The 57,671-nt window shown below is 42.9% G+C and carries 56 protein-coding genes (1 of these 56 running past the window's edge); 53 read left to right on the top strand and 3 right to left on the bottom strand.

The features are described 5' to 3' along the window. The 50 genes from CARFE_RS0105235 to CARFE_RS14335 form a co-directional block, all read left to right on the top strand. Positions 1–523, top strand: the 3' portion of a protein-coding gene (locus CARFE_RS0105235; protein ID WP_154652725.1) for a quinate 5-dehydrogenase. Its footprint begins 287 nt before the window's first position; the window shows 523 of its 810 coding nt (coding positions 288–810); the start codon falls outside the window, past its left edge; the stop codon is at positions 521–523. Positions 524–552: 29 nt separating this feature from the next. Continuing rightward, positions 553–1,593, top strand: coding sequence for a methionine synthase (locus tag CARFE_RS0105230; protein ID WP_034541680.1), 1,041 nt, complete (start codon positions 553–555; stop codon positions 1,591–1,593). Beyond that, complete coding sequence (locus tag CARFE_RS14370) at positions 1,586–2,383, top strand: histidinol-phosphatase (protein WP_051250173.1); 798 nt, start codon at positions 1,586–1,588, stop codon at positions 2,381–2,383. Before CARFE_RS0105230 ends, CARFE_RS14370 begins: the two co-directional genes overlap by 8 nt. A gap of 91 nt (positions 2,384–2,474) precedes the next feature. Next, positions 2,475–2,933 (top strand): HPP family protein, encoded by a 459-nt coding sequence (locus tag CARFE_RS14365; RefSeq protein ID WP_051250172.1) that lies wholly within the window; start codon positions 2,475–2,477, stop codon positions 2,931–2,933. A gap of 88 nt (positions 2,934–3,021) precedes the next feature. Next, positions 3,022–5,583, top strand: coding sequence for a molybdopterin-dependent oxidoreductase (locus tag CARFE_RS0105215; RefSeq protein WP_028051983.1), 2,562 nt, complete (start codon positions 3,022–3,024; stop codon positions 5,581–5,583). After that, positions 5,583–6,269 (top strand): 4Fe-4S dicluster domain-containing protein, encoded by a 687-nt coding sequence (locus CARFE_RS0105210; RefSeq protein WP_011344973.1) that lies wholly within the window; start codon positions 5,583–5,585, stop codon positions 6,267–6,269. The genes CARFE_RS0105215 and CARFE_RS0105210 overlap by 1 nt, the downstream gene beginning before the upstream one ends. Before the next feature lie 14 nt (positions 6,270–6,283). After that, entirely contained in the window at positions 6,284–7,531 is a 1,248-nt protein-coding gene (gene nrfD, locus CARFE_RS0105205; protein WP_028051982.1) for an NrfD/PsrC family molybdoenzyme membrane anchor subunit, read from the top strand. Positions 7,532–7,697: 166 nt separating this feature from the next. Beyond that, positions 7,698–8,129 (top strand): division/cell wall cluster transcriptional repressor MraZ, encoded by a 432-nt coding sequence (gene mraZ, locus CARFE_RS0105200; protein WP_011344971.1) that lies wholly within the window; start codon positions 7,698–7,700, stop codon positions 8,127–8,129. A gap of 11 nt (positions 8,130–8,140) precedes the next feature. Beyond that, positions 8,141–9,076 (top strand): 16S rRNA (cytosine(1402)-N(4))-methyltransferase RsmH, encoded by a 936-nt coding sequence (gene rsmH, locus CARFE_RS0105195; RefSeq protein WP_028051981.1) that lies wholly within the window; start codon positions 8,141–8,143, stop codon positions 9,074–9,076. Between the two features lie 21 nt (positions 9,077–9,097). Then, positions 9,098–9,517, top strand: a complete 420-nt coding sequence (locus CARFE_RS0105190) for an FtsB/FtsL family cell division protein (protein ID WP_028051980.1) — start codon at positions 9,098–9,100, stop codon at positions 9,515–9,517. Positions 9,518–9,543: 26 nt separating this feature from the next. Then, positions 9,544–11,763, top strand: a complete 2,220-nt coding sequence (locus tag CARFE_RS0105185; RefSeq protein ID WP_028051979.1) for a stage V sporulation protein D — start codon at positions 9,544–9,546, stop codon at positions 11,761–11,763. An 81-nt stretch (positions 11,764–11,844) separates the two neighbouring features. Then, the gene (locus CARFE_RS0105180; protein WP_028051978.1) at positions 11,845–13,323 is read left to right on the top strand and encodes a UDP-N-acetylmuramoyl-L-alanyl-D-glutamate--2,6-diaminopimelate ligase; all 1,479 of its coding nucleotides are present in this window, start codon (positions 11,845–11,847) and stop codon (positions 13,321–13,323) included. Beyond that, positions 13,320–14,696: a UDP-N-acetylmuramoyl-tripeptide--D-alanyl-D-alanine ligase gene (locus CARFE_RS14360; protein WP_034541677.1), complete on the top strand. Its 1,377-nt coding sequence runs from the start codon at positions 13,320–13,322 to the stop codon at positions 14,694–14,696. The genes CARFE_RS0105180 and CARFE_RS14360 overlap by 4 nt, the downstream gene beginning before the upstream one ends. Further along, positions 14,683–15,660, top strand: a complete 978-nt coding sequence (gene mraY, locus CARFE_RS0105170; RefSeq protein WP_028051977.1) for a phospho-N-acetylmuramoyl-pentapeptide-transferase — start codon at positions 14,683–14,685, stop codon at positions 15,658–15,660. The genes CARFE_RS14360 and mraY overlap by 14 nt, the downstream gene beginning before the upstream one ends. 27 nt (positions 15,661–15,687) lie before the next feature. After that, on the top strand, positions 15,688–17,043 hold the full coding sequence (gene murD, locus CARFE_RS0105165) for a UDP-N-acetylmuramoyl-L-alanine--D-glutamate ligase (protein WP_028051976.1): 1,356 nt from the start codon (positions 15,688–15,690) through the stop codon (positions 17,041–17,043). 1 nt (position 17,044) lies between these two features. Beyond that, positions 17,045–18,172 (top strand): putative lipid II flippase FtsW, encoded by a 1,128-nt coding sequence (gene ftsW, locus CARFE_RS0105160; RefSeq protein WP_011344962.1) that lies wholly within the window; start codon positions 17,045–17,047, stop codon positions 18,170–18,172. Beyond that, entirely contained in the window at positions 18,172–19,287 is a 1,116-nt protein-coding gene (murG, locus tag CARFE_RS0105155; RefSeq protein WP_028051975.1) for an undecaprenyldiphospho-muramoylpentapeptide beta-N-acetylglucosaminyltransferase, read from the top strand. The genes ftsW and murG overlap by 1 nt, the downstream gene beginning before the upstream one ends. Positions 19,288–19,329: 42 nt before the next feature. Then, complete coding sequence (gene murC, locus CARFE_RS0105150) at positions 19,330–20,682, top strand: UDP-N-acetylmuramate--L-alanine ligase (protein ID WP_034541675.1); 1,353 nt, start codon at positions 19,330–19,332, stop codon at positions 20,680–20,682. Between the two features lie 4 nt (positions 20,683–20,686). Next, on the top strand, positions 20,687–21,595 hold the full coding sequence (gene murB / locus CARFE_RS0105145; protein ID WP_028051973.1) for a UDP-N-acetylmuramate dehydrogenase: 909 nt from the start codon (positions 20,687–20,689) through the stop codon (positions 21,593–21,595). A 24-nt stretch (positions 21,596–21,619) separates the two neighbouring features. Further along, positions 21,620–22,882, top strand: a complete 1,263-nt coding sequence (gene murA / locus CARFE_RS0105140) for a UDP-N-acetylglucosamine 1-carboxyvinyltransferase (protein WP_011344958.1) — start codon at positions 21,620–21,622, stop codon at positions 22,880–22,882. Between the two features lie 53 nt (positions 22,883–22,935). Next, complete coding sequence (locus tag CARFE_RS0105135) at positions 22,936–23,682, top strand: cell division protein FtsQ/DivIB (RefSeq protein WP_011344957.1); 747 nt, start codon at positions 22,936–22,938, stop codon at positions 23,680–23,682. After that, on the top strand, positions 23,648–24,364 hold the full coding sequence (locus CARFE_RS0105130) for a DUF881 domain-containing protein (protein WP_034541672.1): 717 nt from the start codon (positions 23,648–23,650) through the stop codon (positions 24,362–24,364). The genes CARFE_RS0105135 and CARFE_RS0105130 overlap by 35 nt, the downstream gene beginning before the upstream one ends. Before the next feature lies 1 nt (position 24,365). Then, complete coding sequence (locus tag CARFE_RS0105125; RefSeq protein ID WP_028051971.1) at positions 24,366–25,061, top strand: DUF881 domain-containing protein; 696 nt, start codon at positions 24,366–24,368, stop codon at positions 25,059–25,061. A gap of 3 nt (positions 25,062–25,064) precedes the next feature. After that, positions 25,065–25,394, top strand: coding sequence for a small basic family protein (locus CARFE_RS0105120; protein WP_011344954.1), 330 nt, complete (start codon positions 25,065–25,067; stop codon positions 25,392–25,394). 118 nt (positions 25,395–25,512) lie between these two features. Further along, positions 25,513–26,745 carry a cell division protein FtsA gene (gene ftsA, locus CARFE_RS0105115; RefSeq protein ID WP_028051970.1) on the top strand — a complete coding sequence of 411 codons (1,233 nt, stop codon included), beginning with the start codon at positions 25,513–25,515 and terminating at the stop codon, positions 26,743–26,745. A gap of 20 nt (positions 26,746–26,765) precedes the next feature. Then, complete coding sequence (gene ftsZ, locus CARFE_RS0105110) at positions 26,766–27,824, top strand: cell division protein FtsZ (protein WP_028051969.1); 1,059 nt, start codon at positions 26,766–26,768, stop codon at positions 27,822–27,824. Between the two features lie 105 nt (positions 27,825–27,929). After that, a complete protein-coding gene (locus CARFE_RS14355; RefSeq protein WP_245570757.1) occupies positions 27,930–28,331 on the top strand; it encodes a recombinase family protein in 402 nt (133 codons plus the stop codon). Continuing rightward, complete coding sequence (locus CARFE_RS0105100) at positions 28,300–29,982, top strand: IS200/IS605 family element transposase accessory protein TnpB (RefSeq protein WP_028051968.1); 1,683 nt, start codon at positions 28,300–28,302, stop codon at positions 29,980–29,982. The genes CARFE_RS14355 and CARFE_RS0105100 overlap by 32 nt, the downstream gene beginning before the upstream one ends. A gap of 318 nt (positions 29,983–30,300) precedes the next feature. Further along, on the top strand, positions 30,301–31,083 hold the full coding sequence (locus CARFE_RS0105090) for a hypothetical protein (protein WP_154652724.1): 783 nt from the start codon (positions 30,301–30,303) through the stop codon (positions 31,081–31,083). 79 nt (positions 31,084–31,162) lie between these two features. Then, positions 31,163–32,194: a selenide, water dikinase SelD gene (selD, locus tag CARFE_RS0105085; RefSeq protein WP_084138786.1), complete on the top strand. Its 1,032-nt coding sequence runs from the start codon at positions 31,163–31,165 to the stop codon at positions 32,192–32,194. Between the two features lie 90 nt (positions 32,195–32,284). After that, positions 32,285–33,058 carry a sigma-E processing peptidase SpoIIGA gene (gene spoIIGA / locus CARFE_RS0105080; protein WP_028051964.1) on the top strand — a complete coding sequence of 258 codons (774 nt, stop codon included), beginning with the start codon at positions 32,285–32,287 and terminating at the stop codon, positions 33,056–33,058. A gap of 15 nt (positions 33,059–33,073) precedes the next feature. Next, positions 33,074–33,787: an RNA polymerase sporulation sigma factor SigE gene (sigE, locus tag CARFE_RS0105075; RefSeq protein WP_011344948.1), complete on the top strand. Its 714-nt coding sequence runs from the start codon at positions 33,074–33,076 to the stop codon at positions 33,785–33,787. Between the two features lie 106 nt (positions 33,788–33,893). Further along, the gene (gene sigG, locus CARFE_RS0105070; RefSeq protein WP_011344947.1) at positions 33,894–34,667 is read left to right on the top strand and encodes an RNA polymerase sporulation sigma factor SigG; all 774 of its coding nucleotides are present in this window, start codon (positions 33,894–33,896) and stop codon (positions 34,665–34,667) included. A gap of 46 nt (positions 34,668–34,713) precedes the next feature. Then, entirely contained in the window at positions 34,714–35,241 is a 528-nt protein-coding gene (gene spoIIR, locus CARFE_RS14350; protein ID WP_154652723.1) for a stage II sporulation protein R, read from the top strand. 46 nt (positions 35,242–35,287) lie between these two features. Continuing rightward, on the top strand, positions 35,288–35,545 hold the full coding sequence (locus CARFE_RS0105060) for a YlmC/YmxH family sporulation protein (RefSeq protein WP_011344945.1): 258 nt from the start codon (positions 35,288–35,290) through the stop codon (positions 35,543–35,545). A 114-nt stretch (positions 35,546–35,659) separates the two neighbouring features. Then, positions 35,660–36,124: a transcriptional regulator NrdR gene (nrdR, locus tag CARFE_RS0105055; protein ID WP_011344944.1), complete on the top strand. Its 465-nt coding sequence runs from the start codon at positions 35,660–35,662 to the stop codon at positions 36,122–36,124. Next, on the top strand, positions 36,125–38,140 hold the full coding sequence (gene nrdD / locus CARFE_RS0105050) for an anaerobic ribonucleoside-triphosphate reductase (protein ID WP_028051963.1): 2,016 nt from the start codon (positions 36,125–36,127) through the stop codon (positions 38,138–38,140). It begins immediately after the preceding gene. After that, positions 38,140–38,649 (top strand): anaerobic ribonucleoside-triphosphate reductase activating protein, encoded by a 510-nt coding sequence (gene nrdG, locus CARFE_RS0105045; RefSeq protein WP_028051962.1) that lies wholly within the window; start codon positions 38,140–38,142, stop codon positions 38,647–38,649. The genes nrdD and nrdG overlap by 1 nt, the downstream gene beginning before the upstream one ends. 83 nt (positions 38,650–38,732) lie before the next feature. After that, the gene (locus tag CARFE_RS0105040) at positions 38,733–40,247 is read left to right on the top strand and encodes an MBL fold metallo-hydrolase RNA specificity domain-containing protein (RefSeq protein WP_028051961.1); all 1,515 of its coding nucleotides are present in this window, start codon (positions 38,733–38,735) and stop codon (positions 40,245–40,247) included. Further along, the gene (gene pgeF / locus CARFE_RS14345) at positions 40,247–41,077 is read left to right on the top strand and encodes a peptidoglycan editing factor PgeF (protein WP_034541692.1); all 831 of its coding nucleotides are present in this window, start codon (positions 40,247–40,249) and stop codon (positions 41,075–41,077) included. The genes CARFE_RS0105040 and pgeF overlap by 1 nt, the downstream gene beginning before the upstream one ends. After that, the gene (locus CARFE_RS0105030) at positions 41,055–41,750 is read left to right on the top strand and encodes a response regulator transcription factor (protein ID WP_011344939.1); all 696 of its coding nucleotides are present in this window, start codon (positions 41,055–41,057) and stop codon (positions 41,748–41,750) included. The genes pgeF and CARFE_RS0105030 overlap by 23 nt, the downstream gene beginning before the upstream one ends. Further along, positions 41,747–43,102 (top strand): two-component system histidine kinase PnpS, encoded by a 1,356-nt coding sequence (gene pnpS / locus CARFE_RS0105025; RefSeq protein WP_028051960.1) that lies wholly within the window; start codon positions 41,747–41,749, stop codon positions 43,100–43,102. The genes CARFE_RS0105030 and pnpS overlap by 4 nt, the downstream gene beginning before the upstream one ends. Before the next feature lie 3 nt (positions 43,103–43,105). After that, positions 43,106–43,765, top strand: coding sequence for a phosphate signaling complex protein PhoU (gene phoU / locus CARFE_RS0105020; protein WP_011344937.1), 660 nt, complete (start codon positions 43,106–43,108; stop codon positions 43,763–43,765). Between the two features lie 13 nt (positions 43,766–43,778). Beyond that, positions 43,779–44,720: an HlyD family efflux transporter periplasmic adaptor subunit gene (locus CARFE_RS0105015; RefSeq protein WP_028051959.1), complete on the top strand. Its 942-nt coding sequence runs from the start codon at positions 43,779–43,781 to the stop codon at positions 44,718–44,720. Positions 44,721–44,743: 23 nt separating this feature from the next. Next, complete coding sequence (locus CARFE_RS0105010) at positions 44,744–45,418, top strand: YggS family pyridoxal phosphate-dependent enzyme (protein ID WP_011344935.1); 675 nt, start codon at positions 44,744–44,746, stop codon at positions 45,416–45,418. A gap of 14 nt (positions 45,419–45,432) precedes the next feature. Further along, on the top strand, positions 45,433–45,846 hold the full coding sequence (locus CARFE_RS0105005) for a cell division protein SepF (RefSeq protein ID WP_011344934.1): 414 nt from the start codon (positions 45,433–45,435) through the stop codon (positions 45,844–45,846). 15 nt (positions 45,847–45,861) lie between these two features. Next, positions 45,862–46,641 carry a pyrroline-5-carboxylate reductase gene (gene proC / locus CARFE_RS0105000; protein ID WP_028051958.1) on the top strand — a complete coding sequence of 260 codons (780 nt, stop codon included), beginning with the start codon at positions 45,862–45,864 and terminating at the stop codon, positions 46,639–46,641. Between the two features lie 13 nt (positions 46,642–46,654). Beyond that, positions 46,655–46,918, top strand: coding sequence for a YggT family protein (locus CARFE_RS0104995; RefSeq protein ID WP_011344932.1), 264 nt, complete (start codon positions 46,655–46,657; stop codon positions 46,916–46,918). A gap of 4 nt (positions 46,919–46,922) precedes the next feature. Further along, positions 46,923–47,663 (top strand): YlmH family RNA-binding protein, encoded by a 741-nt coding sequence (locus CARFE_RS14340; protein ID WP_051250168.1) that lies wholly within the window; start codon positions 46,923–46,925, stop codon positions 47,661–47,663. Between the two features lie 18 nt (positions 47,664–47,681). Beyond that, a complete protein-coding gene (locus CARFE_RS14335) occupies positions 47,682–48,179 on the top strand; it encodes a DivIVA domain-containing protein (RefSeq protein ID WP_051250167.1) in 498 nt (165 codons plus the stop codon). A gap of 53 nt (positions 48,180–48,232) precedes the next feature. Here CARFE_RS14335 and CARFE_RS0104980 read toward each other — a convergent pair whose 3' ends face one another. The 3 genes from CARFE_RS0104980 to CARFE_RS0104970 all read right to left on the bottom strand — a co-directional run bounded on the left by CARFE_RS0104980 (position 48,233) and on the right by CARFE_RS0104970 (position 53,980). After that, the gene (locus CARFE_RS0104980) at positions 48,233–51,280 is read right to left on the bottom strand and encodes an FAD-binding and (Fe-S)-binding domain-containing protein (protein WP_028051957.1); all 3,048 of its coding nucleotides are present in this window, start codon (positions 51,278–51,280) and stop codon (positions 48,233–48,235) included. A 123-nt stretch (positions 51,281–51,403) separates the two neighbouring features. Beyond that, positions 51,404–52,072, bottom strand: a complete 669-nt coding sequence (locus CARFE_RS0104975) for a 3'-5' exonuclease (protein ID WP_011344928.1) — start codon at positions 52,070–52,072, stop codon at positions 51,404–51,406. Positions 52,073–52,084: 12 nt separating this feature from the next. After that, the gene (locus CARFE_RS0104970) at positions 52,085–53,980 is read right to left on the bottom strand and encodes a DUF294 nucleotidyltransferase-like domain-containing protein (RefSeq protein ID WP_028051956.1); all 1,896 of its coding nucleotides are present in this window, start codon (positions 53,978–53,980) and stop codon (positions 52,085–52,087) included. Positions 53,981–54,243: 263 nt separating this feature from the next. Here CARFE_RS0104970 and CARFE_RS0104965 point away from each other — a divergent pair, with 263 nt between their 5' ends. The 3 genes from CARFE_RS0104965 (at position 54,244) to CARFE_RS0104955 (ending at position 57,612) form a co-directional block, all read left to right on the top strand. Further along, positions 54,244–54,579 carry a DUF485 domain-containing protein gene (locus tag CARFE_RS0104965; RefSeq protein WP_051250166.1) on the top strand — a complete coding sequence of 112 codons (336 nt, stop codon included), beginning with the start codon at positions 54,244–54,246 and terminating at the stop codon, positions 54,577–54,579. A 2-nt stretch (positions 54,580–54,581) separates the two neighbouring features. After that, positions 54,582–56,111, top strand: coding sequence for a solute symporter family protein (locus tag CARFE_RS0104960; RefSeq protein WP_028051954.1), 1,530 nt, complete (start codon positions 54,582–54,584; stop codon positions 56,109–56,111). 310 nt (positions 56,112–56,421) lie between these two features. After that, positions 56,422–57,612: an L-lactate MFS transporter gene (locus CARFE_RS0104955; RefSeq protein ID WP_245570756.1), complete on the top strand. Its 1,191-nt coding sequence runs from the start codon at positions 56,422–56,424 to the stop codon at positions 57,610–57,612. Positions 57,613–57,671: the final 59 nt, after the last annotated feature.

Here is a 57,671-nt window from a genome sequence, read left to right as displayed (position 1 = left end):
CTGGTTATATGCTGGATTAAGGAAGGCGGGGGCTAAGAAAGTTTTAATTGGGGATGCGGCTTTTGCCCTAAAGTTACCCCTTTTTTTCCCGGGGGAAAAACTTTTTACGATAGCAGGAAATTTAACTTTACCGGTACTAAGAACAATACCAATAAAATACCTTTATCCTTTAGGGGCAAAACAGGAAAAAAATACCCCACGCTACAATAAAGTTTTTAGCCGCTGTCAGGTGGTGGCCGGGGATTTCCACTTTTTACGGCGGTATTGTCCTGATTTAACGGGAAAAGTAATTATTACCACTACCTTGCGGAGGGAAGATATAGCTTTTTTAAAAAGCAAAGGGGCCTTGGCGGTAGTAGGTTCGGGTGGGGATTTTCAGGGAATTAGTCCGGGGGCCAATCTTTTAGAAGCTATGGCTTGTGCTTATTTTAAGAAAAATCCCGGGGGAATTACCAAAGAAGAGTTTGCAAATTTTTTAGAGGCTATTTCCTATAAACCACTGGTTCAAATATTTTCGAAATAAAAAAAGTAATTGATGAGGAGGCAAGGACGATGAAGGAAATTTTAAAAACCGGTATTGGGAGCATGCCACTGGTAGATGCCACAAAAAACCTGGAAATTATCAAGGAAGCGTTACCGCAAATACCCCACTGGCCCCAGATGCCCCAGCGGGGTGTGGCGGAGCATTTTGTTTTTCAGTTTTTACGGCCGTTAACGGAAGTGGGGTTACTGCAGGTAGAAGGAAATAAAGGAATTTTTAAGAAAGATGAAACCTTTCCCGAAAAATTAACATTCTTTTATGAAAAGTATTTTGAAGCTCTTGAAAAAAGGGATTATGCTTTTTTTGCCATGCCCCGGGAAAGTGGAGAAGGGCTTTATCTTTTGGTGGAAAAATTTAATGAGTATTTTCCCAGGGCCCTGGCGGTAAAAGGGCAAATGGCCGGCCCTTTGAGCATCTTACTTACCCTTACCGATGAAAACAAGATACCGGCCTTTTACGATCCGGAGATTCGGGAAGCAGTGGTTAAGACTTTAGTTATGTCGGCTCGCTGGCAGGTAAATTTTTTAAAAAATACCGGAAGGAAGGTTTATTTATTTGTGGATGATCCGGCAATTGCCAATTACGGCAGTTTCACCCATCTTACTTTAAAACGGGAAGAGGTAGTAGGAGTTTTAAAAGAAATCATTGACGGGATTTTAGAAGAAGGAGGTATACCCGGAGTCCACTCCTGTGCCGGTATCGACTGGTCAATAGTAACGGAAGCTGGAGCACAGGTTGTATCGGTAGATGCTTATAACTATCTTGATTCCCTGTTTCCGTATAAAGAAGAAATTAAAAGTTTATTAAATACCGGGGGAATTTTAGCCCTGGGGATTATTCCTACCGGCCCGGAAATAGAAAATTATAGTTTAGAAGACCTCTACAAGGATTATGAACAAAAAGTTAATTTGTTAAGGGAAATGGGAGTAGTTTCGGATAATTCGAATATCATGCTGACTCCGGCCTGTGGCACGGGGCTTTTACTTCCGGAGCATGCGGAAAAGATATACGGCCTTTTGCGGGATTTTGGAAAGGAAATCACCAATGATTGATTTACACGTACACACCGTTTATTCCGGGCACGGGGAAGGGGAGTTTGAGGATTATATCCAAAAAGCCCGGGAAAAAGGAGTTACGGAACTTGGTTTTAGTGAACATTTTCCCATGGCATTATATGGAAAAGACTTTCCGGGGTATTCCATGGAGGTTAACGATTGGCCCAAATACTTAAGAAAGCTTTTTAAGTTAAAGGAAACGTACCCTTTTTTAAAAATTGGGCTGGAAGTGGATTATTTTCCTGAAAGTGAAGGGAAAATCAAAAAAGCTTTAAAAGATTTACCGGTGGATTATCTTATTGGCTCGGTTCATTTTATAGACAACTGGCCTTTTGACGATCCCGCGGAAATTGAAAGCTATCGAGGTAAAGATTTAAAAGAGCTGACAGCAAAATATTTTGATTTAGTTAAAAAAGTGATTAGATCAGGGATTTTTAATGTTATCGGCCACTTGGATTTAATAAAGAAATTTGGCCTGGTTAGCTTTGCACTTATTGAGCCCCATTTACCGGAAATTTTCCTGGAATTAAAAAATTCCGGGATGGTGCTGGAAATTAACACCGCAGGCTTACGCTATCCGGCTAAGGAGCAATATCCAAGTAAAATTATCATTGAGGAAGCGGTAAGGGAAAAAATCCCTCTTACTACCGGCTCCGACGCCCATAAGCCGGAGCACCTTGCCTATAAATTTCCGGAAATTTACCAGATGTTAGAGGAAATTGGCGTAAAAAACCTTACAACTTTTGCAAATCAAAAAGCCCGGGAAATTCCTTTAAACCGCCCGTAACTGGGCGGTTTTTTTTTGTGATTTAAAACACAGAAATTTTGTTTTTAATAATTTAAACTGCAATACAAAGGGGGTGTACTGTTATAAAGCAATGAGAGAAAGAAAAGATAAATTAAAAAAAATGTTTTGGACGATAATAGGAAGTTTTTTCGGTATTGGGGCTATTTCTTTTTTAGCGTTTATTTACAAGTTACCACTGCTTTTGCCCTCGTTGGGAGCCACCGCGGTAATCCTTTTTAGCGCCTATGAAAGTCCTTTTGCCAGACCAAAAAGCGTTTTGGGTGGGCATATAATTTCGGCTACCGTTGGAGTGTTTATTGCCCATTTAGCAGGTAGTAACTGGTGGAGTATTGCACTTGGAGTTACTTTGGCAATTGGGGCTATGATTCATTTTAAGACTTTACATCCCCCGGGAGGTGCTACAGCCTTTATGGCAGTTTATAACGCTCCCGGTTGGTGGTTTATCTTAGCTCCGGTGGCGGCAGGGGCGACTTTGTTACTTTTAATAGCGGCTTTAGTAAAAAAACTTGAACAATTACGGTTTTTTTAAAAAAGTATTTGGACGTGAAAGAAATTTGTAAGAATTCAGGGGTAAACTTATTCAAGAATATAAAGAATGTTAAAACGAGGTGGTTTAGGTGAAGTACAAAGTAAAGCTTACCCGGCGTCAGTTTTTGAAAGGTACGGCTGCTGCCGGTGTTCTGCTGGGAGCCGGAGGCGGAAGGGTACTGGTTAAAAAAGCTTTAGCCGATAACCGTGCTCGGGAAGTTAAATTTGTTCGTACTACCTGTTCGCCCAACTGCACCAGCGCTTGTGGGATTAAAGCAATGGTAGTGGATGGGCAAATTAAAGCATTATTTCCCACTAATGACTATCCGGACCCGGAATACAACCCCAGAGGTTGTTTACGGGGGATATCTTTTATTAACTTGATATACGGTCCAGACCGGCTCAAAGGGCCCAGAATTAAGGAAGGTGGCCGGGGATTAAAAGGGAAATTTAGAGATGTATCCTGGGAGGAAGCTTTAGATTATACTGCTCGAAGGCTTAAAGAAATTGCGGAAAAATATGGGCCTGAATCAATAGGTGTTAGTTTCCAAGTAGGGGGTACCGGCTACGTCCATAAGGGAGCTATGGTAGCATTAGCTACCCTTGCTGGCTGGACCTTGCATCACGCTTACGATTTAAACGGGGATTTACCAATGTTCTGGCCCCAGACTTTTGGAGTGCAAACGGAAGAGTTGGAACCTTTAGAATGGGTAAACTCGCGCTATACTGCTATATTTGGTTCCAACGTTATGGTGACCCGGCTTATTGACTCGGATTTACTTTTGGAATCGAAAAAGCGGGGCGGTAAGGTTGTAGTTTTTGACCCCAACTACTCGCCAACGGCAGCTAAAGCCGATGAATTTTACCGGATAAAAGTTTCCAGTGATGCTGCCCTGGCTCTGGGAATTGCCCGGATAATTGTAGAAGAAAAACTTTATGATGAACCGTTTATTAAAACTTATACCGACTTACCGCTTTTAGTTCGCTTAGATAACGGCAAACGTTTGAAAGCTGCTGATGTGGCCGGACTTGCCCTGCCGGCAGGTGTGCCTCCTTACCGGGATGTTTTTGTAGCCTATAACGGCAAGTTTTTAGCGGTAAATCCGGAAAAACTGGAAATGCCCTTAGATGTAGCGCTGGAGGGAGAATATACCGTTACTTTAAAAAATGGCCAAACCGTCAAGGTAAAGCCCGTATTTCAGCTTTTAAAGGAAAGCCTCAAAGTTTATACGCCGGAATTTGTAGAGCGGGAAACCGGCGTAAAGGCAGAGGATGTAGTAAAAATAGCCCGGGAAATGGCTACGATAAAACCGCTTCACATTATTTATGGGGCGAGCAATTATCAGTGGTATCACGGCGATTTAAAAGGCCGGGCGTTAGCGTTGATAGTGGTACTTACCGGCAACCTTGGGAAACCAGGAGCGGGGATTTCTACTTACGCAGGACAGTACCGGATCAGGTTAAAAGTAAACAAATGGTGGTTTCCGGAAGGAAAGAAAGCAAAGTGGTATCCCTGGCTTTATATCCTACACGGACCTACGGAAAACATGGTGGCCCCTAAGCCCAAAAATGGAATAAAGGCTTTAATTTTTGGCTGGCACAACCCCTTTGACCAGCACAATATGGCCAATCGCCTGCGAGAAATGGTGGAAAAGGGTGAGTTAGAGTTTGTGGTAGCTATAGATTTTCAAAACTCCACCAGCTGTCAGTGGAGCGATGTGGTATTACCGGGTGTTACCTGGTATGAAAAAACCGAACTTACCGCAACGCCGGTGCATCCATATCTGCAACTTCAGCAACCGGCAATAAAACCACTATATAATTGTAAGCCGGAACTCTGGATATTTAGAGAACTGGCCAAAAGAATCAATCCGGAATTTGAAAAGCACTTCTTCCCCGGCCTTGATCCGGATAAAGCGGCGGAAAAGGCCATTGAACTGATGTTGGCTACCGGTGGTCCAACGGTAGCAGGGATTACCTTAGAACAACTGAAGAAGGGGCCAGTAAGATTAAAACTGGGGACTCCTGGAAACAGGCAAATAATGTTTTACGAACAGATCGTTGAGAAAAAGCCATTCCCGCCGGAGAGCTTACCGGTACCCCTTGAAAAAACCGCGCAATTTGTTAAAAGCGGGCGGATTGAGTTTTACAAAGACGAAGATATTTTCTTAAAACTTGGCGAGCAGCTGCCGGTGTACAAACCACCTTTTGAAGAAAGCGAGTATGCTTTGGACCCAAGTAGCAAAGGTAAATACCAGTTTGCCTTTATCACCAGGAACTCGCTGTATCGGGTTCACTCCACCCATTCCAACAATATTTGGATGGAAGAGTTGCACAACAATAAGCCCAAGGTTTTTCTTAACCCTAAAGATGCCGAAACAAAAGGTATCAAAGAAGGGGACCTGGTAGAGGTATATAACAGCCGGGGTAAAGTTAAAGGTTACGCCGTTTTGGATCCCGGTATAGGTGAAAAAGTCATAGTTTTTGAACAGGGCTGGTGGAGCCGTTATTTAAAGGAAACCTCCTACAACTCCTTAACCTATCCGTTTATTAAACCGACGCACGAGGTGTATTTTGTACCCGGTGTGTGGAGCCCGAATACGGCCTGGAATGAATGCCTGTGTGATGTGAGAAAGGTGGGTGAAAGTTAATGCGTTACGGTATGGTCATAGACCTTGATAAATGCATTGGCTGCAGGACCTGTGCGGTAATTTGTAAAGAACATAATTCCCAGCCTCCGGGGACCTGGTGGAACCGGGTTTTTACCCCGGGGAGCGAAGAACACCAAACGGCGGTGGAAAAAGACGGGCATTTGCAGATGTATTTTTTGCCGGTAGCCTGCCAGATGTGTGAAAATGCTCCCTGTGTCAAAGTTTGTCCCGTAGGGGCCACTTATACCGACGATAAGGGGCGGGTATTGGTAGATTATGAGCGTTGCATAGGCTGTCGCTACTGTATGACTGCTTGTCCCTATGGTGTTCGCCAGTTTAACTGGGAAGACCCGAAAAAAGCTAAAGACCGGGTTGGATACATGAAGGGGTACAGCTACGGTTATCCCTTTGACCACCGGGACAAGGATGACCGACTGGTTTATACCCAAAACCGTCCGAAAGGCGTAGTAGAGAAATGCACTTTTTGTGTCCAGTATACCGATAAAGGAGAACTTCCGGCTTGTGTTCAGGCTTGCCCGGCCCATGCCAGAATATTTGGTGACCTTGACGACAAAGATTCCGAAATTAGTAAATTAGTCCATGAAAGACAGGTCGTTCAGTTAAAAGAACATTTAGGAACTAAACCCAAAGTCTATTATCTGGCGCCAACTAAGGGAAGACGGTAAAAGGAGGCAATACAATGAAAAAGTTAAATCAATTATTATTGATTGGCATACTGCTGTTTGTAATTAGCATTATTGCCTGGGGCTATCAGTTAAGCCAGGGCCTGGTGGTAACCAACCTGCGTAACCCCTTTAGCTGGGGACTTTATATCGCTACCTTTGCTTTTTTTGTGGGTATTGCTGCCGGGGGTTTAATTGTGTCATCGTCAATTTATCTTTTTGGTATCGAACAGTTAAAGCCTTTCACCCGGATTGCTTCCCTTTCGGCTTTTGCCAGTATTGTAGGCGCTGGTGCAATAATCTTACCCGATATTGGTCGACCGGAGCGAATTTATAACATGCTCTTACATCCCAATTTTCGTTCACCCCTGGTGTGGGATGTTATCGTAATTTCGTGTTACTTAATCCTAACCTTTTTAAGTGTTTATTTTCAGCTTTTGCCGGAATGGAAAAAGGAAAACCGGGGCTTTTTAAACGGCTGGACCAAAAATTTAAGTCAGGAACAGGTAGAAGATATTTCCCGGCTTTGGGCTAAAAGGGTTTCATTAATTGGTCTTCCCTTTGCGGTCTTGATTCATACCGTAACTGCTCTTATCTTTGCGACGCAAGCTTCCCGGGATTGGTGGCATACTGCCGTGCTGCCGCCGGATTTTATCGCGGTGGCTACCGCTTCCGGAACAGCCCTGGTGATGCTTATCTCTTTGTTAGTTGCAGGAAAAGAACGGTTTGTGCAGTATAAAGGAGCGTTTAAAAGCTTTGCCTTTATTATTGCCGGTTCCTTAATTGTTCACTTTTTCTTCATGTATATTGATTTTTTAGTGCGCTGGTGGTGGGGAGTGCCTGAAGAGCTGAACCCTCTGGCACTGGTATTTAAAAAGTATGGCTTTATTCACCTTTTAGAAGTAGCGTTACCAGCTTTTGTTATGATTTATTTCCTTACCCCAAAGGGCAGGGAGTCCTACAACGGCCTAATTACTGGAAGCATCCTTTTATTTATCGGGGTGTTTGCCCATCGTTTCCTTTTAATGCCAGCTTCGTATAATGTATTTCCGCTTAATTTTACCTTACCGGATACGGAGGCAGAAATGGTCAATTACCCGATTGCTATTGGGGTTTATAAGAAAGGGGCCGCGGTGTTTGCCAGCTTTTGGCATTACGCCCCTTCTCCGGTGGAAATAGCAGTAGCTCTTCTTCCTTTTGCCCTGGTAATTATCATCCTGACATTTATGCTTAAAACTTATAAATTTTTACCCGATACTAAATAATTCACCTTTTTCCGAACGCCGCCCGTAATTGGGCGGTTTTTTTTGCCTTCAAAATTTCTGTGATAAAAGTCACACATTTAAGCAGGATTTTTTTTACCTTTGTAGAATTGAATAGTGGAGAAAAGTGGTTTAAAGTGGTGCGAATTTGGTTAAGGTGGGGAAGCCGATGTTTATGGGGGAGTATTCCCATACCATGGATGCCAAGGGGCGGGTCTTTATTCCGGCTCGTTTCCGCGAGGAGCTGGGAGAAAAGTTTATTGTCACCAAAGGGCTGGATCATTGCCTTTTTGTATTCCCCCAGAAGGAATGGAAAGTTATAGAAGAAAAAATAAAAGCGCTTCCCTTTACCAATCAAGATGCCCGGGCCTTTGTCCGGTTATTTTTTGCCGGAGCCGCCGAGTGTGAGCAGGACAAACAGGGCAGGGTATTGCTGCCCAACCATTTAAGGGAATACGCCAAACTTGATAAAGAGGTAGTTATAGTGGGAGTTGGTACCCGGGTGGAAATTTGGAGTCAGGAACTCTGGAACAATTACTGCAACGGGGCTCAGGCAGCTTATGAAGAAATTGCCGAAAAAATGGTTGACTTTTTATTATAGAGGGATTTAATATGGAGTTTTCCCATGTGCCGGTGTTGCTTAATGAAACAATTGAACATTTAAACCTTAAAGCTGGCGGAGTATATGTGGATGCCACTTTGGGTGGTGGGGGCCACAGTGAAGAAATATTAAAAAGGGCTGACTGCCGGGTAGTGGGATTGGATCAGGATGAAGATGCTTTAAACCATGCCGCCAAACGATTAGCACCTTTTGGCGATAGATTTATTCCGGTTAAGAGCAATTTTCGCAACATAAGAAAAGTTGTTTACCGTCTGGGTCTTGATGCGGTAGATGGGGTATTAATGGATCTGGGGGTTTCGTCTTTTCAGCTGGATAATCCTCTAAAAGGCTTTAGTTTTCAGCATGATGGCCCGCTGGATATGCGGATGGATCCCCAAAACCCAAAGACGGCAGCGGATGTGGTAAATACTTATCCCGAAAAAGAACTAATAAGAATTTTTTACGAATACGGGGAAGAAAGGTATGCCCCGCAAATTGCCCGGGCTATTGTAAAACGCCGGGAAAAAAAGCCTTTTACCTCTACATTAGAACTTGCCGAGGAAATAATTCGGGCTGTACCTGCCAAAGCCCGAAGGGAAAAACATCCCGCCAAAAAGGTCTTTCAGGCCATAAGAATTGAAGTTAATGATGAATTGAGCAGTTTGGAAGAGGGCTTAGTGGGTGCGGTGGAAGTTTTAAAGCCCGGAGGGCGGATTGTGGTCATAACTTTTCATTCCCTGGAGGACCGGCTGGTAAAAAATTTTTTCCGACGGGAAGAAAATCCGTGTATTTGTCCAAAGGACTTTCCCATGTGCGTTTGCGGCAAAAAACCAAGGCTTAAAGTTATTACGAAAAAACCGGTGGTTCCAAGTCAGGAGGAAATTGAAAAGAATCGCCGCGCTCATAGTGCCAAGCTTAGAGCTGCCGAAAAATTATCTTTTGCATAAAATAAAAGGAGCGTGAATAAGTTGGTACTGGCAAAAGAAAAACCGGTGATTTCAGAACAACCTAAAATAAAGAAAAAACCCAAAAAGGATTTAATTCTGGGGTTAAAAATTTGGGCAGTAGGAACTCTTTTTCTCTTTTTGTCCGGGGTTTCTTTTGCCACCGTTTTTGCCTATAGAGCTTCGCTGGGTTACGAGATTGCCCGACTTAAAAAAGAAATCAATGCCTTAAAAATCCAAAACGATGCTTTAAAAATGGAGATAGCCTCAATTGATAACAGCAAGGAAATTGAAAAAATAGCCCTATCCCGGGGAATGGAAAAAGCAACCGATAATGTCATGTATGTTGCGATCAAACTGCCGGAAGAAAAGAAGGAAATTCCTAAAACAGAAAAAAGTGGGAATCGGTTAATTGCTTTATTAACCCGCGTATTTAACCGTTAGGAAGAAAGTCGAAGGAGGCCATTAGTTTGCAAAATTATAAAACCATTTATAAAAAAAGAACCGGTGCATTATTCTTGCTTTTAGCTGCTTTTGCCTCCATAATCATTGTGAGGCTTTTTTATTTGCAGGTGATAAAAGCCGAGACTTTAAGAAGTGAAGCTTTAGCAGACCGGCAAAGTGAAATAATTTTACCGCCGCAAAGGGGAAATATTTATGATCGCAACGGAAATTTATTAGCCCAGTCCATCAGTGTGGAATCATTAGTAGCAAATCCCAAACAGTTGATGAAATATTATTACGATGAAACCAAGGAAGCTCCTCCAGAAGATAAGGAAAAGGATGGGAAAAACCTAAAGCCCAAGCCTTTAGGTTTACTGGTAGATAAGTTAAGCCAGATTTTAAATTTAGATGAAAAAGCCAAGGAAAAATTACGCCAAAAACTTTCCAACACCCGGAGCAGCTATGTTTGGATTAAACGGAAACTTTCCTACGATGAAGCCAAAGCTTTGAAAAAGCTCTTAGCGGATAAGGAAGATGAGGTTTATACTTTCGGTCTTGAATTAGTGGAAGAAACCCAACGGTACTACCCCCATAATGATTTTGCCGCCCATCTGTTAGGTTATGCTGGTACCGATAATCAGGGGCTTGCTGGTCTTGAACTTAGTTTAGATAAGTATCTAAAAGGTATCCCTGGCCGCCTGGTCACCGAAAGAGACGCCCGGGGTTTAGAGATTCCTGAATCTTCATCCTTATATATTCCTGCCCGTCCCGGAAACAATGTTTATCTCACCATTGATGAAACTATCCAGTATTTTGTGGAAAGAGAATTGAACAATATTGAAAGTCAGTTAAAGCCTGCTTTAGCGATGATTATCGTCATGGATCCAAAAACGGGGGAAATTTTGGGGATGGGTTCTCGGCCTAACTTTAATCCCAACGAATTTGCCAAATATCCGGCGGAGGTTCGGGAAAAAAACTTTGCAATATGGTATAATTATGAGCCGGGTTCGACCTTTAAAATTATTACTTCCGCTGCGGCTTTGGAAGAAGGAGTGGTTCATCCCCAAGACCGTTTTTATGATCCGGGTTATATTGTTGTTAACGGTCGCAAGATAAAATGCTGGAGTAAGACTCCGCACGGTGCTCAGTCGTTTGCGGAGGTTATCCAAAACTCTTGCAACCCGGGGTTTGTCAAGGTTGGTTTAAGTTTAGGTAAAGAGCGGTTTTACAAATACATTAGAAGCTTTGGGTTTGGTGAAAAAACGGGGATTGAACTTCCCGGGGAGCAAAAAGGTCTTATCATCCCCGAAGACAAAGTAACCAATGTTAACCTTGCCACAATTTCCATTGGGCAGTCAATCGCAGTAACGCCAATCCAGCTTATCCGGGCGGTTTGTGCTGTCGCCAACGGCGGTAAGCTTGTCGAACCTCACGTAGTAAAAAAAATAGTTGACCAAGCGGGAAATATAGTTCTTGAAAATAAGCCCCGTTATTTAAAACGGGTGATTTCCGAAGAAACCGCCAGGACCCTAAGAGAGCTTTTGGAGCGGGTGGTTTTAAAGGGAACGGGCACCAAAGCCTACATTAAAGGCTTTCGGGTGGCCGGTAAAACGGGAACCGCTCAAGTGGTTTCCCCTACCGGTGGTTATGCCCCGGGAAAATATGTGGCTTCTTTTGTTGGCTTTGCTCCGGCCAACGATCCCAAGTTTGCTGCTTTAGTGGTAATTGTCGAACCAAGTACAGGAGTTTATTACGGCGGTCAGATAGCTGCTCCGGTTTTTAAAAGTTTAGGGGAGGATATTTTAAGATACATGGGCGTAAAGCCCCAGGAAGATCCGGAACCGGCGAAAAACGAAGGACCAATTGAAGTTTTCCCCGAAGAGGTAAGGGTACCTGCTTTAGAGGGGTTAACCCTCTGGGAAGCCCAGAAAAAGATTATCGAAAACGGGCTGATCTTTAATGTGGAAGGGCATGGGCCAAAAGTAGTAAAGCAATCGCCGGAGCCGGGAGTTATCGTTCCCGAAGGTACCGAAATTACCTTGACCCTTGGTCAGGGGAAGGGAGATACCGATAAAGTTATAGTTCCCGAGCTTACAGGCCTTACCTTTGATGAGGTTAGTGGAATTTTAAAGCGGCTGGGACTTGGTTTTCGCTATATCGGTTCCGGGGTTGCGGTAGAACAAAACATCAGCCCTGGAACGGTGGTGCCGCCCGGGACTGTGGTGGAAGTGAAATTTAAAAATTAAGGCCACAGCCCCTGGGGGCTCTTTGTTTATAATTAAAATAGCAATTAATGGTAAAAATAATTAAAAAGGAAGTGGCCAAATGTGAAAATTGCTGAGTTAGTTGAGATTTTAAAACCGATTATAACCAAAAACGGTATAAACTGGGCGGAGCTCGAGGTAACGGGAATCGAGCAGGATTCAAGACAGGTAAAACCAGGAAATATTTTTGTGGCGATAAAAGGTTTTACCGCCGATGGCCACGATTTTATTGAAAAAGTTATCGAAAAAAAACCAGCACTAATTGTGGCCGAGGAAGAACGACCCGGAATTTTTGGGGTAAATCACCTTTTAGTTAAAGATAGTCGGCAGGCTCTGGCCCTTTTAGCCCGGACTTTTTACGGTAATCCTACGGAAAAAATTAGTGTTATCGGGGTAACCGGTACCAATGGTAAGACTACCGTTACCCATTTGGTCACCTCTCTTTTAGAAAGCTTCGGTTATAAAACCGGGTTAATAGGGACTATTTACAACCGCATAGGGGATAAGATACTTCCGGTAACTAATACTACCCCCGATGCTTTAAGTTTACAACGGCTTTTTGCCGAAATGGTAAAAAGCGAAGTTTCCTACGTAGCTATGGAAGTATCGTCCCATGCTTTAGTACAAAAGCGGGTTTTAGGAATAGATTTTAAAACCGGGGTTTTTACTAATTTAACCCAGGATCATTTGGATTTTCACGAATCCATGGAAAATTACTTTAATGCTAAAAAGGAACTCTTTAAGATTTTGGCGGAGCAAAAAGCCCTACCGGGAGTGATCAATAAGGATGACTTTTACGGTCAAAGGATATTAAAAGAAGTAGCCCATCCTTTTGTCACTTACGGAATTAAAGAACAGGCCGATATTACCGCTAAAAATGTTGAACTTACCAATAGCGGTACCGCTTTTAACCTTTGCTATCAGGAGGAAGAATATCCGGTAAAGGTAAAACTTCTCGGGCTTTTTAATGTTTACAATATTTTGGCGGCGGTGGGAACCCTTTTAACCTTGGGGTTTTCTTTACCCGATATTGTTAAAAATTTACCTTTGTTAAACCCCGTCCCTGGACGCTTTGAGTTAATTGATGAAGGACAGGATTTTGCGGTTATTGTGGATTATGCTCACACTCCCGATGGTCTGGAAAATATTTTAAAATCGGCAAGGGCAATTACTCCCGGAAGGGTTATTTCGGTCTTTGGTTGCGGGGGCGATAGGGATAAAACCAAACGGCCTAAAATGGGTAAGATTTCCGCAACTTTAGCGGACATAACGATCATTACCAGCGATAATCCACGGACCGAAGACCCGGAAGCAATCATCAACGAAATCGAAAAAGGATTTTTTGATGCTTTGCCGGGAAAATACCTTAAAGAGGTTGACCGGAAAAAAGCTATTAAGACCGCTCTGCTGCTGGCCAAGCCGGGGGATACCGTGGTGATTGCCGGAAAAGGGCATGAAGATTATCAGATAATTGGAACGACCAAATATCCTTTTGATGATCGGGTAGTGGCCCGGGAAATACTGCGAGGGGAACGGAGATGAGAAAAATTTTAGCTTCTACCATTGCCCGGGTAACCGGAGGAGTATTGTTAGGTGAAGACCGGGAGTTTACCGAGGTAAGTACCGACACCCGGACGCTTAAGCCTTACGCTTTATTTGTAGCTTTACATGGAGAAAAGCGGGATGGGCATGAATTTGTACCGGATGCTGTGGCCAAAGGTGCGGCAGGAGTTGTTGTTGAGAGACCTTTTTCCATAAATGTAACCCAGATTGTGGTTAAAGATACTTTTCGAGCTTTACAGGAACTGGCGTTGTACAATAGACAAAAAGAGGGATTAAAAGTCATCGGAATTACCGGTAGCAACGGCAAAACCACGACCAAGGATTTGGTAAAAGCAGTGCTTCGGCAAAAATATAACGTCTGTGCTACGGAAAAAAACTTTAATAACGAGTTAGGGGTGCCTTTAACTCTATTAAATTTTGACGAAAACACCGAGGTTGGAATAGTTGAAATGGGTATGCGGGGGCTGGGAGAGATAGATGCTCTCTGCCAGGTTGCCCGCCCCGATATCGGTATTATAACCAATATCGGCGAAGCGCATCTTGAGCTTTTAAAAAACCAGGAAAATATTGCCAGGGCGAAAAGCGAATTAATTAAAAATTTACCCGGTGATGGTGTAGCGATTATTAACGGAGAAAGTCCATATATTAAGGAAATTGTTGCAAACATTCCCGTAAAAAAGTATTTCTTTGGCCATCGAGCGGGGGATTTATACATAAAGAAGTTTTTTCAGGAAGACGATGGGCTAAAATTTATTACCGCAGGTATTCTTGAAGAAGAGTTTTTCCTGCCTTTATTTGGAATGCACAATGCGGTTAATGCTTTAGCGGCAATTCTGACGGCATTGACTTTAGGGGTAAGGGTACCGTTAATCAAAAAAGGACTTTCGGAAGTAGAGCTTACCGGAATGCGTCTGGAAATTCAATTCATAGGAAGCATGAAAATCATAAAAGACTATTACAATGCCAGTCCCACCTCTATGGAAGCTGCCCTGAAAGTTTTGGCGGGTACCGGGCAAAAGGGAAGAAAAATTGCTGTTTTAGGAGAGATGTACGAGCTGGGGGATTTTGAAACCGCTGGGCACCGAAGGGTGGGAGAGGTGGCTTCTAAGCTTGGAGTGGACTTTTTAATAACGGTTGGGCCAAAGGCGCGGGAAATTGGCAATGGGGCTTTAGCTGGAGGTATGAGCCCGCAAAATATTTTTCATTTTGCAACCAAGGAAGAAGCGGGAAGTTTTTTACTAAACTTTTTAAAACCAGAGGATACTGTTTTATTAAAAGCTTCCCGCGGGATGAAGTTTGAGGAACTATTTGCCACAATAGAAAGAGGTTGGTTTAGCAATGGTAATCACTAAAGGAGTTACGGCTTTGCTGGTTTCCTTTTTCGTAGCTTTAGGGGGAGGTAGGGTTTTAATACCCTGGCTTTTAAAATTAAAAATCGGCCAAACGGTCCGTACGGAAGGTCCCAAGCGCCATTTAAAGAAATCCGGGACTCCCACTATGGGAGGAATTATCTTCCTGTTAAGTTTAGTTGTAACGGTGTTGGTTTTTCAGGCCTTTGATGCTAAAACGCTTCTTTTATTAATAACCACCTTGCTGTTTGGTTTACTGGGTTTTTTAGACGATTATCTTAAAGTGGTTTTACGCCGACCTTTGGGTTTAAGAGCCAGGGAAAAGCTCCTGGGCCAGGTGATTTTTTCTCTGGTTTTGACTTTTGGTGCGGTAGCTTTTTTAGGACGGGGAACCGACTGGTATATTCCCTTTAGTCGTTTGCTTTTGGGCGAACCCCGGTACTTGGAATTGGGGAATGTTTTCTTTTTTGCCGCTACAATTTTTATTATGGTTGGCTTTGCTAATGCAGTTAATTTAACCGATGGTGTAGATGGACTTTGTTCCAGCGTAACTTTGATTGTGATGAGCTTTTTTGCGATGACTTCTTTGGCGTTAAAAGAAAAGGGCCTGTTAATTTTTGCCTTTGCTTTAATGGGAGGTTTAGTGGGTTTTTTAGTTTATAACCGGCATCCGGCAAAGGTGTTTATGGGAGATACCGGCTCGCTGGCCTTAGGAGCTGCGGTAGCGGGATTTGCGGTTTTAACCCAAACGGAACTATTTTTACTGTTGGTAGGTTTAATTTATGTTGTGGAAACTTTATCGGTCATAATCCAGGTGATTGTTTATCAGCTGACCGGTAAAAGGGTATTTAAGATGAGTCCGTTGCATCACCATTTTGAATTATCCGGCTGGTCGGAAAACAAGATTGTGTTGGTTTTTTCCTTGGTAACTTTAATAATGGTTTTAATCAGCGGTTACGGGCTGTAAAATGAAGTGAGGAAAGGAGAAGGTTCGATGATGGGTTTATATACCAATAAACGGATACTGGTGGTTGGAGCGGGGAAAAGCGGCAGAGCGGCGGCAGCTTTTTTAATAAAACGGGGGGCAAAGGTAGTATTAACGGATAAAAAAATGAGCCTGCCGGTGGATGAAGAACTCAAGAAGCTGGCGGAAGAAGGGGTGGAACTGGTTTTAGGGGGTTATCCGCTGGTAAAAGACTGGGAACTCTTAGTAGTAAGCCCCGGCGTACCTTTAACGGAAGAACCTATTGTTTATTCTTTAAAAGAAGGAATACCGGTACTTGGGGAAATTGAACTGGCGTATAAGGAATTAAAGGCTCCAATTATTGCGGTAACCGGCACTAACGGCAAAACTACTACCACTTCCTGGATTGGTGAGGTCCTTAAAATTGCCGGTTTTAAGACGTTAATTGCCGGGAATATCGGTTATCCTTTAATTGAAGCGGTGGAAGAGGAATGGGATGCGGTATCTTTGGAAGTGAGCAGCTTTCAATTAGAGACGATAAAAAGTTTTAAGCCCAAAGTGGCGGTGCTTTTGAACCTAACTCCCGACCATTTAGATCGGCATAAAACTCTGGAAGGTTATTTGGAAGCCAAAGCCCGAATATTTATAAACCAGGACAGGACCGATATAACCGTACTAAATTATGATGACCCCCGGATAAGAAGCCTTGGCAGGAAAACACCCGGGAGAGTGTTTTACTTTAGCCAAAAGGAAGAGTTAGAAGAAGGGGTTTTTGTCAAAAAGGGCAAGATTGTGGTTAGAAGCTTGGAAGTAGAGGAGGAAATAATTGATATAAAAAACCTGCCCCTTCCCGGGCCTCACAATTTAGAAAATGCTTTAGCAACGGTAGCTGCTTGCTGGAGCTTTGGAGTTTCGGGCAAAAATATTGAAAAGGGGTTAAGGAATTTTCAAGGGGTAGCTCATCGTTTAGAAAAGGTTGCTGAAATAAATGGCGTATTGTATGTTAACGATTCTAAAGGTACCAACCCCGATTCTACGATCAAAGCCCTAAACTCTTATGAGCGACCGATAGTTCTAATTGCCGGGGGAAGAAACAAAGGAAACTCGTTTGGAGAGCTTGCCAGGGAAATAAGAGAAAAAGTCCGGTTTACTGTTTTAGTAGGAGAATGTCGCGAGGAGCTAAAAGAAGCCTTAGAAATGGTGGGTTACGATAAATATGTTATTGCCGAGAGTTTTGAAGATGCAGTGAAAAAAGCAAAAGAGTTGGCTCGGCCGGGGGATGTAGTGCTTTTATCACCGGCGGCAGCCAGCTGGGATATGTTTAAAAATTATGAAGAACGGGGAGAGTTATTTAAAAGGTTGGTTTTAAATATGGTGGAGGGATAAAATGAAGCGGGCAAAGGGCACCCCCGATTTAATCTTTACTTTGTTAATTTTTACTTTGGTTTTATTTGGATTAGTAATGATTTTTTCGGCAAGCCAGTATACCAGTTATGTTCAGTATCATACGGTCTGGTATTATTTCAAAAAACAGCTTTTATGGAGTGTTTTTGGGACAATAGCTTTTTTGTTAGCTTTAGCTTATGATTACCGAAAATTAAGGCGCTACACCGGACCGCTTATTTTAATAGCTGTTATTTTATGTATTTTGGTTGTTTTTGTTGGAGTAGAAGTAAAAGGTGCCCAGCGCCAATTAAGATTTGGCTGGTTAAACATCTCTCCATCTGAGGTGTTAAAATTTGCTATAATAATTTTTTTAGCAAAACATTTCCAAAAAAATTACCAGTATATTACCGATTTTAAAAAAGGCTTTTTACCGGTAGTAATAATTATGGCCTTGGCCGATTTACTCGTTCTTTTGCAAAAAGATTTAGGAACAACCTTGGCTATCAGTGGAACGGTTTTTGCCCTGCTTATGATTGCCGGTGCCAAGCCTTCCCACTTAACCGGTCTTGGTATTTTGGGAATTTTAGGTGTTTTGGGGGCAATTTTTTTGGAAGAGTACCGGAGAAAAAGGCTTATCGGGTTTTGGTACTTGCTTATCGGTGATGAAAATAAGTTAAAAGGATATGAAGCTGTTATCTATCAGGTAAAGCAGTCCCTTTATGCCATAGGCTCCGGTGGTATATTTGGGGTGGGGCTGGGACGGAGCCACCAAAAAATGTTTTATTTACCTGAGCAGCATACCGATTTTATTTTCGCCATCATCGGCGAAGAACTTGGGCTGGTTGGCACGATTTTTGTTGTAAGCTTGTTTTTGGCGATTCTCTACCGGGGACTTAAGCTTGCCCATTGGGCGCCAGATGTTTTTGGCTTTTTCCTGGTAGCCGGCTTTACTTGCATGATGGTGATTCCGGCGCTAATTAACATTGCGGTTGCCACCGGAGTATTTCCGGTAACTGGGATTCCCCTTCCTTTTATAAGTTATAGCGGTTCCTCACTCATTATTAACATGACTGCTGCCGGTATTATTGTCAATGTATCTTGCTACCGACGCGGGAGGAGTGAATTTTAATGAAACTGGTTTTTGCCGGGGGAGGTACGGGAGGCCACCTTTACCCGGCATTAGCTATTGCTCAAAGCTGGAAGGAAAGCCACCCCAGCGACGAAATCCTTTTTGTTGGTACGCCAAGGGGTATAGAAAACACGGTGGTTCCAAAGTACGGCTTTCCCTTGTATTTGCTCCCGGTGGAAGGCATTCCCCGGAAAGTTAGCTGGGAGACGTTGAAAAAGCTTTTTCTTGTTCCTAAAAGCTTAATTAATGCTTTTATTTTTTTAAAAAAGGAAAAGCCGGATATAGTTGTGGGTACCGGCGGATATGCAAGTTTTCCGGTAGTTTTTGCCGCCACGGTTCTTAAAATTCCTACGGTTATCCATGAACAAAATGCTTATCCGGGAATTGCCAATAAAATTTTGGCTGCGAGAGTTGACGCGGTTTGCCTTACCTTTGGGGAAGCAAAAAAAAGAATGAAAGCGAAAAAACTTTATGAAACCGGCCTTCCGGTGAGAAGGGAATTTTTTACCAATGCCGCTAAAAGGAATGAATTGCGAAAAAAAATGGGGGTTGGTAAAGATGAGCTTTTACTTGTAGCCTTTGGCGGGAGTCAGGGAGCTCTTACCATAAATAAAGTTGTTGGTTACCTGTTACCGGAAATTATGCTAAGACCTAATTTAAGGTTGGTCTGGGCTACCGGTCCCCGAAACTATGAAAATTTAAAGCAAAAATACAAAAATCTTCCTGAAAGGGTACAAATGGTGCCGTACATTGATAACATGCCGGAAGTTTTACCGGCAGCGGATCTGGCCATCACCCGGGCAGGAGCTGCAACCTTGGCGGAAATTGCAGCTTCAAAAGTTCCTGCGGTGTTAATTCCTTATCCCTATGCGGCGGAAAATCACCAGGAACATAATGCCCGGGCTTTTGTGAGTCACGGAGCTGCGGTTTTATTGCGGGATGCGGAATGCAGTGAGGACCGGGTAAAAGCTACAATTTTGCCCCTTTTGGATAGTCCGGAAAAACTTGTTAAAATGGCGGAAAATGCAGGGAAAGTGTTACGTCGAGATTCGCTTAAAGAAATAACTGGAATTATGGAGGCGCTTTTAAAACCAAAGAGTAACAAAAAAACTTAAATGGCATATTATAGTACTGTTCTCAAGAGAAAGGTGAGAAAAATGCTTGCAGTACATTTTATAGCGATAGGCGGAATTGGCATGAGCGGGCTTGCGCGCATTTTGCAGGCTAAGGGATACCGGGTTTCCGGTTCAGATCTTAAAGAAACTGAACTTACAAAAAAACTTCGTGCCGAAGGGATAACGGTTTTTATTGGACACAGGGAAGAAAACTTAGCTTCCGATGTAAGTTTGGTGGTTGTTTCAACGGCGGTAAGCCAGGATAATCCGGAGCTTTTAAAAGCCAAAAGGTTGGGGATACCGGTAATGCACCGGGGAGAACTTTTGGCAAGATTAATGCAGGAAAAAAAGGGGATTGCGGTGGCCGGTACCCACGGAAAAACTACCACTTCGTCAATGATTGCCTACGTCCTGGAAAAGGAAGGGTTTGATCCGGTAATTGCGGTGGGTGGAGAAATTGTCGACCTGGGGTACAATGCCAAAGCAGGCCAGGGCGAATACATGATTGCCGAAGCGGACGAAAGTGATGGTTCCTTTTTGAAATTACTCCCCTATGCAGCGGTTATCACCAATATTGAAGCGGATCACCTTGATTACTATCAAAGCTTTGAGGAAATCAAAAAAGCTTTTAAAAAGTTTGCGGATAACATAAGGCCTGAAGGTTTTGGAGTATTTTGCTGGGATAATCTTCAGGTAAGGGAAATGTTAAAAGGCTATAAAAAAAGGAAGTTTACCTACGGTTTTTCTCCCGGCAGTGACTTTATGTTAAGAGACTACCGGGAGGAACAAAATCAGCTGGTGGCAAATATCTATTATAAAAATACCCTGGAAGGCGAACTTCGTTTAAAAGTACCAGGAAAACACAACATCTTAAATGCGGCTGCAGCTACGGCGGTTTTGCGGAATATCGGTCTTTCCTTTAAAGCGATTTCCGAAAGGCTACAGGAATTTAACGGGGCTAAAAGAAGATTTCAAATATTGGGGGAAAGAAACGGGGCCTTAATTGTGGATGATTACGCCCACCATCCCACAGAAGTGGAAGCTACCCTAAGGGCGGCCAAACTTTATAAGGACCGGGATGTTTTGGTGGTGTTCCAACCCCACCGGTATACCCGTACCCACTTTTTTTATAAAGAATTTGCCCGGGTACTGGTTGATGCGGAAAAGGTGGTTTTAACCGGGATTTATTCGGCGGGAGAGAACCCCATACCGGGGGTTAGCGGAGAAATGATTGCCGAGGAAATGAAAAAATTGGGGAAAAATCCATTATATCTGGAGTCGTTGGATGAGGTTTATAATTACCTGGAACAAAATTTAAAACCAGGGCTTTTAGTTCTTTTACTGGGTGCGGGGAATATCAATCAAGTAGGTTGCAAGCTTTTAGGAAAGGCGTAAAGATATGGATAAAGCTAAACTTAAAGAAGAATTAACCAAAAGAATAAGTTCACCGGTATTGGAAAATGAGCCGTTAGCGCAACATACTACCTGGAAAATTGGCGGGCCTGCTGACTTTTTAATTGAACCGCAAAGCATAGAAGAGTTGTCTTTGGTCATCCGGTTTTTAACGGAAAATGCGGTTAACTTCAGGGTCATCGGTAACGGTTCAAACATCCTGGTTTTGGATAGAGGATTTCGCGGGGTAATTATCAAAACAAAGAAAATTAATAAGGTGGAAATAACTGCAGGGGGGCAGGTTTTCGCCGAAGCGGGTGTTCTGCTACCGGCTTTAGCAGCCAGAGCCTTGAAGTTTGGCTTAAGCGGTTTAGAGGAGCTTTGTGCTATTCCCGGTAGTGTTGGCGGGGCAGTTAGACAAAATGCCGGAGCCCATGGAAAAGAAATAAAAGATGTATTAAAAAGGGTCTGGACCATCAATGAAAAAGGTGAACTTAAGGAATTTTTTGCTAACGAATGTGGTTTTAAGTACCGTTCCAGCCGTTTTAAAGAGGAGAAGCAATGGATCGTAAAAGCCGAGTTTTCCTTAAATCCGGGCGATAAAAAAGAAATCCTGAAAAAAATCAGGGAGTTTCGGGAGAAACGTTTAGCGTCTCAACCTCTGGAGTTTCCCAATGCGGGCAGTGTTTTTAAAAACCCGGAAGGAATACCTGCCTGGAAGTTAATTAAAGAAGCAGGTGCCCAAGGTTTAAAAAAAGGGGGGGCGATGGTTTCCGAGAAACATGCCAATTTTATTATTAATACCGGTGGAGCCAGTGCTGCCGATGTAATTTATTTAATTAATAAAATTCAAGAACTGGTTTGGAAAAAGTTTTCCGTTAAATTACTGCTGGAAGTGGAAGTGTTGGGGGAGTAGAGGGAAGGCGGAGGTGCCTTCTCGGTGGAAAAGTTTTTTATTGTGGGGAGTCACGGTTTAAAAGGAGAAATAAAAGTTAGCGGAGCAAAAAATTCTGCCCTGCCGATTATTGCTGCCACCCTTCTAACCCGGGAACCATGCGTTTTAGAAAACATTCCCAAACTTGAAGATGTTAATATTATGCTTTCAATCCTCAAAAGATTGGGAAGCAAAGTGGAATTTGGCCAGCTGTTAACCATTCAAAATAACCGAATCAACGAACTTATAATTCCCGAAGAGTTAGCCCGAAAAATTCGCGCTTCAAATCTATTTTTAGGTCCGTTAGTGGCCCGTTTTCAGGAAGGGGTAGTTCCGCTTCCCGGGGGTTGTAATATAGGGAATAGACCCATGGACTTACACCTAAAAGGTCTACGCCTTATGGGAGCGGAGGTTGAAGAAAAGTCTGGCTTTATTCGGGCCCGGGCGAAAAAATTAAAAGGCGCCGAAATTCACTTAGATTTTCCTTCGGTGGGTGCTACCGAGAACTTAATGATGGCTGCGGCCTTAGCCCAGGGAACAACGATAATTAGAAATGCGGCCCGGGAGCCGGAGATTGTAGACCTGCAAAATTTTTTAAATCTCATGGGCGCAAAAGTAAAAGGTGCGGGAACTGATATTATAAAAATCACCGGAGTAAACCAGTTAAAGGGAGTTACTCATAAAATAATTCCTGATAGAATAGAAGCAGGAACCCATATGGTAATGGCAGCGGCAACTCAAAGTGATATAATAATTTCAGGGGTTATTCCCGAGCACTTAGAAGCGGTAATGGCGAAACTAAAAGAAGCAGGTGCTTTGATAACCTCTGGCGGCGACTGGGTCAGAGTAACCGGCAAGAGTATTATTAAGCCTGTTGATATCAAGACCATGCCTTATCCGGGATTTCCTACCGACATGCAACCGCAAATTTTAGCTTTATTAACTTTAGCACAGGGAACCAGTATTATCTCGGAAGGAGTTTTTGACAATCGTTTTAAACATGTAGAAGAATTAAGGCGGATGGGTGCGGATATTCGGCTGGAAAGCAGGATTGCTGTTATCAAAGGAGTGCCGAAACTTACAGGAGCTTCGGTTATTGCCCATGATTTACGGGCTGCAGCAGCTCTGGTAATTGCCGGTCTTGCGGCAGAAGGAATGACGGTTTTAGAGGGAATAAAAAATCTTGATCGGGGTTATGAAAATCTGGATTTGAAGTACCAACTTATCGGAGCGCAAATAAAAAGAGTAAACGGCGAGGAAAAATATTAGTTTTTTTTTTGAAATTCCCAAGGACAAGCTTTTTTGGCGAAGGAAGGTACGTTATGAAACGGAAGAAAAAAAGCAGGAAGTTACTTTCTTATCTTTTCATAGTTTTGTTGCTGTTAACATCGGGGTACTTATTTTTGCGCTCTTCCTTCTTTGACCTGAAAAATATTGATATAAGATGTGCTGAACAGGATAAAGGGGTATATGCCAAAGCAGTTATTTCTCTGAAAGGGGTAAATTTATTTGCCATTAATGATAAGGAGATAGAGGATAAATTATTGGCTTATCCTAAGGTTAAAACGGTAAGCATTAAAAGAAAGTACCCGGATACCCTTGTTATTTTTGTAAACGAGCGCAGACCTTTTATAGCTTTACCGCAAAACAACCAAAAGGTTGCGGTTTTAGCCGATGATTTTACCGTAATTGACCTGATTGACCCGGGGAGTATTGACCTTCCGGTGGTTGTGGGGCTTGAAGGGTACTCCTTAAAGCCGGGAGAAAAAGTTTCTGCTGAAAAATTAGAGCCAATAAAACGTTACCTGCAAGCCATGAACTCGGAACAAAAAAAGCTTTTATCTACCTTTAAGTACGATAGCGAAGAAGGGGTTGTTGGTTATACCAAAAACGGGGTAAAGCTGATTTTTGGCGATGACCGCGATATCCAGCAGAAGCTTATCATTGCGTTAGGTCTTTTTCAGGAACTGGGAAATAAAGGCAAGAAAATTGAGTATATAAATGTAAGTTTTAAAGGAGCGCCGGTGGTAAAGTATGAAGAAACTGACCGAACATCTCAACAAAAATAAGTTTGGCCTTTTTTTGGTATTTTGCATTTTGGGTATCATGCTGGCCACCCAGTTCAGGCTAACCCGGCAAATGCCTACTACCTTTAGCAGCGAACGGGCAGCTTTGCTTGCAAGACAGGTGGAAGCAGCGGAAAAGAAACATAAGGAGTTAGCCAAAGAAGTAGAAAGTTTGCGCCAGAAAGTTGCCAATTTAACTGAAGAGCAGGGACATTTACGAACCTATCAGGATACTCTTACCAAATATCAGATCTTAGCAGGAACCCTGGCGGTAGAGGGGCCAGGGGTGGAAGTTACCCTGGATGATGCCAAAAAGCCTTTAACTGCCGAAGAAAATCCCAATCTTTACGTTATTCATGATGAAGATGTACTTTTAGTTTTAAATGAATTACGGGCAGCGGGAGCAGAAGCTCTTGGTATTAACGGGGAGCGGGTGACCGCGATGACGGAAATTCGCTGTGTTGGGCCGACGATACTTTTAAACAAAACCAAGCGAATTTCTGCACCCTTTGTCATCCAGGCCATAGGAAACCCCAGTGCTTTGCGCAATTCGTTAATGATGCCCGGTGGTGTTTATGACCAATTGAAAGATTTTATTACAATAAGTATCAAGACTTCGGAGAATATTAAAATTAAGGCAGCAACTCCTCCGGACTATAAATATTTAAAAGAGGGGAGGGGATAACATGAAAACGATTAAGATTCCTTATACCATGCTGGTGGTGAGCTTAATCTTGGGATTTTTACTGACAGTTCAAATCCGCGTTAGCCGGGAAATGGTTAATGCTCCTCCCCTGGAACGGAGTTTTGAATTAACTTCCCGTTTGAAAAGTTTAACCGAGGAAATAGAAGGTTTAATGGAAGAAAGAAACAGTTTGAGTCAAAAAATAAACATGTTAGAAAAGGGCGGAAAAATTGCGGAAGATGCCTTAATTTCTGAAATTAATAAAAATCGTTTTTGGGCAGGTGCCACTCCCGCTTACGGTCCAGGGGTGCGGGTGATTTTAAATAACCCTCCGGGGTTTGGGAATAACTCGGAGTTGTTTAATGTACGGGACGAAGACCTTTTTAATCTTTTAAACGAGTTAAAAGCTGCCGGAGCTGAAGGAATTGCGGTGAACGGCCAGAGGGTTACGGCTTTAACGGAAGTCCGGATGGCCGGAAATAAAATTGTGGTTAATACCAAAGCTATTTATCCGCCCTATGAAATATTAGCTGTAGGTAATCCGGAACAATTGAAAACCTCTTTAGAAAACGGTATTGTGGCAACTTTTCGGGAATGGCAAATGGAAGTGACAATTACCAAAGAGAATAAACTTGTTTTACCCCCTTATGAGCAGAATCTGGAATTTAGTTATATAAAACCCCAGGAGGCGAAATAAGTAATGTGGTTAGCAATTGTGGGTTTAATAATTGGAATAATTTTGGGGTTATTAATCCCGTTGGGAGTTCCAATTGCTTACTCAAAATATCTTTCGGTAGCCCTTTTAGCGGCTCTGGATTCGGTTTTTGGCGGAGTGCGGGCGAATATGGAAAACAATTATGATAATGTAATCTTTATCACGGGTTTTTTTAGCAATACTTTACTGGCGGGAATTCTTGCTTGGATTGGGGAAAGGATGGGGGTTGAACTTTATACGGCAGCCATTTTTGTTTTTGGTGTGAGGATCTTTCAAAATTTAGCAATAATTCGCCGCCACCTACTTAAAAGGTAGTTTTGTGACAGCGAAAAACAAAAAATTTTAGAAAATAAAAAATACTAAAAAGGATAAATGGTTTTAGTGTTGAATTATTTTTATAAATGTTCTTAGATTGTGTAGGGGAGGAACAAATGTGGCCAAAAAAGAACTGATTGCCGTGGTGGATGTAGGCAGTTCGAAAATTGTAGCACTAATCGGCGAAATTGCGGCAGATGGTCAGGTTACTCTTTTAGGGGTTGGAGAGACGGCAAGTTCCGGAATAAAAAAAGGGGCGATTGTGGATATAGATGGAACTGTAAAGGCCATAAAGACATCTTTGGAAAAGGCAGAACAAATTGTAGGTTACGGCCTTACTTCAGCAGTGGTTAGCTTTACCTCGCCTTCGTTAATTTCTTTAAATAATAAAAGCGTAGTAGCTGTTACCAATCTTGAGAGAGAAATCACTTCCGAAGATGTAAACCGGGTGTTAAACGCCACCAAAATTGTTCCCATACCGCCGGATAAAAAGATTATAAAAGCCATACCAAGATTTTATACCGTTGACGGATTTGCGGGAGTGGTTGATCCGGTAGGGATGACCGGGTCGCGTTTAGAGGCTGAGACCCATATTATTGCCGTGGCCCAAAGCACTTTTGCCAACCTGCAAAAGGTTGCCAGTAAAGCAGGGCTAAATGTCCTGGAGTTTATTCCGGCAATCTTAGCCAGTGCAGAAGTTGTGTTATATCCTGCGGAAAAAGAACTGGGCTGCCTTTTAATTGATATTGGTGCGGGAACGATGGACTTAGCTATTTACAGCGAAGGAAGCTTATTTTTTACCGGCGCTATTCCGGTAGGTGACCAGTATATTACCAACGATTTGGCAATAGGTCTTAGAACTCCTATTGCGGTGGCGGAAAAAATTAAAATTGAAGCGGGTACAGCTCTGGCAAGCTTGGTGCAAAATGATGAATACTTAGAGGTTGAAAACGTTGGAGGTACCGAAAAACAAAAAGTATCCAAACAGATGGTTGCGGCAATTATTGAAGCAAGAGTGAGGGAAATGCTCGAACTTGCTTTAAAAGAAATAAGGAGTTCTGGTTTTACGGGCTTACTTCCCGGGGGAGTGATAATTACCGGTGGAGGAGCCATGCTTCCGGGGATTAAAGAGGTAGCTCAGGAAATTTTTGATTTGCCGGTGAGGATTGGAGTACCTGAAGGATTAAGTAACTTACCGGTGAATTTAATTAATCCGCGGTATGCATCGGCTATTGGCGCTTTGGTTTTAGCCGCCAAGCAGTATCGGGAGGAACCGGAAGAAAGCAGTGGTATAGATTTCTTGAGCGGACTTTTCCAAAAAATTAAAGCCTTTTTTAGTGAATTATTTTAAATTTTTAAGGAGGGTATTTGATGTTAGAGTTTGATCTTGAGTTTCAAAACAATGCAACGATAAAAGTTATTGGGGTAGGTGGCGGGGGCAGTAATGCAGTTAATCGGATGATTATGTCCGGCTTAAAAGGGGTTGAATTTATTGCGGTCAACACCGATGCCCAGGCTTTAAAGCTTTCCAAAGCCCCCACGCGCATCCAAATAGGTGTAAAATTAACGAAGGGACTTGGTGCCGGAGCAAATCCGGAAATTGGCGAAAAGGCTGCAGAGGAAAACCGGGAAGATTTGTATGCAGCACTAAAAGGGGCGGATATGGTCTTTGTCACTGCGGGAATGGGTGGTGGAACGGGAACCGGAGCAGCTCCCATTGTGGCCGAAATTGCTAAAGAATTGGGAGCCCTTACCGTTGGAGTGGTAACCAAACCCTTTACTTTTGAAGGTAAAAAACGGGCCATGCAGGCGGAAAAGGGTATCGAAAATTTAAAGAGTAAAGTTGATACTTTAATTACCATACCCAATGACCGTTTGCTCCAGGTGATTGATAAAAATACTCCTATGTTAGAGGCTTTCAGGATTGCCGATGACGTTTTGCGTCAGGGTGTTCAGGGAATATCGGATTTAATTGCCGTGCCTGCCCTAATTAACTTAGACTTTGCCGATGTTAAAACTATCATGAAAGACGCCGGTTCGGCTTTAATGGGAATCGGTGTTGCTTCCGGTGATAATCGGGCGGTGGAGGCTGCCCGGCAGGCTATTTCCAGTCCCCTTTTAGAAACATCCATTGAAGGCGCCCGGGGTGTTTTATTAAACATTACCGGTGGCACCTCGTTAAGCTTGTTTGAAGTCCAGGAAGCAGCCGATATCATTGCTCAAGCGGCCGATCCCGATGCCAATATTATTTTTGGTGCGGGAATTGATGAAACCTTGCAGGACGAGGTTCGGGTAACGGTTATTGCTACCGGTTTTGACCACCGTCCTGTAGCCAGGAAAGAAGTTAAACCGGAGCTTAATTTTAAAGAATTTTCTTCACTGGACAGCGATACTGGAATTGAAATACCTGCCTTTTTAAGAAGAAGATAAAACGCTCCCCGAAAGGGGGCTTTTTTTCTATGGAGGAAGATAGCAGCAGCTTCGAGAAACCATACTGAAATAGACTGTACTTAACTATTTTGCTACCATAAAAATATGGAAATCTTATCCATTGGAGAAGCAGCAAAAAGATACCGTATAGTGGCGGAGTATTCAGATGTGGCTTCGGGTGTAAACCAGAACCGGCGGGGTCTGGAGCGTATACTGAAAGCGGCCGAGAGGGGCGAGTTCAAGAAATTGCTCATCGAATATCCCGACCGTCTGGAACGCTTCGGGTATGCCTATTTGGAACGCCATCTCAAGTACTGCGGTGTGGAGATAGAAATCACTTCACAGAGAGAGCCAGAGGACGCACATACGGAACTGGTCCAGGATTTGTTGGCTGTAGTGTCTTCATTTTCAGCCCGGCTGTATGGTGCGAGGGGTGGCAGGAAAATTCGGCAGGGCTTTCGGGAGCTGGTAAGAGATGTCGAAGAAACAGAAAAAGGACAAATTTAGCATGACGATATGTGGGGAGTTCTTTCCGGAAGTTTACCCGTCCTTCCGCTCACAGAAATGGAGCCGTGGTGAGGAAGACCCTTTTATGACGGAGATGCGCCTTTTCTGCGCTTGCCAGCGTTGGGCCTTCAACCGGCTATTAGAGGGTGCATCCCGAGATGAAATCAAGAAATTGGGGCAGGAACTCTTCGGACTCAACTCCCGCTACGCGGACGATGCCAGACTTAAGGCACAAGCTTTACTGGACTCTCAGAAAGAGCTTCTGGAGTTGGAGATTGGGGAGACGGAAAACAAGCTGAGCCGGGCGAGAAAGAAACTCGGCATAGCGATGAGAAAGCTGGCGAAGGCAGAAGAAAAAGGCAATGCCCCGGACATTGTTGAAAAACTCCACCTGGCAGTCAAGGGGCGGAACAACCGGGTGGTGACTTTAGAGAAGAAGCTGGCCGAACTTGAGTCCCACCGAGAGAATGGCACGATACCAAAGGTAGTCTTTGGCGGCAGAAAGCTCTGGAAAAAGGTCTGCAAGGGACGGGCTACGCAGGAAGAGTGGCGAGCATCCCGCAAAAACCGCCTTTACTCCCGGGGAGACGAGACAAAAGGCGGCAACCCGAATATAAAGGTAACTTACCGGGAGGGGGAGTTCTACCTGGCGGTGACCATTTCCCATCTCTCGGAAAAGGTAGGCGAAGACGCCCTTGGCCGCCCGAAGATGAGCCGAGCCCCGAGGGTGGAGGGCAGGTTGTGGCTGCCGGAAAAGTACCGGGACCTGGTGCGGATGTGGCTGGCTATGAAGCTGCCCTACACAGTAGAGCTCATACGTACCCTGGAGGGCCGCTATATAGTGTATATGGCGTTCGACCTTGGTGGAGTGCGGGAGCCCAACTTTACTAAAGGTTGTTTAGCCATGGACACCAACCCTGATGGGGTGGCCTTATGCAATGTAAACGCCTCAGGCCAGCCGGAGCCGTGGCCGGAAGATTTTAATATCCCTTACCCCGGCAACCTGGGCAAGTATGAAGGAGAGTTTCAGGTTATAACTTACCCGAATGGTTTTCTGTACATCAGAGTACATGACTTAGCCTATGCTTGTAGCTTCCGGCGGGACTACCTTATAGGCGTTTTGGCTAGGGTAATCACTGACGTAGCCTTCTTTCTGGGCAAACCCATAGTCCTGGAGGACCTGGACTTCGGCAAGGATGGGCTGGATACCAACAAAAAGTTCAACCGCATGGCTTCAAACTTTCCCTTTGCCAAAATGGTGGAGGCGGTGTGCAGGAAGGCGGTCAAGGAAGGAGTTCCCTTAAAGCTCGTACCTGCCCGGCACACATCCACCATAGGTTACTGGAAGTATACGAAGCGTTACGCTGTTCCGGTGCACTGTGCGGCGGCGTTGGTTATTGGCCGCCGGGCGATGGACTTTAAGGAACGGGTAACGAAAGAACTTAAACAAGTAGTAGTCCAAATCAAGCAAAATCTGACCTGTAAGGTCAAACCTTATACACCGAGGGAAGGAAGAGGGATGACCCGTGGGGTCAGGGCCTGCTTGAGGCGGCTAGAGGGGAAGCTCCTGCAGCATAACGGGCTTGTTCCTTGGCAGCAGGAGGCGTATTACTCCGTCTGGCATGATCTCAAAAAGCTCGCCCTGTCCTAACGGTGACCCCGTTTAGCCGGTGTCGGACAAACCGGTAGGCGTCCTAACAGGACGCGGGAGGCGGGACTGGTTACCCATCCCCATCGGAAGGCCAGCACAATCCGGTGGAAGCTTGGACTTCTCCGCGTAAGCGGTCCATGCCGGTTGTGTCTTTCCGGTGCAGCACTCCCGTCCGGGTGGGACTCCCGGGCCGAGGCCCCCTGTCGCCCTGCCCCTCAGAGGGCAAATCAAATATCTGGAAAGGAGGCGAAATCCTGGTCCGGGGGCCGACTTGACTGAAGATAAAAACAGTCAAGTTTTTTGAACCAGGTTAGTTTTTTGAAAAAAGTAGTTTTAGCCCTCTTTAGCCTTTGCTCGGTTGTTTTTTTGGTTTATTTTTATTTTTATGTTGCTGCCTTATTAACCGTTAGCGCGTATTACGATGCTTTAACTTTAGGTGATTTTAATGCGGTGGGGAGGATTTTATTTAAAAACAACCAAAAGGAAAGGGTTAACTTGGAAAAAAAGCTTACCGAAGTTATGAGCTGGGATGATAGCCGTTATCTTTCTTTTGCCATAAAAGAAATTACCTTTTTAGAAAAGGGATTTAACTATCCCGAGGTAGTGGTGGAGATTACCAAAAAAGATGTGGCGGGACTACGAAAGTATGAAGAGCGGGCAGTTTTGGCCAGGAGGGGCTTGGGTTTTACTTTTAGTGCAATAACCTTTTCAGAAGATCCTTTGGCTAAATTCCGGGACCATAACCCGGGAGAAAATTTAAACGAGGTCGAAAAACAGGTTTCTGATTTAAATCTTTATCCCGAAAAAATTTTAATGGTGATCATTACTGACAAATATAAGCATCAGCAAAAGTTACTGCCGGGAAAAAATGAGCGGGAAATAAAATTATTAGTAAAAGGTATAAGGGAAGGGACAGCAGCTCCATCCCGGTACATGGAAAGCTTTAACTATGTTATAAAAATTAAAACCAAAAATGCCAGGGATGAGACGAAAGAGGTAGAAATTAAGTACTCTTCGGATTTAAATGTTTGTCAAGTTGGCGGGAAACTTTTTAAATCAGCGCCGGCTTTAAAACTTTTAATTGGAAATTATCAGGCTTGACCGTTTAAAAGGAAAAGGTATAAAATAACAGTATACAATGAATAAAATACAGGAATAAGCTACTGCTGGAGGTGAGATAATGGAAGCGGTAAAATTGACCCAGTTGGTAAGCTGTGCCGGGTGAGCGGCCAAGATGAGTCCCGAGACTCTGGCGCAAGTTTTGCGCTACTTACCGGAGATTAATGATTCCAATGCTTTGGTTGGTACCAATACTGCCGATGATGCGGCGGTTTACCGGATATCCGACGAACAAGCTATTGTTCTTACCGTGGATTACTTTACCCCGGTGGTGGATGACCCGTATTACTTCGGAGTTATTGCCGCGGCCAATTCGTTAAGCGATATTTATGCCATGGGGGCCAAACCGCTTTTTGCGTTAAACGTGGTGGGTTTTCCCAAAAAGCTTCCTCCGGAGATATTAGCTACTATCCTAAAAGGCGGGGCGGATAAAGCCCGGGAAGCGGGAATACCGGTATTGGGCGGGCATACGGTAGATGATGCGGAGCCCAAATACGGTATGGTAGTTTGCGGTTTGGTTCATCCGGATAAAATTGTAAAAAATCACCCTCCTCATCCCGGGGATTCTTTAATTCTAACAAAACCCCTGGGAATTGGGGTATTAACTACCGGAATGAAGCGGGGGATAGTGCCTGAAAATACCGCGAAAAAAGTAATGGAGGTCATGGAGACTTTAAACGATAAGGCCGCCGAAGTAATGGTAGAGGTAGGAGTTTCGGCGGCTACGGATATCACCGGGTTTGGGCTTTTAGGGCATTTAAAGGAAATGCTTCAGGAAGAGTTCGGAGCGGAAATTTATCTTACAAAGATACCGGCTATTGAAGGGGCATGGGAATTTGCCGGCATGAGGGTATTTCCCGGTGGGGCCAAAAATAACTTAAACTACTTACTGCCCCATTTGGATTTTGCCGGTGAATTTGCTGAAGAAGAAAAGTTGTTCCTTGCCGATCCGCAAACTTCCGGAGGACTTTTAATGGCCGTTTCCCAGGAAAAGAAAGAAGAGTTGGTTAAAAAACTTCAACAAAAAGGTGTATTGGCTGCCGAGATTGGCATAATCACGGGGAACAAAGGAAAGATTGTCGTTAAAAGATAGATTTAAAGTTTTTTAATTTGACATGAAAAATGCACTCCAACTCATATAATGATGGTGGAGTGCATTTTCTTTTTTAAGGAGTAAGGGAAAATGCCGGTTTACTTTTTGGAATCCGTCTTTCTGGGAAATTTTATCTTAAGTTATGCTGCTTTAACCTTTGCCGCAAAGGTTTTAAACCTGAAATTAAGTTTTGCCAAAAACCTTTTCTTTTCTTTAGTTGGGGCGGTTATGGCGGAAGTTTATTTAGCCTGGCCTTATTTTGGTATAAAAATCTTAGCTTTTTGCGTTTTTTTCCTTTCCACTTACCTCCTAACCAAATCTCCTTCCAATGCGGGAAAGCTTTTTTTGTTAACCCTGGCTTCCTTCTTTTTCCTAAACGGTGCATACCACGCCTTAATTATCACCGGATACTACCCGGAATTTTTCCTTCTTGCAGCATTAATCCTGGCTTTTATTGGAGAGTATGCTTATAAGCAATACCAGAGGATTGTAAGATTGAAAAAGTATGGATTTAGCTTGGAGATTGTTTACTCAGGAAAAAAAGTTACGGTACAAAGTTTTTTGGACACGGGAAACCGCCTTTATGACCCGCAACTGGGCTGGCCGGTGGTGGTGGTGGAGTATCGGGCGGTAAAAAAAATCTTGCCTGTTGGCTTTTTTCAAAGCAAGACTATTCGCAGGATACCTTTTAGGGGCGTTGGGAGGGGGCAGGGGTTTTTCTGGGGCTTTATACCCGACGAACTCAAAATCTGGCAGGAAGGCGAAGTTATTAGGGTTAAGAGAGCGGTGGTTGCCATAACCTTTCAATCGTTAAATTCCGAATTTCAGGCCCTTCTTTCGGAAGAAATCTTAAAATCGGCTTGACAGGGAGGGGTAGGAATGGTTATTAAGAAATTTTTCTTTTGGCTCAAAAATTTATTTAAAAAATTTTTTGAGCGTCCGGGAGAGGTTTATTATATCGGTAGCCACGATATTCTACCACCTCCCTTGAGTAGCGAGGAAGAAAATACTCTTTTGACGCTTTTGGTGCAGGGAGATGCCGCAGCAAAATCAACGTTGATCGAAAGAAACTTGCGCTTGGTTGTATACATAGCCCGGAAATTTGAAAATACCGGGGTAAATATTGAGGACCTGGTTTCGATAGGAACGATTGGTTTGATAAAAGCGGTAAATACCTTTAATCCGGAAAAAAAAATTAAACTTGCCACTTATGCTTCCCGGTGCATTGAAAACGAGATTTTAATGTACTTAAGAAGGAACAGCAAAATTCGCTTGGAAGTTTCCTTTGATGAACCTTTAAACGTTGATTGGGATGGGAATGAACTTTTGCTTTCGGATGTGTTAGGAACTGAAGGAGATATCATTTATAAGGTTATGGAAGATGAGGTGGAGAAAAAGCTTCTTAAAGTTGCCCTTTCCAAGCTAAACCAGCGAGAACGAAAGATTATGGAATTGAGATTTGGACTTACCGATGGTTACGAACGAACCCAGAAAGAAGTGGCGGATTTACTGGGAATTTCCCAATCATATATCTCAAGACTTGAGAAAAAAATTTTAAAACGGCTTAAAAAAGAAATAATTCGGATGGAATAAGTTCCGGCGTTTTGCCGGATTTTTTATTTTTTTCCAGTATAAAAGGAAAAACCCAGGGCAATAATCATAACGGTAGGTCAAAACTCCGACTAATGGGGTGACCGCGATGCAATCCAACAAAGTCGAGATTTGCGGAGTTAATACTTCCAAACTGCCGGTACTAACCAACCAGGAAATGAAAAAACTTTTCCTTAAGGTTAAAGAAGGGGATATGGAGGCAAGGCAAAAACTTATTTCGGGTAACTTGAGACTTGTTTTAAGCATAATTCAAAGATTTACCAATCGCGGGGAGTATGTGGATGACCTTTTTCAAGTAGGGTGCATCGGGCTTATTAAAGCCATTGATAACTTTGATTTGGAGCAAAATGTTAAATTTTCAACCTACGCGGTGCCGATGATTATTGGCGAAATTCGCCGGTATTTGCGGGATAATAATCCCATAAGGGTAAGCCGGTCTTTAAGGGATGTCGCTTATAAAGCTCTCCAGGTACGGGATAATTTGGTCGGACGTTTTTCCCGGGAGCCTACCGTAAGTGAAATTGCCCAGGAGTTAAAAGTTCCGCAGGAAGAGGTAGTTTTTGCCTTAGATGCTATTCAAGATCCGGTTTCTCTTTTCGAACCGATTTACCAGGACGGCGGCGATCCCATATTTGTTATGGATCAAATCAAGGACGAAAAAAATACCGACCATAACTGGCTTCAAGGGATAGCTTTAAAAGAAGCTTTAGAACGGTTAAATGAAAGGGAAAGGCTTATTTTAAAATTGCGATTTTATGAAGGTAAAACCCAGATGGAGGTGGCCGAAGAAATCGGTATTTCCCAGGCCCAGGTCTCAAGGTTGGAAAAAGCAGCCTTAAATCATTTAAGAAAATTTGTTTGAGGGAGGAGTAGGTCTGAAAAGAATTTGCGCTTTAGGAGTTTTATTTTTGGGGGCAAGTTTAATTTTTGGTTCCTTTTCCTATAAAGGGGAGATAATGCCCAAAGTGGTGGAGAACGATATTATCCGTTTTCATGTAATTGCTGCCAGCGATAACCCCGCTGACCAGGAGCTAAAATTAAGGGTAAGGGATGAAGTATTAACGTATTTATATCCCAGATTAAAAACGGTAAAAAGGCGCGAGGATGCGTTAAATGTTATAAAAAATGAACTGCCCCACATCAATGCTGTGGCCCAGAATTACCTTAAAACTCAGGGAAAAGATATTGGGATAAAAGTGGAGATGGGAAAGTTTTATTTTTCCGAGCGCTCTTATGGTGAATATCTGGTACCTGCCGGCTATTACGATGCTTTAAGAATAAAAATCGGCAAAGCCGAGGGGCATAACTGGTGGTGCATTCTTTATCCCCGCCTTTGTTTTGCCGATTGGGGACGAATCGAACCTTCGCACGTAAAAAGTTATTACTTGAAGTCCCTTTTCATTAAGAAGTTCAAAAAAACAATAAAAAAAGGGTAATTTTCAAGGCCTCCGGCATATAATTTACCAGGCCGGGGGTGTTTTTATGTTAAGGCTTTCGGAATTGAAATATCGTGAAGTAATTAACGTTGCGGACGGACGGCGGCTCGGGCTAATTAAAGATATTGATCTGGATTTAGAGAGGGGTAAGATTAATGGCTTAATCATACCGGTAGCTACCCGGAGCTGGAATTTTTGGGCGCGGAATGATGATGTGTTTATTCCCTGGTCGGCGATAAAAAAAATTGGAATAGATGTAATTCTGGTGGACCTTCCCAATTTTGTTGAAATACCGTCCCGCTAAAACCTCAGGCTGGTATGCCCTGGGGTTATTTTTTTGCCTTTTATTTCCTTGACCACACAAGATATAGTAGTATATAATTAGATTGAACACAAAATATAGGGTGGTGGGAGGAATTTGAGGTGTCCTTTTTGCGGTAACGAAAATACCCGGGTGATAGATACCCGGGCAGCGGAGGATGGTTTTGCCATTAAAAGGCGCCGGGAATGTGAAAACTGCAGCAAAAGATTTACCACCTATGAACGTTTGGATGACCGGCCGTTAATTGTGGTTAAAAAAGATGGCAGCAAGCAACTATTTGATAAACACAAAATTTACACGGGCTTATTAAAGGCGTGCGAAAAAAGGCCTATTGCCGAGAGCAAGCTTTTAGAAATAGCTGAGGAGATTGAGAGGGAACTAAAAAACAGATTAGAGCAGGAGGTTACAAGTTTGGAAATTGGGGAAATGGTCATGAGCCGGTTAAAGAAACTTGATGAAGTAGCGTATGTTCGCTTTGCCTCGGTATACCGGCAGTTTAAAGATGTTAATTCTTTTTTAGAAGAGTTAAAGAAATTGTTAAACGGGGGAGAGAATTCATAAATGTTTAAAGAGATTATCAAACGGGACGGTAGGGTAGTGCCTTTTGACCCTAATAAAATAACCGAAGCAATTTTTAAAGCAGCCCGGGCGGTGGGAGGAGAAGATCGGGAAACGGCTTTAAAATTGACCTTACAGGTCCTCGGCTATTTAAAAGCAAAATATAACGGAAATCTTTTTAACGTGGAAGATGTCCAGGATGCGGTGGAAAAAATTTTAATTGAAAACGGCCATGCGAAAACGGCCAAGGCGTATATTCTCTACCGGGCAAAAAGAACGGCGATTCGGGAAGGCAAATCGGAATTAATGGATACCGTGGCGGAAATCTTGGTGGAAACCAGCCGGGAAAACGCCAATATCGGGCACTCGCCGGCGGCCAAAATGTACCAAATAGCCAGTGCAGCCTCCAAACATTACTACCTTTCCCGGCTAATTCCCGAAGAACTGGCGCTGTTACATAAGCGGGGCGATTACCACATCCACGATTTAGATTATTATGCCAAAACCATAAACTGCCTCCAGCATCCCTTAAAGGAAATTTTAGAAAAAGGCTTTAATAATGGACATGGCTATATAAGACCGCCAAAGCGTCCGGGTAGTGCGGCGGCCCTGGCGGCCATTGTGTTGCAGAGTGCTCAAAATGACATGTACGGCGGGCAGAGCTTTCCGTTTTTCGACCGGGATATGGCAGCCTTTATGGGTCAGGCGCCGGAGGAAGAGATTTTCCAGGCGATGGAGGCATTTATCTATAATTTAAACAGCATGCACAGCCGGGCAGGAAATCAGGTAGTCTTTAGCAGTATAAATCTGGGCACCGACACCAGCGAGGCGGGTCGCAAAGTTACGAGAAATTTTTTACTGGCCTACGAAAGAGGGCTTGGCCGGGGCGAAAATCCCATTTTTCCCAATATAATTTTTCGTCTGAAAAAAGGCGTTAACTTTGAGCCGGGTGACCCCAATTACGATCTTTTTCAACTTGCATTAAGGGTTGCCGCTAAAAGGCTAAATCCAACTTTTAGTTTTATGGACAGTAGCTTTAATCAGAAGTACGGCGACCAGGTAAGTTATATGGGCTGTCGTACCAGGGTTATGGCCAACCGGAAGGGACCGGAGGTTACCGAACGGCGGGGGAACATTGCTGCGGTTACCTTAAATCTACCCCGGCTTGCCATTAAAGCCAGGGGTAACCTTGAAGTTTTTTGGCAGGAACTATTCTGGCTTATGGAAATGGGAAAACAGCAGCTCCTTCACCGGCTTTCCGTTTTAAAAAATTTAAAGGTAAAGGATTTACCTTTTATCATGGGGCAAAAAATTTATTTGGGTTCCGAAAATTTGGGACCGGAAGATTCAATTTTACCGGCAATTGTGCATGGGACATTTTCGATAGGCTTTATCGGTCTTGCGGAAACCTTAATTTTACTTACCGGAAAACATCACGGAGAAAGTGAGGAAGCTCAGGAACTGGGCCTCAAAATAGTAAAAGCTATGCGGGAAAAGGTGGATGAGTTTTGTGAGGAAACGGACCTTAACTTTGCCTTGCTGGCAACCCCCGCGGAAGGTTTATCCGGGCGATTTACGGCTTTGGACCGAAAAGAATTTGGGGTGATACCCGGAGTTACCGATAAGCAATACTACACTAACTCTTTTCATGTGCCGGTAGCGTATCCCATTGAAATATTTAGAAAGATAGAAATTGAGGGACCGTATCACAAGTACTGCAACGGTGGGCACATTAGCTATGTAGAGTTTTCCGCTCCTCCCTTAAATAACGTTGAAGCTTTGGAAGCGGTTATAAGACATATGGCAAAAAACGACATGGGATATGCGGGAATTAACTATCCCCTTGATTTTTGCGAAAACTGTGGCTTTTTAGGGGTGATTGATGACCTTTGTCCAGCCTGCGGTGAGGGACAGATTAGGCGGGTTAGAAGGATTACCGGTTATTTAAGTACGGTAGACCGTTTTAACGATGCCAAATTGGCCGAACTTTACGACCGTAGACCCCACGGGGTGTTATAATGGCGAAACTAAAGGTAGCAGGTATTACCAGGGAAAGTGTAACGGACGGTCCGGGGTTACGTCTGGTGGTTTATACGCAGGGTTGCCCTCACCGGTGTGATGGTTGTCATAATCCGGAAACCTGGGATGTTTCCGGGGGCTATGAATTAGAAAGCGAACTAATTTTTGAACAAATCAAGGAAAATCCTCTCTTAGCAGGGTTAACCATTTCCGGGGGTGAGCCGTTTTTACAGGCTAAAAACTTAATTGATTTGGTACAAAAAACTTCTGTTCTTGGCAAAAATACTGTTATTTATACCGGTTATACCTTTGAGGAGTTAATGCAAATTGGACAACATCAACCGGAAATTTTAGAATTGTTAAAAGCTGCCGATTACCTGGTAGATGGGCCCTTTATCAAGGAACTTAAAACTTTTACTTTACCTTTTAGAGGTTCGTCGAATCAGAGGTTTATTGACTTAAAAAAGAGTTTTTTACAAAAGCAAATAGTTGAAGTGAAATGGGAGTAAATTGTTGAAATTTACTCTTTTTTTTTCTTTACACTCCCAAAATTCAAGAGTAATATAGAAAAAAAGAAGATTGGGGGAGTAAAATGGAATTAACTTTTTTCGGTGCCGCTGATACAGTTACCGGCTCGTGCTACCTATTTAACGTTGCCGGGCGCAAGTTTTTGGTGGATTGCGGGCTTTTTCAAGGCCCCAAAGCGATAAAGGAAAGAAATTACGGCGAATTTCCTTTTAATCCATGGGAAATCGAGTTTATTCTTTTAACCCATGCCCATATCGACCATTCCGGGTTAATTCCTAAGCTTGTAAAAAAAGGTTTTAAGGGAACCATTTATGCGACGGAACCGACGGTGGATTTAGCGACGGTAATGCTCCCCGATAGCGGACATGTGCAGGAAATGGAAGTGGAGAGAAAAAACAGAAAACTAAGACGGGCAGGTAAGCCGGAATTACAGCCGATTTATACCGCTGACGATGCATTTAATGCTTTGGCATATTTTCAAAAAGTACCTTTGGAAACACCCTTTACTCCCTTACCTGGTTTAGAAGTTACTTTTTTTGATGCCGGACACATTTTAGGTTCGGCTATGATAAAAATTGCATATAAAGGGCAGGACGCTACCAGAACTATTTTGTTTACCGGCGATTTAGGCCGAAATGGCAGGCCTTTTATGAAAGAACCGCAAAAAGTTCCTTTGACCGATATTTTAGTTTTAGAAAGTACGTATGGTGACCGGGTTCGTTCCGAGGAAGGAGATTTAAAAACTCTTTTAAAATCTTTAATTGAAAAAGTTTATAGGAGAAACGGCAATTTAATTATTCCGGCTTTTGCTATGGAGCGGACCCAGGATTTAATTTATATTTTAAACGACTTAGTGGAAAATAAGGAAGTACCTCCAATAGATGTATACATCGATAGCCCTTTGGCGGTGGAAATTACCAAGCTTTTCAAAAAATATCCGATGTTTTTTAATGAAGAGTACAAAGAAAAACTTAACCGGGGAGATGATCCCCTTGCCTTTCCAGGCCTTCATTTTTCGGTAAGCCAGGAAGATTCGGTAAAGCTTAATAACATTAGCCGGGCTATTATTATATCTGCTTCAGGTATGGCCGATGCGGGCCGGATACGCCATCATTTAAAACATAATTTATGGCGGCCGGAGTCGGCGGTATTGTTGGTTGGCTATCAAGCTCAGGATACCCTGGGGCGAAAGTTGTTAGATGGAGCAAAAGTGGTTAAAATTATGGGTGAGGAGATTGCCGTTAAAGCGGAAGTTTACCACTATGATGGTTTATCGGCCCATGCCGATCAGAGGGAATTACTGGCGTTTATCGGAAAGTTTAGCCAAAAACCTGCGCAAATTTACCTGGTTCACGGGGAAGACGAGGCCCGGCTAAATTTAAAAAAGTTAATTGAAGAAAAATATCGGATACCGTGTTACCTTCCCCGTTACCAGGAAACAATATCTTTACTTGCAAACTTACCCGGAAAATCGGAAGAAGTATTAATCGATAAAGTAATTACTTTATTGAAAGCTAAACAATTAACGGAGAAAGCCAGAGATTTAGTGGAAAAATTAGTTAAGGAGTTAGAAAGTTGATGGAGTTTTTATTAAAAGAAAGAAAAGGCTTAAAGCTTTTTTTCTTTAAAAAATTTCAGGATTTTGGTATTGATGCTTTTTTCACCACGCGCCCTGGGGGGCAAAGTTCAGGACCTTATCAAAGTTTTAATTTAGCCCTCCACGTGGGTGATGAACAAAAGGCTGTAATAAAAAACCGCGAACTTTTAGCCGCTGTTTGGGATTTAGATTTAAAAAATTTTGTAGCAGCGGAGCAAGTACATGGTACAAATATTGCCCTTGTAGACCATGCTGATGGCGGACGGGGTATGGAACAACTGGATTCGGCGGTAAAAAAGACCGACGGCTTAATTACTAGGGAAAAAAACCTTGGACTTTTAACGTTTTATGCCGACTGCGTGCCGTTGTACTTTTTTTCGCCTGATCCTTTTATTTTAGGGGTAGCCCATGCCGGGTGGCGGGGTACGTTAACGGAAATTGGGGCAAAAATGGTTTATACTTTAACTTCCTTAGGGGCAAAACCGCAAAATATTATTTGCGGTATCGGGCCGGCAATTGGACCGTGCTGTTATGAAGTGGGCGATGAGGTTGCCCAGAGTTTTCTTGACCGGGGCTATCCCAAGGGAGTGATAAAAAAAGAGGGGAAATACTTTTTAAATCTCTGGGAGATAAATTCCGAAATATTAATTAAAGCTGGTATTCAGCAGCAAAAAATTGAGATTTTAAATCTTTGCACGTCCTGTAATCCTGACTTATTTTTTTCTTACCGCAGAGATGGGGGCGTAACCGGGCGTATGGCTGCCGGGATTATAAAAAGGGAGGTAGGTTATGAAAATTTTAGTGGTGGATGATGAAGCTCCAATTGTGGAGCTAATAAAGTTCAACCTGGAGCGGGAAGGTTATAAAGTTTTGGAAGCTTATGATGGTATAAGAGCCCTTGAGATTGTAAAAAAAGAGCTTCCGGATTTAGTTATCCTTGATATTATGCTTCCCGGAATGAGTGGTTTGGAAGTATGTAAAAATATCAGGAACAATGAAAAAACAGCGGAAATACCAATTATCATGTTAAGCGCCCGCGGGGAGGAAGTGGATAAAATCCTGGGCTTAGAGTTAGGGGCCGATGATTATATGGTGAAGCCCTTTTCTCCCCGGGAACTGGTAGCCAGGGTCAAAGCAAGACTCAGACGTTTGGAAGGAAGAGAGGGGAAGAAAGAGGGGATTATCAAAATTAAAGATATTGTCATAGATCAGGAAAAATTTGCTGTTTACGTTAAGGGCAAAAAAATGGATTTTACTCCTAAAGAGTTTGAGCTTTTAAAGCTTTTAGCCAGTAATCCCGGTAAAGTATTTACCCGGGAATATCTTTTAGAGAAAATATGGGGTTACGAGTTTTTGGGAGATACCCGGACGGTGGATGTTCATATTCGTCATATACGACAAAAGATAGAAGATAATCCGGCAGATCCGGTTTACATCGAAACCGTTCGGGGAGTGGGTTACCGGTTCGGTGAGGAAAAGAAATGAGAATGGAAATTGGCCTGTTACTGCTGTTTCTTGTTAATTTAATAATCCTTTTTCTGGTTGAAGGAAAATTGCTTTCAATTTTGGAAGGGATTTTTCTTGCTGCACTGGGATATATAATTTTTGGAGCATTTATTAAAGAAGTTAATAACAAATTTAAGTTATTAGAAGAATTTACCTCAAAATGGCGGCAGGGCCAGTATTTCAAGGTAAGCTATTATAATGATAAGGAACTGGGGAAAATTGTTGATAATGTAAACCACTTGATTGAACAGCTGGAAAACTGCAAAAGAGCTATTAACGAAGGAGAAAAAAGACTTACGGCAATTTTAGCCGGAATTAAAGCCGGGGTTATGGTATTGGACCGGGACGGGAGAGTTATTTTAGTAAATAAAGGTTTGGAAAATCTCTTCGGGAAGTTAAACTTTACCGGGGAGCCCAAGCCTCTCTTGGAAGTAATCAGAAACTACGAATTGGAAAAATTTTTAAAGGAAGCTCTGGCCAATTTAAAAGAAATGACCCGGGAAATAGAATTTTTACTGCCAAATTCCAAGACCATCTTAATTCACGTAACACCGTTAAAAGATGAACACGACCAAAAGGTTGGTCTTGTAGCAGTTTTTGATGATATTACTGAAGAACGAAAGTTAGAGAAAATGCGGAGTGAATTTATTGCCAATGTTTCCCACGAATTAAGAACGCCGCTAACCTCCATTAAGGGTTTTTTGGAAACTTTATTGGATGGAGCGTTGGAAGATAAAACCATTGCCAAACATTTTCTTCAGATAATGAACAGTGAAACCGAAAGGTTGACCCGGTTAATTGATGATTTGTTAAGCCTTTCCAAGATTGAAGCCAAAAAGGTGGATTTTGCTCCGAAACCGCTAATGCTTCAGGAATTAATCCAAAAAATGAAGCTTTTGTTTAAAAGTCGTTTGGAAGAAAAAGAATTAAGCTTTATCATTTCCCTTCCGGAAAATTTACCTTTAGTACTGGCCGATGGCGATATGATCAGCCAGGTTTTAATTAACCTTATTGATAATGCAATAAAATACACCCCTGCCGGAGGAAAGATAGAAGTTACAGCTGCCGTCAAGGGGTCGTGGGTAGAGGTTGTGGTAAAGGATACGGGAATTGGTATTCCCGAAGAAAGTCAAAAACGGATTTTTGAGCGTTTTTACCGGGTTGACAAGGCTCGTTCCCGGGAATTGGGAGGTACTGGACTTGGACTTGCTATCGTTAAACACATAATTGAACTGCACAACGGAAAAGTTTGGGTCAAGAGCAAGGTGGGAGAGGGAAGCGCTTTTGGTTTTACCATACCTATTGCTCAAACGGTACAAAAGGAGGAATAGCTAATGACAGCTCGGCAAAATTTTGATAAAGCGTTAAATGAATTGGAAAACGAAATATTACGGATGGGTAGCATGGTGGAAAGGGCAATTTATGATGCGGTTGAATCTCTGGCCAAACAAGATGTGGATTTAGCTCAAAGGGTAATTAACGGGGACCGGGATATTAACTATTTAGAAACGGAAATTGAAGATCGTTTGGTCACCTTAATAGCCACGCAACAACCAATAGCCCGGGATTTAAGGCGGATAATTACCGGGATAAAAATCATAACGAACCTGGAAAGAATGGGCGACCACGCGGTGGATATAGCTCGAGTAACTAAGAGGATAGCAGGACAACCGCTTATTAAACCTTTAGTTGATATTCCGCGAATGGCCAAAATATCCCAGCAAATGGTAAAGGAAGGGTTGGATGCTTATGTCCGTTCCGATGTGGATAAAGCAAAATATATGTGTTCGTTAGATGATGAAGTTGATCATCTTTACTCGCAGGTTTTCAGGGAGCTCCTGACTTATATGATGGAGGACCCCAAAACCATTGCTCAGGCTACTTCACTGTTATTTGTTGCCCGGTTTTTGGAACGGATTGCCGATTATGCTACCAATATTGGTGAGGCGGTTATTTACCTGGTTACCGGAGAAAGGTTCGATTTAAACCTGTAATGGGGCGAATTAAATGAATAACGCGAAAGTTGTTTTTCTAAAGAAAAAAAGGAAAAAAAAGAAAAAAAACAAAAAGATTCTGATTTACTTTTTAATGGGCAGTTTTGTTGCGTTTATTCTTATAAATTTTGGAAAAACTCTTTTAGTACAAAACTTTAACCCGGTTGGTTATTTGGAGTGGAAAGTTTTTGAAGATGGGGTTAGAACCGAAGGGTTTCTTTTTAAAAATGAAGTTCCCGTTTATGCCGAAGCTAACGGAAAGGTTGAACTTCTTCTTGCCTGGAAAAAGGTTAGAAAAGGAGATACAATTGTCAAAATAAAGGATAATGCCAGTCAAAAAATTATTCCGGTTAAAGCAAAGGTAAACGGAATATTTGTTCCCAATACCGATGGTTTGGAGTTTATTGGCCCCGATAATATTGAAACTTTAAACCCCAGTAAAATTCTGGAACTCTACCAACCCAGGAAAGTCGAAGGAGATGCTGTGGAAGGGCAGCCTTTAGGAAAAATTATCGATAATTTAAATCCGATTCTCTTGGTGATACCTAAGTTATCTTTACGCGATAACTTAGTAGAAGGGCGAGAGTACCGCCTGAATATTAATGAAAAGTACGAGTTAAAAGCTAATTTTCTCCGGAAAAATGGCGAAGTTGCGTTATTTTCCATTAATTTTTACCCTGATGAGCTGTTAAATCAGAGAAAGGTTTCGGTATTTATTAAAACCAAAGAGTATAGCGGTTTTTGGGTTCCGGTTTCGGCGGTGAAACAAATTGCCGGAAAAACTTATCTTTATACGCTTAAGAATGAAGAAGTCGTTTTAACTCCCGTAAAAGTAGTACTTAGCAGGGAAAATAATGTTTTGGTTGAAGGAGAAAAGGAGTCCAAGGACGAATTAATAGGGAAGAAGTATTTAATCCGTCCCTTTCTTGTCCAACCCGGGGACAAGTTTCATTAATATTTCAGGGTGGAGGATCAATTATGGAAATATCCCAAAAGCTTCAGGAAGTTAAGCGGGAGATTGCGAAAATACGCCCAGGAAGTAAGGTAAAAATATTAGGAGTTACCAAAACGGTGGATGTGGAAAGGATTAAAGAGGCAAGTAAAGCGGGTGTAGAGGCTTTTGGTGAGAACAAAGTTCAGGAGTTTTTGGAAAAGTATGAGAAGCTTCCTAACTTAGAGTGGCATTTTATCGGTCACCTGCAAACCAACAAAATTAATAAAATTTTAGGAAAAGTTGTACTTATTCATTCATTGGATCGCTACAATTTAGCAGAGGAAATAAATAAGCGTGCTTATAGATTGGGGATTAACGTTCCTGTTCTTTTAGAAGTTAACATGGCAAAGGAGGAGACAAAATTTGGCTTAATGCCGGAAGAAGTAGAGGATTTTTACTTTGAAGTTCGGGAAAACTTTAAGAATCTTGAGGTATCTGGTTTAATGACCGTAGCACCGTACGTGGAAAATCCCGAAGAGGTGCGACCGGTTTTCCGAGCTATGCGGGAGCTTTTTTTGAAGCTTAAGGCTAAAGATCCGGAAAACGATAAATTCCAGTACCTTTCTATGGGCATGTCTAACGACTATAAAGTGGCGGTGGAGGAAGGTGCCAATATTATTCGCCTGGGTACCTTGCTTTTTGGGGAGAGAAAGTATTAAAGGGGAGGGTATTTATGTCAGGAGGTTTTTTGGATAAAGTCTTAAATTTTATGGGATTCAGTGAAGAGGAAGAAGAAGAGTACGTAGAAAAAGAACCGGCGAAAAAAGTAAGAGGGAAAGCTAATTTAGTTGCTTTGCCGGGAATGAGCATGCTCAAGATGATGGTTTTTGAACCCAGGAGTTTTGATGAAGTGCAAGGTATTGCGGACAGTTTAAAATCCGGAAGTCCGGTGGTGGTGAATTTAGAGCGAATTGATGGGGAATTGGGCCGCAGAATTATTGATTTCCTAATGGGCACTACCTATGCTTTGGGTGGGCATTTGCACAAAATTAACCCCCAGATTTATTTATTTGCTCCCCAAAATGTTTTAATCGAAGGGGAAATGCGGGAGTTTCGGGATAAAACCTTTTTTAACCCTTTTAAATAAAGTGGAGGAGTAACTATGAAACCAGCTGTAGGAATAATTGGTGTTGGCCAAATGGGCGGGGCAATTGCCCGGGGCTTATTAAAACAACAACCTTCTCCGATAAAAAAACTTTTCCTGTCCGATAAAAATCAGGAGTGTTTAAAACCTTTTTTAGAGCAGGCTGAGCCGGTTACCAATGAACTACTGGTTAAAAAAGCTGATGTGGTCATTGTTGCGGTAAAGCCGTACCTGGTAGAAAGTGTGATAAAAGAAATCTCTCCGGGGCTTTCCGGTAAAATTTTAGTTTCAGTGGCGGCCGGGGTTTCCTTGAAAAAAATAGCCGAGTGGGGGGTTCCTGGTGAATGTGAGGTGGTAAGGGTAATGCCCAATACTCCGGCTTTAATTGGCCAGGGTTTTATAGCGATTACGCCCTCCAAAGCAAATGCTTTATTAGCGGAAATTTTTAATTCTTTAGGAGAAGTGGTTTTTCTCGAAGAGAAATATTTTGATCAGATTACAGCCTTAGCGGGAAGTGGACCTGCTTATATTTATTTAGTAGCGGAAGCATTAATTGATGGAGCGGTCCGCTTGGGTCTTCCCCGGGATGTGGCAAGGAGCGCGGTTGTCCAGACTTTGATAGGGGCAGGAGCAATGCTCAAAGAAACTCAGGAACATCCGGGAATTCTCCGGGATGCGGTAGTAACCCCCGGTGGGACCACGGCGGCGGGTTTATACCAATTGGAAAAACAGGGGATTCGAGGAATGTTTGCCGACTGCTTAGAAAGTGCTTACGAACGGGCCAAAAATCTTACTTAAATAGAGGTGGAACATGAATTTTTTAACGGATTTTGTTAACTTAGCCTTTAATATTTATGGCTGGCTTATTATTATCCGCGTTTTACTTACCTGGATTCCGGTTAATACCTATCATCCAGTGGTTAATTTTATTACATCGCTAACCGACCCTTATTTAAATCTTTTTCGGCGGCTTATTCCACCGGTAGGTATGATTGATTTTTCTCCAATTGTGGCGTTTTTTGTTCTTGAAGTAATGAGAATGGCAGTTTTACAGTTACTGTTAATGCTGGGGTGATAGCATGGATTTAAGTCAAGTCGAAATTGAGGACCTGCTTTCCCGAGCTGCCAAAGGGCAGATTGTATTGACCGACTTTCTTGATCCGGCTGCAGCTTCGCTTACCAGGGACTTATTAAGAAATTATCCTGAAGTAAGTTATAAAGTGGATGGCGGTTATCCCAATGCGGAAAGAGTGCGTTTTGCCTTTTACCCCATCTATGTTTTTCCTGAAGATGTAGAGCTTAATCTTGGATTTATAGAAATAACGGGGAACTTTAAATTTCAAGCGGTAACTCACCGGGATTTTTTGGGAGCGATCCTGGGCACGGGGATAAAAAGGGAGAAGGTTGGTGATTTAATTCTTATTCCCAATGGTTGCCAGGTGGTGGTAGACCGGGATTTGGTACCATATTTAATTCAACAGTTAGACAAAGTCCACCGGGTAGGTGTTACTGTTAAGGAAATCGTTCGGGAAGAGCTTTTGTTACCCGAAGCCAAAACCCGGGAAGTTGTCGCTTTTGTGAAATCCTTAAGACTTGATAGTGTAGGAGCCAGCGGATTTGGAATTTCCCGAAGCCAGATGGTGAAGGAAATCGAAGGACAAAAAGTAAGGGTTAACTGGAAATTGCAGGTTAAACCTTCGTATGAGGTTGCTCCGGGCGATGTAATTTCTTTAAGGGGACGGGGCAGGGTGGAAGTTCTTGAAATTGCAGGAGTTAGTAAAAGCGGGCGCAATAAGGTAATATTAAGACGATACCTTTAAATTTTGGGAGGGTTATAAATGCAGCTGCCGGTGGAGATCAGGGCAAAAGAATTTAAAAGGGTTTTTCGGGGTTACGAGCCGGAAGCAGTGGATAATATTTTAGAAATGGTAGCCCAGGATTTAGAAAAACTTCTTGCCGAGAATCAACGGTTAAAAGAGTTACTTGAGGCTAAAGAACAGCAATTAGCAAATTTTAAGCTTTTAGAAGACAGAATAAATCAAGCTTTAATTGTGGCGGAAAAAACTGCAGGAGAAATAATCGAAAACGCTAAAAAAGAAGCGGAAATTATTCTTAAAACGGCGCAAAATCAAAAAGGAGAAATGATAAGTCAAGCTAAGTTAGAAGTGCAAAAAATTATGGAAGAATACGAAAGATTAAACCAGGAATACGAAAAATTCAAAAGGGAATTTAAAGCGTTGTTATTAAGTTATTTAGACGAGGTGGGTGAAAAAGACCTAAATACTAAAGACCGCCAAATTTCTCAAATAAAGCCCAAAAGCGTGGAAACACCTTAACAAAAAAGCCCTGCAGTTTTCCTGCAGGGCTTTTTAACTATCAGAGCCGGCAATTACAAGCTGGTCTTAATATACGAAATCATATCATCGGTAACAAGTTTTGCTACATCCGGCAGCATTTTGGGCATCAACCGATCCATAACTACGGGCATCAGGTTGGGCATTTGCCGCTTCATGTAATCGGGCATCGGAATCCGTTTTTCCACCTCTCTTAGCATATCCGGAAGCACCTTGGGCATTACCATTGGCATCAACATCGGCATCATCTTAGGCATCATTGGCTTCATTAAGGAAAGCCCGCCGGGGATTACCCGCATAACTTTCATCATTGTTACCATGTAGCCAGGCATCGCTTTAAACATTTGCGGGAAGAGAGCTTTCATAACTTGAGCAAAACCTTCCGGAGTCATTAAAGCAATCATCTTTTCAAATACGGCCCACAACTCTAATGCGTAAGGAGTGGGGTTTGGTAACTCAATTCCCAAACCCTTGGCAGCAAAGGCAGCTAAGTCGACTACCGGCATATCGATGTTGTTTTTATCGGCAGCTACCCTTAACTGAAACTGGCAGCAAGGACAGAGTGCTATAAGCATATCAGCATTAACTTTAACGGCTTCGTTTACCCGCTTTCCACCTAATTTATCGGAAGTTGGGTGGGATTCGCCAATCCGGGTTAACACGCTACCGCAGCAAAGGGCATTTTCCCGGTTATGTTCCATTTCCACGAACTCTACGCCGGGTATCGCTTTAATAAGCTCCCGGGGGGGTTCGTAAACTCCTCCCGCCCGACCGATATGGCACGAGTCGTGGAAAGTAACCCGGGCGTTGACTTCATGGGTGAATTTAAGCTCGCCGGATTTAATTTTTTCTTCTAACACTTGTGAATAATGCTTGGCTTCAATATCGTATTCAAGACCGAGCTTTTTCGCCCATTCGGGGTAAAGGTCATGCCACGATAACCAGCAGGCGGGGCAGGAAGTTACAACCGTTTTTACACCCCGTTTTTTAGCTTCAGTAATGTTGTGCTTAACAATTTCCTGGAATACATCCCAGCGCCCGGAAACTAACATGGGTATACCGCAGCAAGCTTCATCTTTGCCAAGGTAGGTAAACTCAATGCCTGCCGCATCTAAAAGCCGAGCAGAAGCAATGGCAATATCGTTTTCTACGTAACTTGCGGTGCAACCGGCAAAATAAGCGATTTCAGCTTTGTCTTTAATTTTGCCTTTTAAGTCTTCGGGAACCCATTTATCCCGGTCTTCCCGAAAGCCCGCCCAGATGTTGATGTCTTTTTGCAAACTGGCAGCCATCATTTCAAAGGCCGGGAAGGTCATATAACCTTTTTCCATTACAAGGTCGCCCCGCAGGACTCCCCAGGACGGTTCAATGGGTAAATCTAACTGACAAACAAAGTCACACTTCTCGCAGGTAGTACAGAGCAGGAAAGTATCAACCATTTTTTGGTCAAACTTGGCTTTACCTTCAATTACCTTGCGAATAAACGACCATTTACCCCGGGGGCTTGCTGATTCCCAACCCCGGCCGTCATATAGAGTACATACGTTGCGGCAGTAACCGCACTGGGCACAGGCATAAGCATACCAGGCGACGTTTCCGGGGATTCCGTTTTTCGCTTCGAATTTTTCTCCTAAATCGGGTTTTGCTTTGTTGCCAAACCACCGGGCTACCCCTTCAAAAGTATTGGCCAGGGACATAATCGTATTAATGATGCCTTTTCCTTCAAGCTTCAAGGGGTTAAATAAACCGTCGGGGTCCACTTTAGCTTTTAGTTCTTTAATTTTTTGTAACCTTTCGCCATATACCGCTGGAGCTTCATTAGCTAAATAAAGCCCTGCGGCGTAGCTCCTGCCGCCAAACTTTTTCGCAGTTTTTAAGACGGTAAGAGATAGGCTATAGGCAAAGTTGAAAGAAAACTTCCGTTCATCGTGCGGGATAAAGCCTAAAAGGACAATTTCACTATCGCCTACAACCGTACCTTCGATGACTAAGGGAAGAGAAATCAAGCGTTCAAACTCACTAAATACTTCACTTAAGCGATTCTTGGGAATCACGACTTCTGCCGGCACTAATGAAGGACCAATTCGTTTAACTTTCATGGGGTTATAACGCTGTTCCCATTCGTGCTTGGTTATTTCCGCCGGTAGTATTTCTCCACCATTTTTTGCAGCTAAACTTTCTATTTTACCGGCTATGTTGCTATCTTCAAAAGCAACGATGGTAATAAAACCTTTAGGCAAAGTTGGACCTTTTTCTTCGTGCCCGTGGTGTACCTTGGGAGGTAACTGGTTTTTTAATTCGGCAGCCGTTGGATTGATAAAACCAACATGCCAGATGTCAAGGCCGCTTTTTCCTAGATCAATAATAAAATTTTGTAAATCTTTTGCCGATTTAAAGTTTGCGGCAATTACATGGGTATCTTTAAGAGGTTTTACCTTTAAAGTAACTTCGGTAATAACCCCGAGAGTTCCCATGGTACCAAAAATTAAATCTAAATCTTTTCCGGAAAAGGTGCGGACTTCGCCGTTGGCTAAAACAACTCTGACGCTAACCACATTTTCTTTAAACCAGCCGTACTTGTAACTGCCGATACCGGAACCTTCCTGAGCTACCCAACCACCAACCGTTGAAGCCGGGGCACTGGTAGGAACCATTCTTGGGGCAAGACCATAAAAACTTAAATAATATTCTAAATCTTTCCACACCACACCGCCCTGGACGGTTACCGTTTGGGCTTTTTCATCATGGGCGATAATTTTATTAAAACGGGATAAGTCAATAACCAAACCGCCTAAAACCGGTAAAACTCCACCGTAACCGGAAGAAGCGGAAGCCCTTGGCGTAAGGGGAACTTTCTTATTTCTTGCCCACTGGAAAAGCCAGATTAATTCTTCTTCGTTTTCCGGCTGGACTATACCAGCGGGGGTGGTGTTACCTACCAATGGCTTAATTAGGCTTGGTAAGGCACCAACATCGTGATCGTATAAAATTCGCTCATTGTAATTAAAGTTTACCCGCGCACCAAACTTACGCTGGAGTTCGGCCTGCTCAGCTTGTGAAAAACTTCTTTTTTCCGCCACCATTACTCCTTCCTCCCTTTAGTAAGCTAATTTAAATATACTGCAAAAAAATTTCGCTGTCAATATGGTTCGGGAGGAGGCGAAAAGTGAAAAATTTCAGAGAGAAAAGGCGAGAAGTGTCAAATATTATAGGACTTTATATATCTCTTGTGAAAGTTGCCACCAAGTATTTATATTTTTTAACTCAAGTATTTTTAAAAAATTCAGAAAAACTTTAGCGCAAATTACCGCATCTCCCAGGGCTGTGTGTCTTCCCTGGAGGCTTATGGCAAATTTTTGGGCAAAATTTTCTAAAGAATAGTTTGGCTCCCGGGGGAAGAGATATATTCCTAAATCCACGGTATCCAGGAGACGGGGGGTTAGTTTTTTTCCTGTTAAGGAACTTAGATGTTTATTTAAAAAAGCCAGGTCAAAATTTACCGAATGCCCAACGATAACCGAGTTTCTGGCAAAATCTAATAAAGTTGTCAGGGTATTAGTAAGGGGAGGAGCGTTTTGCACCGTTTTTGGACTAATTCCGGTTAATCTTTGGACTACTTCTGGTATTTCCCGCTGGGGGTTGACATAAGCATGAAAGGCTGGACGGGTGATGTTGCCGTTAATAATTTTTACCGCACCAATCGCGATAATTTCGTCCCCCTGAAAGGGTTTTAAGCCGGTGGTTTCCAGGTCAATTACCGTATAGGTTAAATTTAAAAGCGGAATGTCGTAAGGATAAAAGGCATTTATCGTTTCAATTTTAGTGCGAAGCGGGTTTTTATTTTGTTCTAAAAATTTTTTTAAAGATTTTATCATTGAAATTCCTCCCTAAAAGGCGGTTACCCGGAAGGCGGTGGCGGTAAGTTGCTGAAGCTTCTGGGCGTAAATTAAAGCCTCTTTTAAAAGCATTTGGTCTTTGCGGGGTAAATGGTAAGGGTTAATAAGATTTGTGGGGGTAAGATTTACTTTAATTTTGCTTAAATTTTCTTTGATTCTAAATAAGGAAATGGTTTCAAAGGCAAACTGGAAACTTTCAATTTCTTCCCGGGAAAAAATCTGTTTTGTTTCTAAAAACTTTAAGCGAGTTAAAGTGGCGCTGGAGGAATAGTATTTTTCCCGCAAGGCAAATAGGCGGATGGCATCGACAAAATGGATTGTCCCTTGTCTTTTTAAATCAAGCATATCTTTGCGTGGACCAGATCTGGGGGTAATAAACGAATGCCAGACGTTAAGCGGTACTTTATTTAGATATTCATCCCGGGCTAAATGGAAAAACACTATTGGGGTTTGGGAAAGCTGTTCTAAAACCTGCTCCTTTAATTTTTCGGCTAAGTTAAAATTACCGTAAACCGGGCGAAAATCGAGAAAGATGGAAAAAAGGCGAATATTTTCTCCGGTTAAGTTTAAAAACCAGTCCAAAAGTTTTTGTTCCCAGTGAACTATTTGTCCGTTCCAAAAAGGATTACTGGCCATAACCCCGCCTTTACAGGGACTGAAACCCACTTCTATTAACAGGTTATTGATTTTTTGGCCAAGTTTTAAAAAGTAATCCTGAACTATTTTGGGCTCCTCCTGAGGATTATCCCAGATAAGACCGTTATCCAGGTCGGTGCGTAAATATTGTTCTTCCCGACCGGCACTGCCCATGTTAATAAAACAAAAATCGGCGGGTGGCGGCCCCGACTCGTTCTCCATTTCGGTAAGTGCCAGCTCTACCGCTTTCCGGTAAGCCCGGTCGAAAAATTCGGTCATAATTTTATAAATTTCGGCAATTCCGGCTTTTTCCGAAACGAGAGCGGTTAATACCCCTTCGGCATCTTTCAATCCCTGTTTAATTTCTTTTGGGCTACTGGCGGTCTCCAAAGAATTAACGATGGTAATGGTGCCGGTTTCCCGGCTCTTTAAAAGGTCTTTTAAGGTAATGATACCTAAAAGGGTTTCATTTTCGGTTACCAAGAGGTGGCGTACTTGTTTTTTAATCATTTCTAAAAGAATCTGGGAGTAGTAAGCATCCGGGCTTATGGTTGCCGGATTTTTGTTCATAATGTCCAAGGCTATTAAAGAGTCGGTAGGAGTTTTACTTTCGGCCAAAACTTTTCTTACAAGGTCGTGTTCGGTGATAATTCCCAAAGGGCGATTGTAATTGTCAACGATAACTACCGAGCTTACCTGGTGCTGGGCCATGAGGTTAGCTATAGTTTTAATCGACTCACCGGGGGTTGCCTTTACCACTTCAGGATTCATAAGTTGGGAAGCTTTTTTAATAATGTTTAAAGGGGAATAGGAGTCCGTTTGACTTTCCCGGGATATTTCTAAATATAAATCCCGCAGACGGTCGGTAAGAATTTTGTTAAAGGCGGCGGTAAAAGGGAGATTTTTGTTTAAAATCTCCATAAAAATATTTTTCGGGATAAACCCAATTAAGGCTTCCGTTGCGGCCCGAATACCTGCCGGGTAAGGTTCACCGCTAAAAAGTACCGTCTCGCCAAAAAACTCACCCGGACGGCGCAGAGCGATTACCAGGTCCTGACCGCGTTCGCTGGTTACCACAATTTCTAAAATGCCGTTAAAGACAAGGAAAAGACCGTTTCTTGCCGGCTCTTTTTCCCTGAAGATATATTCGCCCGGCTGGTAGTTACGGGAGGTAAGGCTATTACTTAATTCTTCCAAAAGATTTTCCGGTAGCAAAGAAAAAGGATAGATATGGGATAGAGTTTGTGGCAAATAAATTCCCTCCTTCCAGGGGATTTTTTTTAAATATAATAACTTTTTGGATTTACTGTCACTAAAATTCCCCCGAATCGCCAAAAAAGCCGTTTTAATTGCACTTTTCTTTTTTCTTATTTTTTCGTTTTAACTAAAGAGGGGAAATTAGGCAGTTGGCTCTAAAAATAAAACCGTTTAAGGAGAGACAATTGTCAGAAAATTTAAAAAATAATACTTTAATATTAAAAACGTGGGCGTAAGCCCGGAAAGGAGGAGGTTTTATGGAACATTTAAGAGAGCAGCAGCTTTTAAAGGAAAAACTATCCCATATCGACAAGAACCCAAAATACCAGAAACTCATAGCCGAAAAGAAAAGTTTTATTGTAAAGGGGGTCATCTTTTTCCTAATTTACTATTTCTTACTGCCGATTTCGGTTGGTTATTTTCCCGGAATTATGAAGCGGCAGGTAATTGGCAGTATTAATCTGGCGTATTTATTTGCCTTATCCCAGTTCTTCATGGCCTGGATTTTAGCTTATCTATATGTGCAAAAGGCTAACAAAGTGTTTGACCCCCTGGCCGAGGAAATTATTAAGGAAGTTAAAGGAGGGAGGTAGGGATGAAGATTAATTTGGCGTTTACCCTGTTTTCCATTATTGTTCTTATTACCCTTATCATAACTTACTGGGCAGCGAAAAGGACCAAAACGACGTCGGAATTTTACGCTGCCGGGCGATCGATTACCGGGTGGCAAAATGGTATTGCGGTAGCTGGCGATTATATGAGTGCTGCATCGTTCTTGGGAATTGCCGGACTAATTTGTCTTTATGGTTATGATGGCTTTATGTATTCGGTTGGTTGGCTGGTGGCGTATCTTACGGTTTTGCTGGTGGTAGCGGAACCTTTACGGAATTCAGGTAAATATACCATGGCGGATGTTTTAGCCTACCGGATGAATAACAAAACCGTTAGGTCGGTAGCGGCATTAAGCACCATTACTGTCAGCCTTTTTTATATGATTGCCCAGATGGTGGGGTCGGGTAACTTGATAAAACTCCTGCTGGGTTGGAAATACGAAACGGCAATTATTGTTGTAGGTTTACTGATGATTTTATACGTGGTGTTCGGCGGGATGCTGGCAACCACCTGGGTGCAAATTATTAAGGCCGTTCTTTTGATGACCGGTACGATTGTACTATCGGTTGCCGTATTAGCCCATTTTGACTTTAGCCTGGTTAAATTTATGGGGGCAGTTTCGCAAAAATACGGTCAGAGCTTTTTAGAGCCGGGGAATTTGTACAAAAATCCGCTGGATCAAATATCCCTGGGGATTGCCCTAATCTTCGGTACTGCCGGTCTTCCCCACATTCTGGTTAGATTTTACACCGTGCCCAATGCTAAGGAAGCCAGAAAATCCGTGGTCTGGGCAATGGTGATAATTGGCGCTTTTTATATAATGACTACCTTTCTCGGTTTTGGAGCTGCTTATTTTGTAGGGCAGGATGTGGTAAAAAGCTTTGATAAAGGCGGTAATATGGCGGCTCCCCTTTTAGCCCAGTATATTGGCGGTGGTCCAGGAACTGTTGGAGGAGAGTTTTTCTTAGCCTTTATCGCAGCAGTTGCTTTTGCAACCATTTTAGCGGTAGTTGCCGGCCTTACCATTTCTGCTTCCTCGGCTTTTGCCCATGACTTTTATACCAACGTATTGCGGGGAGGAAAAGCCAGTGAAGCCGAGCAGGTGAAGGTTGCAAGACTAACGGCACTAACGGTTGGGATACTATCCATCTTAATTGGAATTTTAGCCAAAGGCATGAACGTTGCTCACCTGGTAGCTTTGGCTTTTGCCGTAGCTTCCAGCGCTAACTTACCGGTTATTGTTTTATCGATGTTCTGGAAGCGGTTTAATACTGCCGGAGTGGTGACCGGTATTCTAACAGGTTTGATTGCCTCGGTAGGGCTTGTAATGATTGGCCCGGATGTGATGGGGAAAGAAGCAATTTTCCCCTTAAAAAATCCCGGAATTGTCAGTGTACCGCTGGGCTTTTTAGGGGCAATCTTGGGAAGCTATCTTAAAGTGGAAAAAGTGGCGGAAGAAAAATTTGCCGAACTGGCAGTTCGAGCCAATACCGGCCTTGGTGCCGAGATGTAAGGGTTAAAACTTTGGCGCGGTATCCCGCGTGAGGGCCGGATACTGCTGCCAGGATAACGGCCCCGCCTCTTTAGGCTAAAGCCAAAGAGGCGGGGTTTTTTCTTGAACTGCACTTATAAATGTCTGAATTGCTGTTTTTGTAAAATTCCAGCGATTGACCCGAAAATTTTGGTAACTTAACCTCAAAATGTAGCTTTTAAAATAAGATTTATTGTTGCTGGGGGTTACGGTACCTATAATCTAAGTGTAAGTAATTGGGAAAGGAGGGTAGTGGAATTAAAAAAATACTTATTTAAGAGAGGTGGGAAAGGTGAATAAGGGTATTTTGGTTACGGCTGCTGGTACCGGGATTAACCTGATGCTTGGGGTTTTGTACAGTTGGAGCGTAATAAAAAAAGCGTTAGTTGCCCAGGGATGGAGCAATACCCAGGCGGCAGTTCCCTATACCGTAGCTTGTGCGGTTTTTGCGATTATCATGGTATTTGCCGGCCGGCTTCAGGACCAGATAGGCCCGCGCAAGGTGGCAACGGTGGGGGGAATATTAATAGGTAGCGGAATGATTTTGGGAGGATTAATACCGTCCTTAACGGGTTTAATTATTTCTTTTGGAATTCTGGCAGGGACGGGAATTGGGCTTGGCTATGCGGCGGCAACTCCGGCAGCAGTAAAATGGTTCGGCCCCGAGAAGAAAGGATTAATTACCGGAATAGTAGTAAGCGGATTTGGCTTGGCTTCAGTGTATATTTCGCCCCTTACCACTTGGTTTTTAAATCACTTTGGCTTAGAGAGAACTTTTATTTATTTAGGAATGATTTTTTTGGTAATTACCGTTATCCTGGCTCAATTGTTAACCGACCCTCCCGCAGGTTACCGGGCGACAGGAGTAATCAATGAAACTTTAAAAATTAATGTGGATTTTACCTGGCAAGAGATGTTAAAAACTTCCCGTTTTTATCTTTTGTGGTTGATGTTTGCTTTTTCGGCATCAGCTGGGCTCATGGTAATCGGGCACATTACAACCATTGCCAAAGAGCAGGCCAACTGGGAAAAAGGCTTTTGGCTGGTGGCTTTGCTGGCAATTTTTAATGCCTCCGGCAGAATATTGGCGGGAATGACTTCCGATAGAATTGGCAGGGTCAACACAATGCTTTTAGTTTTCCTGGTTGGCGGTGTTAATATGCTTCTCTTTGGAACTTATCATACCATCGGCAGTATGGCTATTGGTACGGCAATTGCCGGTTTAGCTTACGGTGCTTTATTAAGCCTTTTCCCTTCCGCTACGGCAGATTATTATGGAACAAAAAATCTCGGAGTAAATTATGGTTTGGTTTTTACCGCTTGGGGCATTGGAGGGGTTTTTGGCCCGCTTTTAGCCGGTAAAGTGGTAGACCTGACGGGGACTTATCTGTTGGCCTATAAAATTTCTGCTGCCCTTTTAGGCGGAGCGGTATTGCTTGCTTTACTTTTAAAAATACCGCGCTATGTCCTGGCCAAAGCGTAATTTTAGGGACGGTTCTGTCAACCACCATTTTCTGGGGCTGACAGAACCGTTTTTTTTTT

This window comes from Carboxydothermus ferrireducens DSM 11255 (assembly GCF_000427565.1).
Lineage (GTDB): Bacteria > Bacillota > Z-2901 > Carboxydothermales > Carboxydothermaceae > Carboxydothermus > Carboxydothermus hydrogenoformans.
Note: the sequence above shows the minus strand (reverse complement) of the source record. Positions and strands in the feature narration are given on the sequence as shown.

Coding starts and splice junctions, on each gene's coding strand:
- CARFE_RS0105230 (WP_034541680.1), top strand. CDS start 553: ATGAAGGAAATTTTAAAAACCGGTATTGGGAGCATGCCACTGGTAGAT.
- CARFE_RS14370 (WP_051250173.1), top strand. CDS start 1,586: ATGATTGATTTACACGTACACACCGTTTATTCCGGGCACGGGGAAGGG.
- CARFE_RS14365 (WP_051250172.1), top strand. CDS start 2,475: ATGAGAGAAAGAAAAGATAAATTAAAAAAAATGTTTTGGACGATAATA.
- CARFE_RS0105210 (WP_011344973.1), top strand. CDS start 5,583: ATGCGTTACGGTATGGTCATAGACCTTGATAAATGCATTGGCTGCAGG.
- nrfD (WP_028051982.1), top strand. CDS start 6,284: ATGAAAAAGTTAAATCAATTATTATTGATTGGCATACTGCTGTTTGTA.
- mraZ (WP_011344971.1), top strand. CDS start 7,698: ATGTTTATGGGGGAGTATTCCCATACCATGGATGCCAAGGGGCGGGTC.
- rsmH (WP_028051981.1), top strand. CDS start 8,141: ATGGAGTTTTCCCATGTGCCGGTGTTGCTTAATGAAACAATTGAACAT.
- CARFE_RS14360 (WP_034541677.1), top strand. CDS start 13,320: ATGAGAAAAATTTTAGCTTCTACCATTGCCCGGGTAACCGGAGGAGTA.
- mraY (WP_028051977.1), top strand. CDS start 14,683: ATGGTAATCACTAAAGGAGTTACGGCTTTGCTGGTTTCCTTTTTCGTA.
- murD (WP_028051976.1), top strand. CDS start 15,688: ATGATGGGTTTATATACCAATAAACGGATACTGGTGGTTGGAGCGGGG.
- ftsW (WP_011344962.1), top strand. CDS start 17,045: ATGAAGCGGGCAAAGGGCACCCCCGATTTAATCTTTACTTTGTTAATT.
- murG (WP_028051975.1), top strand. CDS start 18,172: ATGAAACTGGTTTTTGCCGGGGGAGGTACGGGAGGCCACCTTTACCCG.
- murC (WP_034541675.1), top strand. CDS start 19,330: ATGCTTGCAGTACATTTTATAGCGATAGGCGGAATTGGCATGAGCGGG.
- murB (WP_028051973.1), top strand. CDS start 20,687: ATGGATAAAGCTAAACTTAAAGAAGAATTAACCAAAAGAATAAGTTCA.
- CARFE_RS0105135 (WP_011344957.1), top strand. CDS start 22,936: ATGAAACGGAAGAAAAAAAGCAGGAAGTTACTTTCTTATCTTTTCATA.
- CARFE_RS0105130 (WP_034541672.1), top strand. CDS start 23,648: ATGAAGAAACTGACCGAACATCTCAACAAAAATAAGTTTGGCCTTTTT.
- CARFE_RS0105125 (WP_028051971.1), top strand. CDS start 24,366: ATGAAAACGATTAAGATTCCTTATACCATGCTGGTGGTGAGCTTAATC.
- CARFE_RS0105120 (WP_011344954.1), top strand. CDS start 25,065: ATGTGGTTAGCAATTGTGGGTTTAATAATTGGAATAATTTTGGGGTTA.
- ftsZ (WP_028051969.1), top strand. CDS start 26,766: ATGTTAGAGTTTGATCTTGAGTTTCAAAACAATGCAACGATAAAAGTT.
- CARFE_RS14355 (WP_245570757.1), top strand. CDS start 27,930: ATGGAAATCTTATCCATTGGAGAAGCAGCAAAAAGATACCGTATAGTG.
- CARFE_RS0105100 (WP_028051968.1), top strand. CDS start 28,300: ATGTCGAAGAAACAGAAAAAGGACAAATTTAGCATGACGATATGTGGG.
- spoIIGA (WP_028051964.1), top strand. CDS start 32,285: ATGCCGGTTTACTTTTTGGAATCCGTCTTTCTGGGAAATTTTATCTTA.
- sigE (WP_011344948.1), top strand. CDS start 33,074: ATGGTTATTAAGAAATTTTTCTTTTGGCTCAAAAATTTATTTAAAAAA.
- sigG (WP_011344947.1), top strand. CDS start 33,894: ATGCAATCCAACAAAGTCGAGATTTGCGGAGTTAATACTTCCAAACTG.
- CARFE_RS0105060 (WP_011344945.1), top strand. CDS start 35,288: ATGTTAAGGCTTTCGGAATTGAAATATCGTGAAGTAATTAACGTTGCG.
- nrdD (WP_028051963.1), top strand. CDS start 36,125: ATGTTTAAAGAGATTATCAAACGGGACGGTAGGGTAGTGCCTTTTGAC.
- nrdG (WP_028051962.1), top strand. CDS start 38,140: ATGGCGAAACTAAAGGTAGCAGGTATTACCAGGGAAAGTGTAACGGAC.
- CARFE_RS0105040 (WP_028051961.1), top strand. CDS start 38,733: ATGGAATTAACTTTTTTCGGTGCCGCTGATACAGTTACCGGCTCGTGC.
- pgeF (WP_034541692.1), top strand. CDS start 40,247: ATGGAGTTTTTATTAAAAGAAAGAAAAGGCTTAAAGCTTTTTTTCTTT.
- CARFE_RS0105030 (WP_011344939.1), top strand. CDS start 41,055: ATGAAAATTTTAGTGGTGGATGATGAAGCTCCAATTGTGGAGCTAATA.
- pnpS (WP_028051960.1), top strand. CDS start 41,747: ATGAGAATGGAAATTGGCCTGTTACTGCTGTTTCTTGTTAATTTAATA.
- phoU (WP_011344937.1), top strand. CDS start 43,106: ATGACAGCTCGGCAAAATTTTGATAAAGCGTTAAATGAATTGGAAAAC.
- CARFE_RS0105015 (WP_028051959.1), top strand. CDS start 43,779: ATGAATAACGCGAAAGTTGTTTTTCTAAAGAAAAAAAGGAAAAAAAAG.
- CARFE_RS0105010 (WP_011344935.1), top strand. CDS start 44,744: ATGGAAATATCCCAAAAGCTTCAGGAAGTTAAGCGGGAGATTGCGAAA.
- CARFE_RS0105005 (WP_011344934.1), top strand. CDS start 45,433: ATGTCAGGAGGTTTTTTGGATAAAGTCTTAAATTTTATGGGATTCAGT.
- proC (WP_028051958.1), top strand. CDS start 45,862: ATGAAACCAGCTGTAGGAATAATTGGTGTTGGCCAAATGGGCGGGGCA.
- CARFE_RS0104995 (WP_011344932.1), top strand. CDS start 46,655: ATGAATTTTTTAACGGATTTTGTTAACTTAGCCTTTAATATTTATGGC.
- CARFE_RS14340 (WP_051250168.1), top strand. CDS start 46,923: ATGGATTTAAGTCAAGTCGAAATTGAGGACCTGCTTTCCCGAGCTGCC.
- CARFE_RS14335 (WP_051250167.1), top strand. CDS start 47,682: ATGCAGCTGCCGGTGGAGATCAGGGCAAAAGAATTTAAAAGGGTTTTT.
- CARFE_RS0104980 (WP_028051957.1), bottom strand. CDS start 51,280: ATGGTGGCGGAAAAAAGAAGTTTTTCACAAGCTGAGCAGGCCGAACTC.
- CARFE_RS0104975 (WP_011344928.1), bottom strand. CDS start 52,072: ATGATAAAATCTTTAAAAAAATTTTTAGAACAAAATAAAAACCCGCTT.
- CARFE_RS0104965 (WP_051250166.1), top strand. CDS start 54,244: ATGGAACATTTAAGAGAGCAGCAGCTTTTAAAGGAAAAACTATCCCAT.
- CARFE_RS0104960 (WP_028051954.1), top strand. CDS start 54,582: ATGAAGATTAATTTGGCGTTTACCCTGTTTTCCATTATTGTTCTTATT.